General features: G+C 36.9%; 53 protein-coding genes, 1 tRNA gene and 1 riboswitch (1 of these 55 running past the window's edge). Of the genes, 7 read left to right on the top strand and 47 right to left on the bottom strand.

What is annotated here, in order from left to right:
* From SNE38_RS16000 to SNE38_RS15960, 9 genes are all read right to left on the bottom strand, one after another.
* On the bottom strand, window positions 1-659 hold the 5' portion of the coding sequence (locus tag SNE38_RS16000; RefSeq protein ID WP_336046877.1) for an ABC transporter ATPase. 127 nt of this gene lie to the left of the window's left edge; the window shows 659 of its 786 coding nt (coding positions 1-659); the start codon lies at window positions 657-659; its stop codon lies beyond the left edge, outside the window.
* A gap of 19 nt (window positions 660-678) precedes the next feature.
* Window positions 679-2250, bottom strand: a complete 1572-nt coding sequence (locus SNE38_RS15995; RefSeq protein WP_336046876.1) for a ribonuclease YeeF family protein — start codon at window positions 2248-2250, stop codon at window positions 679-681.
* Window positions 2250-2552, bottom strand: a complete 303-nt coding sequence (locus tag SNE38_RS15990) for a YwqI/YxiC family protein (protein ID WP_191700476.1) — start codon at window positions 2550-2552, stop codon at window positions 2250-2252. Before SNE38_RS15990 ends, SNE38_RS15995 begins: the two co-directional genes overlap by 1 nt.
* Before the next feature lie 49 nt (window positions 2553-2601).
* Window positions 2602-3123, bottom strand: coding sequence for a type VII secretion protein EssA (gene essA / locus SNE38_RS15985; protein WP_191702801.1), 522 nt, complete (start codon window positions 3121-3123; stop codon window positions 2602-2604).
* Window positions 3113-5857, bottom strand: a complete 2745-nt coding sequence (esaA, locus tag SNE38_RS15980; RefSeq protein ID WP_191702802.1) for a type VII secretion protein EsaA — start codon at window positions 5855-5857, stop codon at window positions 3113-3115. Before esaA ends, essA begins: the two co-directional genes overlap by 11 nt.
* Window positions 5854-10326 (bottom strand): type VII secretion protein EssC, encoded by a 4473-nt coding sequence (gene essC, locus SNE38_RS15975; protein WP_336046875.1) that lies wholly within the window; start codon window positions 10324-10326, stop codon window positions 5854-5856. The genes esaA and essC overlap by 4 nt, the downstream gene beginning before the upstream one ends.
* A 65-nt stretch (window positions 10327-10391) precedes the next feature.
* Window positions 10392-11720, bottom strand: a complete 1329-nt coding sequence (gene essB / locus SNE38_RS15970) for a type VII secretion protein EssB (RefSeq protein WP_336046874.1) — start codon at window positions 11718-11720, stop codon at window positions 10392-10394.
* Between the two features lie 12 nt (window positions 11721-11732).
* The gene (locus SNE38_RS15965) at window positions 11733-11972 is read right to left on the bottom strand and encodes an EsaB/YukD family protein (protein WP_191700481.1); all 240 of its coding nucleotides are present in this window, start codon (window positions 11970-11972) and stop codon (window positions 11733-11735) included.
* Between the two features lie 149 nt (window positions 11973-12121).
* The gene (locus SNE38_RS15960) at window positions 12122-12415 is read right to left on the bottom strand and encodes a WXG100 family type VII secretion target (protein WP_191700482.1); all 294 of its coding nucleotides are present in this window, start codon (window positions 12413-12415) and stop codon (window positions 12122-12124) included.
* A gap of 305 nt (window positions 12416-12720) precedes the next feature.
* Here SNE38_RS15960 and SNE38_RS15955 point away from each other — a divergent pair, with 305 nt between their 5' ends.
* Window positions 12721-13056 (top strand): YwqH-like family protein, encoded by a 336-nt coding sequence (locus tag SNE38_RS15955; protein WP_336046873.1) that lies wholly within the window; start codon window positions 12721-12723, stop codon window positions 13054-13056.
* A 40-nt stretch (window positions 13057-13096) separates the two neighbouring features.
* Here SNE38_RS15955 and SNE38_RS15950 read toward each other — a convergent pair whose 3' ends face one another.
* The 17 genes from SNE38_RS15950 to SNE38_RS15870 form a co-directional block, all read right to left on the bottom strand.
* Complete coding sequence (locus tag SNE38_RS15950) at window positions 13097-14158, bottom strand: YkvI family membrane protein (RefSeq protein WP_336046872.1); 1062 nt, start codon at window positions 14156-14158, stop codon at window positions 13097-13099.
* A 192-nt stretch (window positions 14159-14350) separates the two neighbouring features.
* Window positions 14351-15004: an SIMPL domain-containing protein gene (locus SNE38_RS15945; protein ID WP_191702807.1), complete on the bottom strand. Its 654-nt coding sequence runs from the start codon at window positions 15002-15004 to the stop codon at window positions 14351-14353.
* Between the two features lie 204 nt (window positions 15005-15208).
* Window positions 15209-16351: a cation:proton antiporter gene (locus tag SNE38_RS15940; protein WP_191702808.1), complete on the bottom strand. Its 1143-nt coding sequence runs from the start codon at window positions 16349-16351 to the stop codon at window positions 15209-15211.
* A gap of 227 nt (window positions 16352-16578) precedes the next feature.
* On the bottom strand, window positions 16579-17397 hold the full coding sequence (locus SNE38_RS15935; protein WP_408022385.1) for an SDR family NAD(P)-dependent oxidoreductase: 819 nt from the start codon (window positions 17395-17397) through the stop codon (window positions 16579-16581).
* Window positions 17398-17440: 43 nt separating this feature from the next.
* On the bottom strand, window positions 17441-18139 hold the full coding sequence (locus tag SNE38_RS15930; protein ID WP_191702810.1) for an SGNH/GDSL hydrolase family protein: 699 nt from the start codon (window positions 18137-18139) through the stop codon (window positions 17441-17443).
* A gap of 2 nt (window positions 18140-18141) precedes the next feature.
* Window positions 18142-18735: a TetR family transcriptional regulator C-terminal domain-containing protein gene (locus SNE38_RS15925; RefSeq protein ID WP_336046870.1), complete on the bottom strand. Its 594-nt coding sequence runs from the start codon at window positions 18733-18735 to the stop codon at window positions 18142-18144.
* A 502-nt stretch (window positions 18736-19237) separates the two neighbouring features.
* Window positions 19238-19311 (bottom strand) — tRNA-Arg (locus tag SNE38_RS15920).
* A gap of 175 nt (window positions 19312-19486) precedes the next feature.
* Window positions 19487-19987: a metallophosphoesterase family protein gene (locus SNE38_RS15915; RefSeq protein ID WP_191702812.1), complete on the bottom strand. Its 501-nt coding sequence runs from the start codon at window positions 19985-19987 to the stop codon at window positions 19487-19489.
* A gap of 114 nt (window positions 19988-20101) precedes the next feature.
* Window positions 20102-20695 (bottom strand): XTP/dITP diphosphatase, encoded by a 594-nt coding sequence (locus tag SNE38_RS15910; protein ID WP_191702813.1) that lies wholly within the window; start codon window positions 20693-20695, stop codon window positions 20102-20104.
* The gene (gene rph, locus SNE38_RS15905; protein WP_191702814.1) at window positions 20692-21447 is read right to left on the bottom strand and encodes a ribonuclease PH; all 756 of its coding nucleotides are present in this window, start codon (window positions 21445-21447) and stop codon (window positions 20692-20694) included. Before rph ends, SNE38_RS15910 begins: the two co-directional genes overlap by 4 nt.
* Before the next feature lie 125 nt (window positions 21448-21572).
* A complete protein-coding gene (racE, locus tag SNE38_RS15900; protein WP_191702815.1) occupies window positions 21573-22373 on the bottom strand; it encodes a glutamate racemase in 801 nt (266 codons plus the stop codon).
* A 16-nt stretch (window positions 22374-22389) separates the two neighbouring features.
* Window positions 22390-22833: a MarR family winged helix-turn-helix transcriptional regulator gene (locus SNE38_RS15895; RefSeq protein ID WP_191702816.1), complete on the bottom strand. Its 444-nt coding sequence runs from the start codon at window positions 22831-22833 to the stop codon at window positions 22390-22392.
* 73 nt (window positions 22834-22906) lie between these two features.
* Window positions 22907-23128, bottom strand: coding sequence for a helix-turn-helix domain-containing protein (locus SNE38_RS15890; RefSeq protein WP_191702817.1), 222 nt, complete (start codon window positions 23126-23128; stop codon window positions 22907-22909).
* Window positions 23129-23197: 69 nt separating this feature from the next.
* Complete coding sequence (locus SNE38_RS15885) at window positions 23198-23641, bottom strand: acyl-CoA thioesterase (protein ID WP_191702818.1); 444 nt, start codon at window positions 23639-23641, stop codon at window positions 23198-23200.
* Window positions 23642-23836: 195 nt separating this feature from the next.
* On the bottom strand, window positions 23837-24613 hold the full coding sequence (sdhB, locus tag SNE38_RS15880) for a succinate dehydrogenase iron-sulfur subunit (RefSeq protein ID WP_191702819.1): 777 nt from the start codon (window positions 24611-24613) through the stop codon (window positions 23837-23839).
* A gap of 16 nt (window positions 24614-24629) precedes the next feature.
* Window positions 24630-26375, bottom strand: a complete 1746-nt coding sequence (sdhA, locus tag SNE38_RS15875; protein WP_336046868.1) for a succinate dehydrogenase flavoprotein subunit — start codon at window positions 26373-26375, stop codon at window positions 24630-24632.
* An 87-nt stretch (window positions 26376-26462) separates the two neighbouring features.
* Complete coding sequence (locus SNE38_RS15870) at window positions 26463-27080, bottom strand: succinate dehydrogenase cytochrome b558 subunit (protein WP_191702821.1); 618 nt, start codon at window positions 27078-27080, stop codon at window positions 26463-26465.
* Window positions 27081-27352: 272 nt separating this feature from the next.
* On the opposite strand from SNE38_RS15870, the gene SNE38_RS15865 reads away from it, so the two are divergent.
* Window positions 27353-27769, top strand: coding sequence for a YslB family protein (locus SNE38_RS15865; RefSeq protein WP_191702822.1), 417 nt, complete (start codon window positions 27353-27355; stop codon window positions 27767-27769).
* Window positions 27770-27894: 125 nt separating this feature from the next.
* Here SNE38_RS15865 and SNE38_RS15860 read toward each other — a convergent pair whose 3' ends face one another.
* The 13 genes from SNE38_RS15860 to zapA form a co-directional block, all read right to left on the bottom strand.
* Window positions 27895-29127: an aspartate kinase gene (locus SNE38_RS15860; protein WP_191702823.1), complete on the bottom strand. Its 1233-nt coding sequence runs from the start codon at window positions 29125-29127 to the stop codon at window positions 27895-27897.
* Between the two features lie 93 nt (window positions 29128-29220).
* Window positions 29221-29399: riboswitch (Lysine riboswitch) on the bottom strand.
* Window positions 29400-29435: 36 nt separating this feature from the next.
* Window positions 29436-31223, bottom strand: coding sequence for an excinuclease ABC subunit UvrC (gene uvrC, locus SNE38_RS15855; protein ID WP_191702824.1), 1788 nt, complete (start codon window positions 31221-31223; stop codon window positions 29436-29438).
* A 99-nt stretch (window positions 31224-31322) separates the two neighbouring features.
* Window positions 31323-31637 carry a thioredoxin gene (gene trxA, locus SNE38_RS15850; RefSeq protein ID WP_191702825.1) on the bottom strand — a complete coding sequence of 105 codons (315 nt, stop codon included), beginning with the start codon at window positions 31635-31637 and terminating at the stop codon, window positions 31323-31325.
* Window positions 31638-31809: 172 nt separating this feature from the next.
* Entirely contained in the window at window positions 31810-32787 is a 978-nt protein-coding gene (locus tag SNE38_RS15845; RefSeq protein ID WP_191702826.1) for an electron transfer flavoprotein subunit alpha/FixB family protein, read from the bottom strand.
* Between the two features lie 58 nt (window positions 32788-32845).
* Entirely contained in the window at window positions 32846-33619 is a 774-nt protein-coding gene (locus SNE38_RS15840; RefSeq protein ID WP_191702827.1) for an electron transfer flavoprotein subunit beta/FixA family protein, read from the bottom strand.
* Window positions 33620-33680: 61 nt separating this feature from the next.
* Entirely contained in the window at window positions 33681-34454 is a 774-nt protein-coding gene (locus SNE38_RS15835) for an enoyl-CoA hydratase (protein ID WP_191702828.1), read from the bottom strand.
* Between the two features lie 15 nt (window positions 34455-34469).
* The gene (locus SNE38_RS15830; protein WP_191702829.1) at window positions 34470-35051 is read right to left on the bottom strand and encodes a TetR/AcrR family transcriptional regulator; all 582 of its coding nucleotides are present in this window, start codon (window positions 35049-35051) and stop codon (window positions 34470-34472) included.
* A 103-nt stretch (window positions 35052-35154) separates the two neighbouring features.
* The gene (locus tag SNE38_RS15825) at window positions 35155-36846 is read right to left on the bottom strand and encodes a long-chain-fatty-acid--CoA ligase (RefSeq protein WP_336046867.1); all 1692 of its coding nucleotides are present in this window, start codon (window positions 36844-36846) and stop codon (window positions 35155-35157) included.
* A gap of 446 nt (window positions 36847-37292) precedes the next feature.
* On the bottom strand, window positions 37293-37706 hold the full coding sequence (locus SNE38_RS15820) for a DUF350 domain-containing protein (protein ID WP_336046866.1): 414 nt from the start codon (window positions 37704-37706) through the stop codon (window positions 37293-37295).
* A gap of 68 nt (window positions 37707-37774) precedes the next feature.
* Window positions 37775-40138, bottom strand: a complete 2364-nt coding sequence (locus tag SNE38_RS15815) for an endonuclease MutS2 (protein WP_191702832.1) — start codon at window positions 40136-40138, stop codon at window positions 37775-37777.
* Window positions 40139-40152: 14 nt separating this feature from the next.
* On the bottom strand, window positions 40153-41868 hold the full coding sequence (polX, locus tag SNE38_RS15810) for a DNA polymerase/3'-5' exonuclease PolX (RefSeq protein WP_336046865.1): 1716 nt from the start codon (window positions 41866-41868) through the stop codon (window positions 40153-40155).
* 183 nt (window positions 41869-42051) lie between these two features.
* On the bottom strand, window positions 42052-42591 hold the full coding sequence (locus tag SNE38_RS15805; protein ID WP_336046864.1) for a CvpA family protein: 540 nt from the start codon (window positions 42589-42591) through the stop codon (window positions 42052-42054).
* 5 nt (window positions 42592-42596) lie between these two features.
* Window positions 42597-42857 carry a cell division protein ZapA gene (gene zapA / locus SNE38_RS15800; RefSeq protein ID WP_191702835.1) on the bottom strand — a complete coding sequence of 87 codons (261 nt, stop codon included), beginning with the start codon at window positions 42855-42857 and terminating at the stop codon, window positions 42597-42599.
* Between the two features lie 264 nt (window positions 42858-43121).
* Between zapA and rnhC the strand changes: the two genes are divergently transcribed.
* Window positions 43122-44051: a ribonuclease HIII gene (rnhC, locus tag SNE38_RS15795; protein ID WP_336046863.1), complete on the top strand. Its 930-nt coding sequence runs from the start codon at window positions 43122-43124 to the stop codon at window positions 44049-44051.
* A gap of 47 nt (window positions 44052-44098) precedes the next feature.
* On the opposite strand, the gene SNE38_RS15790 is transcribed toward rnhC, so the two are convergent.
* Together SNE38_RS15790 and SNE38_RS15785 are read right to left on the bottom strand one after the other, a co-directional pair.
* Entirely contained in the window at window positions 44099-44470 is a 372-nt protein-coding gene (locus SNE38_RS15790; RefSeq protein ID WP_336046862.1) for a VOC family protein, read from the bottom strand.
* An 89-nt stretch (window positions 44471-44559) separates the two neighbouring features.
* Window positions 44560-46086 (bottom strand): DHA2 family efflux MFS transporter permease subunit, encoded by a 1527-nt coding sequence (locus SNE38_RS15785; protein WP_336046861.1) that lies wholly within the window; start codon window positions 46084-46086, stop codon window positions 44560-44562.
* A gap of 229 nt (window positions 46087-46315) precedes the next feature.
* Between SNE38_RS15785 and SNE38_RS15780 the strand changes: the two genes are divergently transcribed.
* Window positions 46316-47209, top strand: coding sequence for a TetR/AcrR family transcriptional regulator (locus SNE38_RS15780; RefSeq protein WP_191702839.1), 894 nt, complete (start codon window positions 46316-46318; stop codon window positions 47207-47209).
* 347 nt (window positions 47210-47556) lie between these two features.
* Here the strand turns inward: SNE38_RS15780 and SNE38_RS15775 are convergent, their stop codons facing one another.
* Together SNE38_RS15775 and SNE38_RS15770 are read right to left on the bottom strand one after the other, a co-directional pair.
* Window positions 47557-49002 carry a DEAD/DEAH box helicase gene (locus SNE38_RS15775; RefSeq protein WP_336046860.1) on the bottom strand — a complete coding sequence of 482 codons (1446 nt, stop codon included), beginning with the start codon at window positions 49000-49002 and terminating at the stop codon, window positions 47557-47559.
* Between the two features lie 22 nt (window positions 49003-49024).
* Entirely contained in the window at window positions 49025-49918 is an 894-nt protein-coding gene (locus SNE38_RS15770; RefSeq protein WP_191702841.1) for a LysR family transcriptional regulator, read from the bottom strand.
* Window positions 49919-50070: 152 nt separating this feature from the next.
* Between SNE38_RS15770 and SNE38_RS15765 the strand changes: the two genes are divergently transcribed.
* Window positions 50071-51261: a coenzyme F420-0:L-glutamate ligase gene (locus SNE38_RS15765; RefSeq protein WP_191702842.1), complete on the top strand. Its 1191-nt coding sequence runs from the start codon at window positions 50071-50073 to the stop codon at window positions 51259-51261.
* Between the two features lie 46 nt (window positions 51262-51307).
* Here the strand turns inward: SNE38_RS15765 and SNE38_RS15760 are convergent, their stop codons facing one another.
* From SNE38_RS15760 to SNE38_RS15745, 4 genes are all read right to left on the bottom strand, one after another.
* Window positions 51308-52195 carry a glycine betaine ABC transporter substrate-binding protein gene (locus SNE38_RS15760; protein ID WP_191702843.1) on the bottom strand — a complete coding sequence of 296 codons (888 nt, stop codon included), beginning with the start codon at window positions 52193-52195 and terminating at the stop codon, window positions 51308-51310.
* Between the two features lies 1 nt (window position 52196).
* Window positions 52197-53060, bottom strand: coding sequence for an ABC transporter permease (locus tag SNE38_RS15755; protein WP_336046859.1), 864 nt, complete (start codon window positions 53058-53060; stop codon window positions 52197-52199).
* Window positions 53053-54252: a quaternary amine ABC transporter ATP-binding protein gene (locus SNE38_RS15750; RefSeq protein WP_191702845.1), complete on the bottom strand. Its 1200-nt coding sequence runs from the start codon at window positions 54250-54252 to the stop codon at window positions 53053-53055. The genes SNE38_RS15755 and SNE38_RS15750 overlap by 8 nt, the downstream gene beginning before the upstream one ends.
* A 250-nt stretch (window positions 54253-54502) precedes the next feature.
* Window positions 54503-55129, bottom strand: coding sequence for a TrkA C-terminal domain-containing protein (locus SNE38_RS15745; RefSeq protein ID WP_191702846.1), 627 nt, complete (start codon window positions 55127-55129; stop codon window positions 54503-54505).
* A 318-nt stretch (window positions 55130-55447) separates the two neighbouring features.
* Between SNE38_RS15745 and SNE38_RS15740 the strand changes: the two genes are divergently transcribed.
* The gene (locus SNE38_RS15740; protein WP_191702847.1) at window positions 55448-56833 is read left to right on the top strand and encodes an amino acid permease; all 1386 of its coding nucleotides are present in this window, start codon (window positions 55448-55450) and stop codon (window positions 56831-56833) included.
* Between the two features lie 150 nt (window positions 56834-56983).
* A complete protein-coding gene (locus SNE38_RS15735) occupies window positions 56984-57526 on the top strand; it encodes an ECF transporter S component (RefSeq protein WP_191702848.1) in 543 nt (180 codons plus the stop codon).
* Window positions 57527-57671 lie beyond the last annotated feature (145 nt).

Here is a 57671-nt window from a genome sequence, read left to right as displayed (position 1 = left end):
AAAATCAATGTGTAAAAAAGACCAAATGGTAAAAAAACAAACATTACTGTATCAAAGAAATCAGAAGATCCCATTTTCATTACGTATTGGATAATAAAAACAAGACTAATACTGCCGATTATAGCAATAGGGATATAAGATTTCGTTTCAAATTTTCCGCGCATTTCATCACTCTTAGATCCTTTGCGATAATAACCTTTCTGAAGGAGTATATAAAATCGAATAAATGTTGCGAGAAATAATAATACACCGATCGTAAGTGTAATCCATGTTAAGTTTACTAGAGATCCAACTGTTGCATCATCACTTTCTCCTAGATAAAAAAGCGCAGATAGGTAGAAAAAAACGGTGAAATTTTGAGTGACTATAATAGATAAGAAGTACTGTACCTTCTCCGCTCTTTTAAAAACAGATGGTATCGCAAAAACAACGGATAATAAAATCAAAATTGCTGTCAACCACATATGGATTGTTTGAATACTTTCGAAATTTGGATAGATTGTGTACTTACCAGCAACATAATAAGTAAGATAAAATACCAATGCCTGTATGAACATACCTAATATCAACACAGTAGCTAATGAATTTGGGCTTTGTCTACCAGATTCCAGCGGTCCTCTTAATACAGCGAAATCTTCTTCTGATAGTTTTTTTAACATGAGGTGAAGCCTCCTATTTTTAACGGAACCAGCCCTTTATTTTATCCATGGCCGATTCCCCTGTTTCTTTATCTTTTTTATTTAACAAACCATTGATAAATATACCAGCTGTAACACCAATTGCAGTCCCAACACCGGGAATAGGAACAGCTGCAGTGAAAAATGCAACACTGGCAGCCTGAACCGCACCGCCGACTGCTGTATCTATCGCTGTATCTCTTATGGCACTCTTATGCAGGTCTCCGCCTGATAACCCGGCATCTTTCGCATTATGATAGTTAGCATAATAGTTGAATCCGGCCGTGATGGGCGCCAATCCTTTTGTAACTCCTTTTGCAAATCCATTCGTAAAGATACCTTTCACATCTACAATATCTTTAAATGATTTTCCAGCACCCGCCGCTGCTGCCTTCCCTACAGTTTTTGCCTTTTCAGTTATACTTGCTTTATCATTCCAGTACTTAAGGGAAGAATGGTCCTTTAATGCGGCTTCTCCCACTTTTGACCAGCCCGATTGCCCCTTTTTTTGTGTGCCGAATTTTAAAATTGCACTGTTATTAGCTTGCTGCTGATGGTGTTGCGGCTTCCATGGTTTGTCCCCTTTTGGTAGTTTATAATTTAGCTCTCTTAACGCTCTTGCATCTGGAGTAACCCTCAAATAGTGAAGTGCCTCTTTACTAGCACGTAAACGGTAAGCAGGTCCACCAGTACGTGTATCACGTACTAACTCGATTTTCAAACCACCCTTTTTACCCGCCATAAACATTCCAAAGCTTTCAACTGCTCCATTTAAAGCCGTATTAAATCTCCTAAAATTACCTGTGTCTTCCTTATATCCCATAATTGTTTCATCAGCTGATGAGACATTACCGGTCTTTTCTCCCGGTGCCCCTTCTGTTACTCCATCTACTGGATTGGTTCTACTCGTTAACCCCGTGAGAAGCGCTGTCGTTGAAGCATACTGTGCCCAAAGCTCTTTAGGGAAATTCACATCTGTTAAACCTTCCGCTATCATCGTTTCCAAATCTTTTATCCATGTATTCATTGCTAAAAAGTCACTCTCAACAGCTGTCAGAGCTGAGGTTTGGCTGCTGTCAAATGTATTTAGATCTTCTACTGTTGTATCGCGATGCTTTTTTGCCATTTGGATTTCATTATGAACTTCGGAATCATTTAATTGCGGAAGCGGTACAATATCTGAAACGCTACCTATTATTGTATTTGTTTCATTTGTTAGGCTTTCTGTAATTTGTTTTGCATTGTTCAAACCTTGCTCCACATTATTTTCAAGGAATGATTGTTGAATATATCCATTACGATCAGGTTCTAGGCTATCAAATGCTGACTGCATTTGCGTAAGAATATCCTGGAAATTACCTTTAACTAAATAGAAAAATTGCAAAAAGGGCACATGACAGTCCTGATAATATGCTCGTATTGCACTGCCGCCTTGCCCCTTTAATGATTCCTCAAGCTGAATAAGCTCTTGAATGGATGTTTCAACTGTTTTCATTTCTGTCTCAAGTCTTGTTAGCATAGTTAGATTTCGTGAAATACCACTGTGAAAGTTATTTGAATCTAGTATTTTCATTAATCTATTAGCCTCCTCGGACCAGAAACGGTGCCGTTAATATTCGTCGAAATACGTTGATCCTGCTCCTTCATATATTGAACAGAATTTCTTGTAGTCTGAATATTATTTTGCAGCACCATCTGGTAACTTGTTAAGATTTGCTCTAATTGTATAGAGAGCTCGTTTAACTTTGTTACTACATCTAATGTATTTCCTTCAATCGGAAGTTCTGCAGTAGGCTTAAGTGATGAAGCTGCATTTTCAATCACAGATAGCTGTTCTTCTACATCCGCATAGACGATTTTCACTTCATTTGACAAATGTACTCTCTCCTTTCTAATGGAATCTAGACATTACTCCTACCATTTCTTATTTTTTCTCACTTTGCACCATTTTAGGTACAAGCCAAATTAGCACAACTAAAATACTTACTATTAATATACCAATATAAATAATTCGTAAATTTTTACTTTTACTTTGGTTAATGGGCGTTGCATTTGAAACTTGTTCTTTAGCAGCATTTAATTCGCTTGAGAATAATTGATATTTTGTTGATTCATAAGCAATTGTTTTACGGTTTTCAAAGTTATTAATAAAGAGTTCTTCCTTTATTTTTTCATTGGAGTTATTATCCTTTGGCAGGAAATCCAGTTTTTTCTGCTCTTCTCGAATATTTTTGCGAATCTCTAGTAAAGCCTCATTATGAAGGTATTCCTTATTATGTTTAAACTCTTTTTCTTTATATTCGTTTGGATTCAATTTATACAGGTCGGTAGATGCATAGCCAGTCATTCCAACTTTTAAATCCAACGGGAAGCTGGTTTCAAATATGAATCCAGCTCCCCAAATTAGAAATAAACTAAAGAAACCAACTACTATCTTACATTTCATACATAGGTTCCTCATCTTGTTCATTGGAACGGTTTTTGATTTTCCCTGCGATATACGGTATTAATGCAAACACTCCAATAATCACCAATAAAACAATACTTGCAGGGATAATTAATGATTCCGGACCGTATTGAATCGATAAATAAACTTTTGACATCGGATCTTCATAATCTAGATTCGAAGCTAACAATGTTAACATTGGTGTTACGAAAAACGCGATCACTGCCACACTTACAAACCAACCGATTAAAGGTCCAATTGAGAAGCTTGCAAAAATAATTGTCGATACAGCAGCTAATAATAAAATAGTGAAAATCGTCCACTCGATTGTTCCTGTTTCATTTAGAGAATAAATTTCCATGCCGTAAATACTTATAATCAACCCGACGATTAAGTTTAATAAAGAGAATAACGCGATACGTACGCCCGGTTTGTTATTGTTGAAATAGTAGCAGAAGTAGCCGATTAATAAACTACTAATTAATACAATGACAAGTACGATGACTGGCGGTACTTTATTCTCTTCTACCGTTGCATTTAAGCTAGTAGATGTAAGCGGTGTTGATAAATGATCATATATATGCCCATTTCTTTGTCCATCCACAAACGCATTATTTAATACGTTATGAATATCATTTCGGTATTTTTCTGTTGTGCTTACGTTATCATTCCATTTATTATTTAGTTCATTTGTATCTGCGTTTACATTAGATGCTTTGGCATACAAATCATTCGTAACGAGCATAATATTATCTTGATTAGTCATAATACTGTTCATTGAGTTACTCATTGCTGTTAAGTTTTGAATAATACTATGTTGATTTGAAACTAATGCATTGCCGTCTGCAGGTGGTACTGAAAATACTGTGGAACCCGATATAAATGAATCCAAGCTTTTCTGCATATTGTTAGCACTTGTCTCAACAGCTTGTATTTGTGATGAAATTGCCTCATAGTCAGAGTCAACTTTGGCCGTATACTCTGTAAAGAAAGATTTAACACCTTCCTCTAAACTTACTAACTGTTCCTGGGAATCCGGAACCCCTTGTTGTAATTCATTTAGAATGCTTGAACCTTCATTGTTCATAACTAAAAGGTTATTTACACTTAAGTTTGTCTTTAAAATGGTTTCGTATTGTGCTAATGCCCCGTAATATTCCATGAGCATTGCTGTATTGTTTCTATCAATAGTTTTAGAGAAAACACTTTTTAGCCTTTCCTTTTTCGCCCCATTCATCAATGGTGAATTCATAATTTCAGATTCTTTTCGCTTTACTTCTTCTACAATTGTGAATTCATTTATTTCAGGCTTCAGCTCATCTCCTTTGGCGTCTTCCTGAGATTCTTGAGACTCGATTAACTCCTCTTGCAGTTGTCTTTCTTGCTGTTGAATTTGATTAATATTTGATTCAATTACAGCTATTTGAGAAGACAGCTGTGAAAGTTGATCATTTACAGCTAGAACTTCTTTATTAGAATTTTCATCATTTGTTTCAGTTGTATTTGCCGAAGCAATGACTACTTCTTCTTTCACTGAATTAATATTTTGAATTAAGCTTATTAATTTATCTCTTTCAGAATCTAATGCTGCAATTTTAGAGGATGCGATAAATTGGCGCGTATTGTTTTTTTCATCTCCACTTTTTTTAGCCTGTATTGGTTGTACTTGACTAGGTGAACTAGTATTTAGCTGATCTTTTAACGTAATTAATTGATTTTCATATTGAACAAGTAATTCGCCTTCCACTTGATTTAAAAGGTCGATAATTTCCTCTCTCTGTTTAACGACCTGGCTAGTTAAGTTGTTTACACTCTCCTTATTTTTTGCCAGTTGATCTTCAAGCATTTGGACGTTTTCATTAATGCTATCGTTGTGATCAATCAAATAATTTTTCGTTTCATTATATCGAGGTTCCTGATCGTTTTTCATAAAGACTACTGAAAGCAAACTTTCCTGCTGTAGTGGCTGTAATAGCTGTTGTTGGGTCGTATGATATTCTTTGTAGTCATTTACATACGATACAAATTGGGATAATAGCACTTCAAATTCTCCAGCTTCCTGAATACTTCCATCGATCGGAGTCCCACTTACAGTTGAAGCTAGATTTTCTAGCATTTGTTTTTGACTTTCAATATCCCCTACTACGCTCGCTAAATTTGGACGGTAAAATTCCGATATTGTATTTAAAAATTCTATTTCCTTTTGAAGAATCGTATCAAACTCATTACGGACCTTCTCTAAATCTTGAGATACATAACTCCAGTAAAGAGTAGCGATTTTCCCGTTGACACGTGCAGTCGCTTTATCAATTTCACGTAATACTTTCTCACGATTTGCTGCATTTAATTGACCGCCAACTGTATATTTAAATTCAGCCTTAACTGGTTGTTGTTCCTCATATGTCATAATATTTTTTGAAAAATTTGATGGAATATAGACGATTGCATCGTAATCTTGACCAGCCAACCCTTTTTCAGCAGCGCTACGACTCACAACAGACCAGTTAAAGTCAGAGTCTGTCGTGAGAACTGTTGCTACCTCTTTTCCGAATTCCAGTGCATTTTCTTCCTTTTCTGCACCTGTATCTTCATTTACAACAGCGATATTTTTCGTTCCATTTGATTCATCAAAAAACGGATTTTCACCTATTGCAAAGAAATAAATAATCGGGGCTCCGATAATCAAAATCATGACGATTGCAATTTTTAACATTAACCTCTTTTGAGACGTCATGAGTATATCTTCCTTTCAACATCACATAGTGGGAGTTGTATTTTAATTTCTTTGTTATTTAAAACATAATAACCAAACCCTGCCTGGATCTCCTCTTCTTTACGATCGTAAGGAAGTGTGAACAATGTTTGATCGGACTTCTTCATTAATAAGACTGCTTGTCTAATTTGTTTAACCTCAGCCGACAGCGAATCATAGCCCTTCAAAATATCTGACGCATTGCCTGTAACGATAACGTTAAATCCTAAATAACTAGCATTCTTCATCAGTTTTACAATATGTTCTTGTAATCTAGTATCCATTGCTGCGTTGAATCGTGCAAAGTCATCTATTACAAATAATATTGGCTCAAAATTGAGTTCTGATCGATCACTGAAATTTGTATTAGTGTAGGTCATTTCTCGTGCAGCGAGCTCTTCTTCAATTGCGGCCAACCATTGCTCAACTTGATCCTTTCCTTCTAGTTGTGTCACTACCTCATTCTCTGTTAACGTAGCCAAGCCTCTGTCGAAAGAATCATATACAGCAATGTGTCCTAATCCCTTTTGTAGAGCGGTCGTTATAAGTAGTTTTAATACATTTGTTTTTCCTTTTTGCGCTTGTCCGATTATTAAGCAGTGTTTATTTGTTAATAGATTAATTGCGACAGGTTGAACAAATTCTTCGTCCAGTCCAATTGGTAGAAATTGTGGTTGCCCTTCCAGCCGGACATACTCAGAAAACTTCGTTAATGTTAAGTCATTAGGAAGCATTGGAATAGGCTGTGGGGCAGCATACTCGTGGTACTTGGCCTTTAATGATTTAACTGTTTCTTTTACTGCTTCAAGCATTTCAAAATCATTTGCCCCATTAGCCGGCAGGAACATTTGAGAGAAATGTACTTCATCCTTCTTTATGATGGCTCTTCCAGGAATTGTTTCAGGAGCTAGATTTGTTTTACCCAGCACTGAATACGCCTCACTGTGGTCCATTAAGTAATGAACTATTTTCGTTTTTAAATTGTTCATTACTGCTTGGCGAATCGCTGAAATACGAGTCGCAGTAAAAATCATATAAATACCTAATGATTGTCCATCCCTTACAAATTGATTGAAATTTGTTTCGAAATCGGGCATTTCATCTTTTATAAAATCAAAATTTTCTACAGCAACAAAAATTAACGGAAGCTTTTTCTCTGCAACACTGTTATATAATTTAATGTTACCAACTTCCAACTGCTGCAATAACTGTTTTCTCCGGATAATCTCTTCCCGGATCATTCTCATAAACTTTTCCATTTTCCGCTTTTCTTCCATTAAGAAGAAATCCGCAGTATGAGGAAGTTGTTTTAATGGAAGCAATGATCCATTCCCAAAGTCCATTAAATAATAATGCACTTCTTCGGGACTATAGTTCTGTGCGATATTTAATAGTAACGTAAGTACTGTCGTAGATTTACCATAACCGCTTGAACCGAATATACCTATATTTCCATCTTCCATTACTTGATAGTAATAAGGCGTTTGTTTTTGTTTTTCTGGTTCATCGACTAAAGCGATCGCAATTTGATATCGCTCCCCCGAAGTGTAGGAATTATTATAAATTCTATCTTCAAGAGGTGATAACCATGGACTTCTAAGCTTTTTAACGCCTAATATATTTTGTGTTTCTTCAATTTTCGAAACAACCGCTTCAATTTCGGATATCGACTTCTGCTTATTTTCCTTTGCTGCTATATTCGATAAAGGAATGAGCCCCAAATCGGTTACAATGGCTATTTCGTCTTCACCACCTGAATGTTCTGAAAGATAAGGTGCTCCACTCCAGGCCGACTGGAACAAATCATACACTTCATTATTTCCAACTTGTAAATAACCTCTACCTGTAACAGTGATTGATGCAGCATCCGTATTTTTCAGTATTTCTTTACTGTCCGTCGCATCCTGAACTTTTAAGGCTATTTTAAAGCGTGCATTACTCCATATTTGATCATCGATAACGCCACCTGGCTTTTGGGTAGCTAAAATAAGGTGAACCCCTAAGCTTCTTCCGATACGGGCTGCACTAACTAGTTCGCGAATAAAGTCAGGCTCTTCATTTTTTAATTCCGCAAACTCATCCGAGATTAAAAATAAATGAGGTAGCGGCTCTTCTGCGAGTTGTTGTTTGTATAAATCCGTGTAATCGTTAATATGCGTTACATTATAACGGTCAAACAGAAGCTGACGGCGTTTTAATTCACTTCGAATGGACGCAAGCGCACGATTTGTAAAGTTTACGCTTCCCTCTATATTTGTTATCGTCCCTAAAAGATGCGGTAATTTTTTAAACGGTTGTGCCATTCCCCCGCCTTTATAGTCAATCAGTAAAAATGCTACTTCATGCGGGTGGAAATGAACGGATAATGATAAAATGTACGATTGTAAAAATTCACTTTTCCCTGAACCCGTAGTACCAGCAAGTAAACCATGGGGTCCATGAGCTTTTTCATGCAGATTCAGGTACACAAGATCATCTTTGCCTTTAAGCCCAATTGGTACAGCTAAAGATTGGGAAGATTTATTCTCCATCCATTTATGTGCGATATTTAATTCTTCTACTTCTCTTACACTCATCATTTCAAGGAATGTTACATTATCTGGTATGGAGTTTGTCATACCCGTTTGATGATTTAAGGTACGTAACATCCGTGAAAAGCGTTCATTATTTTCCTTTTGGTGACTATCTAATGTAAACGGTATATTTACCGCTTTTTTGTTCTGAATTAAAATATCGCCCTCCGTATCATTTAAGTACCGGACGAGTGTGTATATATTGTCAGATAAGCTTTCCTTTGCATCAGTTGCAGTTATGACAGAAATATTTAAATGAGTATGGTCACCTTCCAAGTACTCTAAAATAACGTGATCTGAGATGAGCTGTTGATTTGTAACAATAAACACCAAATGTGGAGTGAATTGAATTTGCTCTTTTTCTTCTTTCAGATCACGATCTCGAACCATTTCGTAAATGGAGGAAAGCAGCTGATCCCTCGTTTTTTCGTTATAAATGAGTCCTCTTGCATACATATTAGGTATATTAAAATGCGGCAACCACTTCATCCATTCAAACTGAGCATAATCTTCTTCATCAAAAATAAAAATAAAACGGAGATCATGATAACTATGAAAAAAGGCGAGTTGACCAATTAGCTGTTGTATTTCCTTTTTTACTACTCGATCTTTACCAATTAATCCAATCGGTCCTTTCGCTAAATTTGCGATAACTGGCATGTCAGCGATTTCTTTATATACTTTTTCAAGTTTCTGAGACTGCTCGATTAAATTATCCATTTCGCGATTGGCCATATCATTTGAATTTAACGAAATAGAAAAGCTCGACGGAACAGTACCAGTTCCTAAACGAAACTGTAGAAAATCCTCACTTTCTACAGATCGTTCCCAAATTCGATCGGATATCTGATTTGTTAAATACTTCATCCGTTCAAATGTAGGAAAGTGAAATTCCATTGTGAACTTCTGTTTATCTGCCAGCTCCTGTAGTTCATGGCGTTTGTTCTCAAGATAAGCTGTGTACACACGGATTCGCTTTTCTTTTTTTCTTTTTTCGTTGCTGCGATCTTTAAAATATTGCACCGATGATGTAATTAATGTCATAACGAACATAACCATCGTAATTAGAATAAAAATTCCTCGAGGTTGAATAACGGCTACAATTCCCATAACAATCAACATTACAAGCGGCGGTAAAATTATTATCCACAATCCTCTACCTGAAGGATCATTTTCTTGCGAAGGAAAAGAAAGTGTTACTTTTTCATTCGGAAGTTCATATACCATCCTTGGAGTTCTTCTATAAATTGGATACTTTTTTTTCATCTCTGATGCAGGTTCGATAATATTGGAAAGAGTTGAATCGAAGTTTTCAAAACTGCTAATTTCGAGTACGTCCTCTTCCAAAAGTCGAATAATCAAAAAAGGTGTGAATATAATGTCCCCGATTTGTATTTCCTTACTTGCAAACTTTCTTTGACCATTTATATATAGGTGATTCTCATTCGATATTTCGAGGAGCCATTTTTTCTCTACTCTTATTAGTGAGAACGTCTGCGTATTTTCGTAATTTTCTTCCCAGAAAATATCTGCTTCTTCAAACTTAGTTGAAAACAGAATTTCCTGTCTATTTCCAATGAAATAGGTATTGCTGTTTGTTACGGCTAGAAATAGAATGATTTTCAGTTTTTTATTGCTTTTTTCATCTTGCCATTCAAAAAATTGCTTCGGATTTACTTTCCCAAGCAGTTTTTCATGCTGTTTTACTGTAAAGCCAAAGGAATCTTCGGTAATCAGTAGTGAACCATTTGTAAATGGTAAATTTTGAATCGTCACTGTATGCGATGAATCGGGACCAACTGTAACGGTTTTACTTTTCATCTGATCCAGTTGTATCGCTTGGTAATAGTTATCATAAAAAAACAAAAGCGTACTCATTAAATCACCTTCTAATAGGGACTTTTACTACTAAATAGTGTTGGAATAACTTTATTTAAAATTAATTATTCTTCTGTTGAATTATCCGCGCTTTCTGCATCTGTAGAACCCGCATTGTCTTCCTTATTTTCCTCTGCGGTTGGTTTGTTGGTGCTTGGTTTTTCAGACTTTATTTCCTCATTTTTGGTTGAATCTTTATTACTGGAACTTGCTTCCTCTATTTCGAGTTCTTCTTTTAATTGTTCAAGCTGTTCCGTTACTTCCTCTTTTTCAGTTTGAATTTTATCTAGTAACTGCTCTCGTTCTTCACTTTCCAGATCGAGGTTTCCTTTTACAGTTTCCTCATAATGCAGTAAAGCTAGCATTATTAAATCCAAATCCTCGAGTTGTCGTGCTAAGGCTAATGCTTCCTCTGCCTGTCCACGGCCAATATAAATCCAATATTTAAAATAATTTGGATCTGTCTGCAGTGTTATTGTCTTTAAGACATTTTCTTTCTGCTCCTCGGTCAATGTTTCATTTACGATATAAGCAAGCGATAGCTCATACTGTATAACTTTAGGCATATGCTCAATATCATAATTTGTCAGTCTATTAATTACTTCACTATAATCTCCTTGAAGATAGGAATTCTGAACCTCCACAAAAGCTTCTTGACGAGGTTGAAGCACTAGTGCCGAATATCCTGTATATGCTCCTAGAGGTATAAGTGCGAATAAAAGACCTGCAATACCGTAACGTACCCAGCTCCATTTTGTTTTTGAAACTGTTACTAGCTTTTTTTCTTCATTTTTCAGTAGAATTATTTGTTTTTTTATCGTATCATTTAGTTCATTTTCATCCTTAGCACTCATTACCTTTTCAGCAATGGGACTAAGTTCAATAGATTGAGAGAACTGAATATATTGTTCGAATGTATATTTAGGATCAATTGCAGCAGCAATAAGCGCTTTCGTTTCATTCCAAATTCGGTTACTGTCTTTTTCATAGGGAGGAATGCTTTCCTTCACCCCGTAATGTAGAAAATATGGCATTAAGCTTTCATCGATTAATACATTTTCCGGGCATACAATAAGGTGGAGCCGGTTAAATGAATGGCGGCTTTGCACTTTTAAAACTTGTGAAGCAAACATCCAGCGACTTAGTTCTTTTAATTTCCGCAATTCTCCAAAAGTCATATAATTTGATTCTTTTTTATAGGTGAAAATTAATTCATCATCTGTTAAAGTGATACTTTTATTTATGAAAGGGTTATGTTCTTGTAATAGTGCAATTTCTATTTCATTTGCTAGTTTTATTTTTTCTTTTTGAAAAATAATTGTGATCTCATCTTGTTCAAACTTGAGGGTAGCCTCTAATTGCTTTTCTAAATAGGATAGTTTCTTTTTTGACATCTGCTTGACTCCTTACAAGATTTCTAGTCGATCACCTGTAGTAACACCACTATTTGCCAATAGGTCATTTCCGGATAATACGGTTTGTTTATTTACAATTCGAATCCAATAACCTTCCTTTGGAGGATATGTTATTGACTTTGCCTGCCAAACAATATTGACCAACTCTTTGACTGAATAGGAATTTGACAGACGTAAATCAAAACACTCCTCGCTATAGTTTTTTAAGTCTATAGATACCTCTATGTACATTTTATATTCACCTCATTCAATCAAAGTAAGGTTGACTAATTCAAAGTGAAAGTCGTTTTATAGGGAACAAAATCAAAACTGTCCAGCAAATGAAAAGAGCGCCTTCATCTGAATACGACGCTCTTTAAAATCTTAATTCTAGATGAAACTTAACTGCGAATTTGCCCTGCAATTTGACGATCTGCATCTGCAAGAGCATGTGCAGTATTTTTCAGTTGTACAGAAACATCCTGTAAAAGTCGTTGCATATCTTGAATTGATGGACGTAAAGTCGTGTATTGATCTGCAAAGGCGCGACTTGATTCACCTTCCCACATAGACTGTAATTCTTGAATCATATTATCTAATCGTGAAATTTGCTCTTCAACCTGTGCACTTTCAGTTCCATAACGATTGGACATTGCTTCTAACTCAGCTGGGGTTACACGAATAATTCCTGACATAAAATTCTCTCCTTTTTCTTGTTTATTTAGGTATAAATTGTAAAATATATCCTGCAATTTAATACCCGTATTTTAATTTTATAAACCAAAAAATAACAAGGTCAACAAGATTTGTGTAAAAAAGGAGTTTTATACTAATTTTAATTTAATAAAATAAGCAAACTATATCAGTTTAAGATTTTTTAATTGTGATATATTAATGAGGTATAGTCCAAATCGGAGTCATATTTTAGAACTTAAAATTAACTAAAATAGTTAAGTTAAAAAGCTAATCCGCAAAAACTAATAGATTATGAGGTGACGAAATGTCGTTAGGATATTGGTATTCTGAGTTGAATAAAAAGCAAAGTCATTTAAACCGTTTGGAAACGTGCAATAGTCAATTAACAGGAAAGCAAAATGAATTTTCCAACAATAAGTACCTTATGACAAAACCTGAATTAACAACAATGACATGGAATGGGAGTTTAGCAACACGATTTGATGATATTCGAAACAACGGAATTCTCAACAGCTATGAAGCTATACAAAATATACAATTGAATAACGTATTTGCTGCACTGTTGGACATGATGGAGAAAATCCGTCAAGAAATCGAATCAATTCGAGCTATCATTGCCCGCCTTGAAGCAGCAATATAAGAGTTAAATTTACCAGCTGAGGAATTCTGCATTTTAGTTTTTATGTTTTTCTCTTGTTGGTACGTAAGATACGTACTTGCGCCAATACAATAGCCACTATTAACACCATCCCGAGGTAGCCCATAATGGTATACAATTTACCGACTAATGTTGTAAAGCCAATGAGGCTAGCTGCAAAACCTACTAAACTAAGTAGTATCACAATGATTTTCATCATTAAATTTTCTTTCTTTACAATTCGTACTGCCAGTATATATAGTGTGCCTACCGCTGTACTGTATATCATTGCTAGTAAAACGATGGACATAATATTCCCTACTGTTGGATGAATTTGTTTTGCTAGCTCAAGCGTTGGCATATCCACGCCTGCCACAATATCCATTTTCGCAAAAAGAGCTAAATTAATGAGCAATATTAATAAGCCAAGTACTCCCCCTCCTAAAGCGCCACCCCTTCTTGCAGCTTTTCTGTCTTTTGTCGTTCCTCCCATTAGAATAAGCATGGCCGCCCCTGCAGCAATATTATATGAAACATACAATACCGCGCTCGTTAGCCAATGAGAGCTTGCAGATTGCTGTTTTTTTGCTATGATATTCAGCTCGCTTATTGAGTAATCGACTGTAAATAAAGAATAAATCAAAAGAATAAAAATAACGCCCAGTAAATATGGCATTAATGCCGCAATCATGTTGATGATGCTATTCGCATTTAGTAAAAGTGTAAAAACTACTGCAAGAGTCATTAGCATACTTCCAAATGACGGCTCCATATTATACATTTGATTAAATGTAGCTCCTGCACCCGCGAACATAACAATCGCAATACCAAATAATACAATAGAAATTAATAAATCCAGTACCGGACCAAAAGCACGACCGCCAATGTAATGAATGCCCTCCTTATGGGAAGTCGTCTGCAAATCCGATCCGATTTGCGCAAGTGTCATGCCTAAGAAAGCAAAAATGATCGCTGCAACAATACAACCAAACACACTAACTAGTCCAAAGCTTGTAAAGTACTGCATAATCTCCTGTCCAGAAGCAAAACCTGCACCGACTACCAAACTGACAAATGTACCTGCAATTTGTATACTCTTTTTCAATACGCACCTTCTTTATTTCACTTTTTATCATTGTTACTTTATGTATACAAAGGATCCAATCATGCTTTTACATGAAAGAATAAGCAATACAAAATAAAAACCAAACTGAAAAAGTTCTTAACAGTTTGGTTCATGTCTATTTTTTATTTGCTTGAAATCGGAACTTAAAATCAGAATATCTAACTTACTGCACTAATACTGAAATTTGACTTTTACAGTAGCTGTTACTGTTATCAATCCGGATTCAATCGGTGTAACAGCCTGTTGGTTACTTAGTTGAAGCATTTTGTATGGAATAGGAGTAGCAGTATTTGTCTCTTCAATTATTTCTATAGGTAACGGTTCTAAAGTTGCATGCATCGTTTCAGCCATGGATTTTGCTTTACCTAACGCGTCAATCAGGGCATACTGAAGTGCCTGACGATAGTAAGTATCTACGTGCTCTATTTTGAATTGTATGCCCGATACATGGTTCGCCCCATTTCGTGTCGCTGTATCGATAACCGTACCAACTTGATTAATATCCACTATTTTTACAGTAATTGCATTTTGAACTTCATATCCTCTTAATACTTGTTTTCCATCAATATAGTCATAGGTTGGGAATATATTATAAGCTGACGTTTGGATTTCATCTCTTCGAATATTCAAATTCAAGAGCGATTCAATAACCCGATTCATAATAATCGCATTTTCATGTTGAGCAGAACTGACGTTATCCCCTTCTGTACGCACTTCAATTTGAATTTGCGCATAATCTGGTTGAACCATAATTTCTCCATTACCCGATACTGTCATTTCCCGTGAAGTAGGTAATGGCTGATACTTCATTTGTGGATAATACATACCTCCCACCTTTCTTCTAATGTTTTTTAACATACTATGCGAGTAAGTATTAATTCATTTTAATTTCTGATCTTTTTAATCCGGGTGGGTCAAAATAAAAATACAATTTTTCTCCGGAGAGAAAAATTGTATTTTGTGGGATAATTGTTTTTCGTTTTGACTACTCTTTCCACGGGCACGGCCTAATTATGTCCCGTCCTCTTCTTACTCTATGACAATTCTCTTGCCAAAAATTGCTTTTAGTAAAGGCGGAGTAACAATTGTCGTTACAATAATGACGATAATCACGGAAGTATAATAATTTGCCGGTAGTAATCCCCCTTCAAGTCCCATTGCAGCCAATATAAGTGCAACCTCACCTCGGGAAACCATTCCTGCACCAACACCCATCGATGATTTCGTATTGAAACCAGCTAATTTGGCACCTAACCCTGAACCAACAAATTTGGAAACAACTGCAATAATTGAAAATACGACTATAAACCCAATTTGATTCCCAATACCATCGAATGATACCGCTAATCCGATACTAACAAAGAAGAACGGTACAAAAATTCCATACGCGATTGGTTCAACTTTGTGCTCAATTTCTTTTCTAAATTCCGTTTGTGCAATGGCAATACCGGCAAAGAATGCACCGATAATTCCCGCTATACCTAAAAATTCTGCAAAGTACGATAAACCAAAGCAAATAATCAAACCTGCACTCAATATTGATTCTGTAACTCTAAATTTCTTAAATGCACGAATAAAATGTGGAATAAACCATTTTGCAAGTACGATTAAAATTGCAAAGAACAGTATTTTTTTCCCTATTAATAATCCAATATTCGTATCCGAACCTGCAAAGAAACTCATTGCTATGGCAATTAAAATTACGACTACTATATCATCCAATACAGCAGCGCCCAGTAACGTTGAACCTTCTTTACTATTTAACCAGCCTAGTTCACGCATTGCTTGAACAGATATACTTACAGATGTAGCAGAAAGCAATAGTCCAATAAAAATAGATTCTCCTGCAGACATTCCGTAGTATTGGGCTCCCGCGTAACCTAAAATAATCGGTAAAATAATACCGCCTAATGCAACATATATCGCTGCCTTTTTATTTTTATTCATTTCCTGAAGATCTGTTTCAAGTCCTGCCAAAAACATTAATAATAAAACTCCAATTTGACTAAATACCGCTAATAATTCTGTATCGTGAATCCAACCAAGTAAAGCCGGCCCTAGAATGATACCAACAATTATTTTTCCCAATACTGATGGTTGGCCTAACCTAGCAGCTAAGTGCCCTGCCAATTTTGTAGCAAATAAAATAATAACAATTTGTAAAATAAACATAAATTTCCCCTTTCAAATGCAAAAAAGACAAGGCGGTGCCGTAGCTGACTACGACTCCACCTTGTCTTGCATTTATTAAATTTATTGTTCCTATTTATATATTAATATATTAGCCATTTTAATTGCAAGTACTGATTATTTCTTTTTCACAATAATTTTACACAATTCGACAGTGTTAAAGTGAATTTAGCAGTTCAAAGTCGCAAAATATCTTAGTTTTTGACTCTTCAATTCTCAAGAATCCTAGCTTTCCTACTCACTTTACAAACTAACCTCATCATTACTTTATGTGCTGATGGAAAAAGCGTGAAAAAAATATCCATCGTTCGACGCATTGGCATCGGACAGATTATGGGATTGTTTCTATGAATGCCACTTATTGCAATTTTAGCAAGCTTTTCAGGAGACATCATTTTTTGCTTTTTTAGCTGTTTTAATATAATGGATTTATTGATATTAATTGCTTTAGCTTCTTCAAAAATAGGGGTATCAACAAACGTAGGACAAAGTGCACTTACTTTAATACCGAATTCTTCTGCTTCATAATGAAGCGAAGTAGTTAAGCCTACAACTGCATGTTTCGTAGTCGCATAGGCTGTAGATACTGGAGAAGGTCCTAAACCTGCTGCCGAGGCGGTGTTCACAATATGACCGAATCCTTGTTTTTTCATGAGTTTATAGCCTACTTGAGTTCCGTTTATGACGCCCCAAAGATTAACATCCATAATCTCTTTCCAGTCCTCTATCGTCAAATCAAAAAGTTCACCGTACATAGCGATACCAGCATTATTAAAAAGATAATCAATGCGTCCAAATTCATGATATATATCTGTGAGTAGCCGCTCTACACAACCATACTTAGTGACATCTAAATAAACATACCTCGCTTTTACCGATACACTGTTCAGATTTTCTTCAAAAAGCCTGCCTGCTTCTTCATTAATATCGGATATGATTACAAATATATTATGTCGAACTAGTTCACAGCATATCGCCCTACCTATACCTGAAGCACCACCTGTAACTACCGCAACTTTTCTAATCATCACTAAGCCCTCCTATATTTAACACCTCCAAGCCTAAATCGATTTACTGAACCTCTTGTTGGCTGTTTTTAAGCAACTGCTCTATTTCAGATGTATAAATGTCTGCAACAAGCTGCGCACCCGTACTATTAAGATGTATACCATCTAATGTAAGTTGCAAACCACGTTTTTTTGATTTCTTATCTATTCTTGAAGGTTTGTTATAAAAGAGAACGTCGACCATAACACTCAATACTTTTGTACTGATGTAATCCGAGCTATTCACTGTCGAAAGATTATTAAAAAAAACGGATTGGATATCTAGAAAACTGACATTGCTCTGTTTAAGTACTAAGGATTGGATAAGCTGATTCAGTTCTTTAATTTCTTTATTAGGAGCATTATCAATATTTTCACCAACTAATGCAGGGGTAACTGTCACAACCTTCTTTGATGATGCAATAACTAGCTCTAATACTTTCTCATAATAGGCTTGAAATTCATCATTATCTTTCGCTACGGGTTGCGCTTGAACACTCAACAATTTTGAATAGACATCATTTACGCCAATCCAAAGGAAAGAAAGATCATAATTTCCCTCTAAATTTTTATCTAAAAGGCGTGTATATAAACTTTTCACTGTTTCCCCCGGTTTACCAAGGTTAACGAAAGTGATGTTCGGAAACCTATCTTCTAATAGCGTATGAAAAGAAACCCCTGGACGACCTTCAGTTAAACTGTCACCAATTAAAGCAATTTTCATTTCTATATCCTCCTCTTAATAGAAGCTAAAAATATTGTAACGGCCTGAATAAAAAGTGGTTCAAGTGAGTGTAACTCCTGAGTATTTGTTAACTGACATAATCCCCCTAACCATGTACCGATAAGTATGGTCCACTCATTAATATTTCCTTCTTCAAATTCTCCGTTTTCCACTCCTTCTTGAAGTATTGCACGATAAACACCCATCGGAATAACCGCTAGATCATGTAATGCTTTAATAGATTCCAAACTAGAAGCTGGATTTGAGGCAAGTTCTTGCCCGCCTTTTAATAAAGGTGTTTGATAGTTATATAGGACGTGTTTGCCAATTCCATAAAGCTTTTCAGTTGCTGTGGAATATGAGGATTCCTTCACTGCCCATTTTGTATACCAATCTTGCATTGTATTTTGTGCTAGTAAAACGAATAGCTTTTCTTTATTTTCAAAATGATAATATATGTGCCCTTTGCTATATCCGGAAGCTTTTGATATTTCTTGGACAGAAGCCTGATTGTATCCTTTTTGTGAGAATATTAAAGTTGCCTTTTCAATAATGTCACGTTTAGCCTTTTCACTGTTATATCGTCTTTTGTTCAAAGTACCTCAAACCTCTTCATAAGAATTGAACGACCGTTCTAATTCATTATATTCCATTAAACGGAAAATATATTGTAAAACTAATAAATTCACAAAATTTTAAATATTAACATTTTCATTTAGGCTCCAGTAACTTCAGCATTTTAATCTCAAGAATTCTTCAAAAAAAAAACGTTAATTTATATAAAGAATAAAAAAACCTTTGATAGTGAGGTAGAAAATTGTTTTTATGATTATCTTTCTAATAGTTACGATACTAGTGAATATTTAGAAGAGATATTTGAAGAAGATCAGGACCTAGATCAAGCTGTTGAAAGTTATATAAGAATTAGAGATACATTCATTTTAATTAATGAAGATATTTAAGTTACAGAGGATAGATAAGATAATGTTTTTGGAATTATTTAAGCATAAAAAAGATTGTTATATTAAACGCAAAAAAACCTCCTAACATTTTGTTAGAAGGTTTTTTTGTTGCGATTTATAGCGCATAAATTAGATACGTCCCCAGTAGGATTCGAACCTACGACCGCACGCTTAGAAGGCGTGTGCTCTATCCAGCTGAGCTATGGAGACAACTGCTTTAATAACGTAATTGGTATTAAAGACAATTTTTATTATATGGTACATTAACTAGAAAGTCAACAACCAATTCCATAAAAATTATTATTCAACTAAAATAAATTCACTTTCCAGAAGACTCTATAAAAAAGTGAAGCCCCCCCTTGATAAAAAGGCTTCACATCTTTATCTATCGTTCAAAAAACAATTGATCGATTAAATTATTATTATCATCATAGCAATCTAAAGTAAAATGTGTTGCAGTAATTGTTAATGTAACAAAAGATTTTTCTTTAATGCGCCGGGGCTTCAATAAGCTACCTGGATTAATAAACAAAGTATCTTCTATATACTCAGCGGTTAACACATGCGAATGACCGAAACACACGATTTGGGCACCAACCTCCTGAGCCCGATAAACAAGCTTCATCGGAGAGTTTTTCACATCATATAAATGGCCATGTGTCACATACACACGGTCGCTATTTATTTGGAATAAAATCTCCTCTAAATAGTTTGGGTCATTGTCACAGTTACCTTTCACACGCTCAATTTCTTGCATCGATGGATGGGCATACGGTAATTCACTATCACCACAATGGATTATTTTATATGCGTCTGGATGGTAGCCCTTTACACGTTCAATGATATCCTCGTCACCATGTGTATCACTCATTATTAATAGCTTCATTTCGCAACCACATCCTTTCCATTTATATACATAGTGTGACAGGAAAGAATCAAAAATTCAATCGTTATGGCACAATTCTTTTTATAATAGATGACAATGCAAGATAAACACCACTTATTTTAGAAATTCTGCTAACTGTAAAGCAAGCTTGCGAATCGCATTACCACGGTGCGATATAGCGCCTTTTTCTTCGGCTGAAAGTTCGGCCATATGCTTCTCTAAAGCAGGCACATAAAAAATCGGGTCATAACCAAAGCCGTTAGTTCCCTTCTTCTCGTGCGCAATTACACCTTCACATGTACCAAATACCGTTTTAGTCTCCATATTAGGACCTGCAATCGCTAATGCGCAACAAAAACGGGCTGTACGCTGTTCTTCTGGTACATCTTTCATGTTTTTCAGTACTTTTACCATGTTCGCTTCATCGTCATGATCACCTGCATAGCGTGCAGAATACACACCCGGTTCACCGTTTAATGCATCGATAGCTAAACCACTGTCATCTGCAATCACCATTTGACCTAATAAGTTGGCTAATGTTTCAGCCTTTAAAATCGCATTCTCTTCAAATGTTGTTCCTGTTTCTTCAATTTCCACATCAGGTGCTACATCAAACATTGTAACAACCTTATAGCCGAATGGTTCAAACAACGCTTCAAAGTCTTTTGCTTTCCCTTTGTTTTTCGTTGCAATGACTACCTGTTTCATTTTGGTTCCACCTTTCCAATCAGTTGTGCGATTTCACCTAAAGCATTTTTTTGAATAACAATCAATTCCGAAATTCCTGATTCGCCTAAATCCAGCATTTCATTTAGCTCTGAACGCGTAAATGTCGATTCCTCTCCAGTACCTTGTAATTCAACAAATTCGCCAGCACCCGTCATGATAACATTCATATCGACTTGGGCAGCTGAGTCCTCTACGTAATTTAAATCCAATACTGCACCGATTTCAGCTAATTTGCCCACACTTGTAGCCGCTAAATAGTCCGTTACAGGAAATTTTACGAAAGGTTTTTCAGCAGCTAGTTTGGCAATTGCTTGTGACATTGCTACAAATGCCCCTGTAATCGATGCAGTACGAGTACCACCATCTGCTTGAATTACATCACAGTCAATCCAAACTGTTCTTTCGCCCAATGCTTCTAAATCCACGACAGCGCGTAATGCTCGGCCGATTAAGCGTTGAATTTCCATTGTGCGACCACTAACCTTCCCTGCAGAGCTTTCACGGCGTGTGCGTTGCTCTGTAGCGCGTGGTAGCATTGAATATTCAGCCGTAATCCAGCCTTTACCTTGTCCACGTAAAAAACCTGGTACTCTTTCTTCAATCGTAGCTGTACAAATTACTTTCGTTTGTCCAACCGTAATTAGTACCGAGCCTTCAGGATGCATTAAATAGTTATTTTCAATTTGAACTGGACGTAATTCATTCACAGCTCGTAAGTCATGTCTAGTCATTCGTGACCTCCTCAATTTGTTCGCGCACTTATCTTAACACACTTTCAGAACGGTCAAAAGCGTAAATGCAGGACAGAGAAGGAAAAAGGCCCAAATTAGACAAAATGCCTAATCTGAGCCTTCAATTACTTTTCAAATGTAATTTTGCGTATATCCAATTCGTCATTCTCCAACCAGCGTTCTGCAATTGAACGGAAAATTGGAACAGAACCGGACGCATGTAAAATATGTTTCGGTGGTTCGGCATCTGTACGCAGCTGCCCTTTATAGCTTAAAATCGCTTCGACATCTTTGGCCGTTTCTTCAGCAGATGACAAAACATGAACATGTGGACCAACAGCTGCTTCTATTTGCTTTTGTAAAATAGGGTAATGTGTGCAGCCTAAAATGACTGTATCAAATCGCTCATCTTCCAATGGCTTTAACCCTTTTGCGACAAGATCGTATGAAAATTGTCCTTCATATTCGCCACTTTCAACAAGAGGAACAAATGTTGGACAGGCAAGTGGAATAATCGTGGCTTTAGTAGCTAACGATTTTACTGCCTGTTCGTATGCACCACTCTTAATCGTGCCTTCTGTTGCGAGTACTACAACTTCATTGCGCTTTGTCTTTTTTATTGCAGCTCGTGCCCCAGCATTAATTACACCTAGAACAGGAAATGGCATATGCTTTTGTAAACTCTCTAATGCAACGGCTGTCGCAGTATTACATGCTATGACAAGCATTTTTACATTCTTCTTTTCAAGCACTTTTGCCATTTGCCATGTAAAATTACGTACCTCTTGTTTCGTGCGAGGTCCATATGGACAGCGCGCCGTATCACCTATATAGTATATTGTTTCATTTGGCAAAAGCTCCATAATCGCTTTTGCCACTGTTAAACCGCCAACTCCAGAATCGATTACACCAATTGGGGCATTCACTTGTACCGCCTCTATCCTATTTCATTAATAAATGTAGTTTTTGTAAAGTTCGTGATAATTGCTCGAATTCTTCTTCGGTAAATTCCTCTGTAATATCCCGTAAATAGTCTTGACGCTTAAGAATTACTTCTTGAATAATTCGTTCGCCTTCTGATAAAAGATGAATACGTACAACACGGCGATCATTTTCGTCACGCACACGTTGTACCAATTCATTTTTTTCCATCCGGTCTACTAAATCTGTCGTTGTCGAAAAAGCTAGATACATCTTCGTCGACAAGTCACCAATCGTCATATCACCAGATTCATGCAGCCATTGCAATGCAATAAACTGCGGTGGGGTAATTGTATAATTGCTTAGTATTTCGCGACCTTTTTGTTTGATTAAGTGGGATATATATCTTAATTCTTTTTCTAGGATTGCTACAGATTCAGAGCTATGTGTGCTGTTATCTTTCATCTACTCCATTCACTCCTCGATGCGTTTCATAGTTCTATTTTGAGGTTTTTTTTGTGAAATAGCAAGTCTTCAATCAGTATATCGACAATTCCTGAAGACGTAACAACTCAAGAATTGCTTGCGTACGACTTGATACACCCAGCTTTTGAATCGTATTGGAAATATGATTCCTAACAGTTTTCTCACTAATACCTAACTTTACTGATATTTCCCGAGTTGAATAGTCCTTTATTAAAAGCTCAAAAATTTCACGTTCTCTTTTTGTTAACAGCGAACGATGCTGCGGACGATTCATTTTGCAACACCCTCCTATCCTCTTCCTTGTACATTATGTCGAATATACAAAGCAGGTGAGGGCATTTAACTATTTCCCAAGCAATAATTTTTTTTGCTCCTCTAATAAAGGGACACCTTTCCCCGTATTATGATTCAATTGTACAAGCGTTCCGCGCCCTGTATAGCATACTTCATCTTTTTCATTTTTCACCATATAATGCAAATCCAACGATGATGTACCAATTGATGCCGTTTTTACGAAGATTGTCAATTCCTCGTCAAAAAATACTTCCTTCAAATAGTCGCATTGTATATCTGCAACGACAAACATATTTTGACCCTCTGTTTCGCCTGTGAAATTAAATCCCATTGCTTTAAAATATTCAATTCTCGCATACTCAAAATAGGCAAATACCTTCGTATTATTTACATGGCCAAACATGTCGGTTTCGGAAAAACGAATACGTACTTTTGTTGAAAAAGAAAATCCTGACACCCATTCTTTCACGTCTTGAATATATGTAGCTCGCATAAAAAAATCCCCCTTTTTAAATAAATCATCATCCCCTGATAATGAATATTCATTCATTATAGCATAATGTGTAATTTTGAATAAATACGAGATAACGGTTATAGGGAATTTTTCTTACAAGAGTTACTGTTTAGCAGATAGTTTTATATAAAAAAAAGACCCCCACCAAAGCGGGAGTCTTTTAAATCTATTCTATTAGTCAACCATATGGTCTGAACCAAAGAAGTTCTTGAACATTTGAACTGTTGTCGCACGGTTAAGTGCAGCGATAGATGTTGTTAAAGGAATCCCTTTTGGACAAGCAGCTACACAGTTTTGAGAGTTACCACAGTTTGCAAGACCACCGTCGCCCATAATTGCTGCTAAACGCTCGTCTTTATTCATTGCACCAGTTGGGTGAGTGTTGAATAAACGAACTTGTGATAATGGTGCTGGACCCATGAATGAAGCTTTTTCAGACACGTTTGGACATGCTTCCATACAAACACCACAAGTCATACATTTAGATAGCTCATAAGCCCATTGACGTTTACGTTCTGGCATACGTGGACCTTCACCTAAATCATAAGTACCATCGATTGGCACCCATGCTTTAACTTTCTTAAGTGCATTGAACATGCGCTCACGATCTACTTGTAAGTCACGTACAACCGGGAAAGTTTTCATTGGCTCTAGGCGAATTGGTTGAGTTAATTTATCTACTAATGCTGAACAAGATTGTTGTGGACGCCCGTTAATAACCATTGAACATGCACCACAAACTTCTTCTAAACAGTTCATATCCCAAGTTACCGGTGTCGTTTTTTGACCGTCAGCAGTAACAGGGTATTTTTGAATATGCATTAGCGCAGAGATAACGTTCATACCTGGACGGTAAGGAACTTCAAACTTCTCAACACGTGTAGCACCGTTCTCACTATCTTGACGAACGATTTCTAACTTAACTGTTCTTTCAGTACTTACTGTTTCCATTGTTTAGTTCCCCTTTCTACGCTGAGTAGTCGCGTTTACGTGGTGGAATTAACGAAACGTCTACTTCTGCATAAGAAATAATTGGCTCGCCCGTTGCAGGGTCGAACTTCGCCATAGTTGTTTTTAAGAAGTTTTCATCATCACGTTCTGGGAATTCAGGCTTATAGTGAGCACCACGAGATTCGTTACGTAATAATGCACCCTTAGTCATAACTTTAGCTAAATATAGCATGTTCTTTAACTGACGAGTGAAGTGGGCACCTTGATTCGACCATTTTTGAGTGTCGTTAATGTTGATGTTTTCCCAACGCTCTTGTAACTCAGTTAATTTCGCATAAGTTTCTTCTAATTTTGAATTAACACGTACAACAGTCATGTTGTCAGTCATCCACTCACCTAACTCTTTATGAAGTAAGTAAGCGTTTTCTGTACCATCCATATTTAAGATAGCTTCCCATTTTTCTGTTTCTTCTTGTACGCGACGAGAGTAAATCTCTTCTGGTAAGTCTTCTGCATGCTTTTGAAGTCCTTTAATGTACTTCACAGCATTTGGTCCAGCAACCATACCACCGTAAATTGCTGATAATAGTGAGTTAGCACCTAAACGGTTTGCACCATGTTGTGAGTAATCACATTCACCCGCAGCAAATAAGCCAGGGATTTCAGTCATTTGATCATAGTCAACCCATAATCCACCCATTGAGTAGTGAACTGCAGGGAAGATTTTCATCGGTAATTTACGTGGGTCATCCCCTACGAATTTCTCGTAGATTTCAATGATACCACCTAATTTAATATCTAATTCATGTGGATCTTTGTGGGATAGGTCTAAGTATACCATGTTTTCGCCATTAATACCGAGTTTTTGATTTACACACACATCAAAAATCTCACGTGTAGCGATATCACGTGGTACTAAGTTACCGTAAGCAGGATATTTTTCTTCTAAGAAGTACCATGGCTTACCGTCTTTATAAGTCCATATACGTCCACCTTCACCACGAGCAGATTCTGACATTAGACGGTTTTTGTCGTCTCCAGGAATCGCTGTTGGGTGAATTTGGATCATTTCACCATTTGAATATGTTGCACCTTGTTGATAAACAATTGATGCTGCAGAACCTGTGTTAATTACAGAGTTCGTTGTTTTACCGAAGATAATACCAGGTCCACCAGTTGCCATAATAACAGCATCACCGCGGAATGAACGGATTTCTTCAGATTTTAAATCTTGTGCTACGATACCTCGGCAAACGCCTTCATCATCAAGAACAGCACCCAAGAATTCCCAGTGCTCATATTTTGTAACTAAACCAGCAACTTCTTGTGCACGAACTTGCTCATCTAGTGCGTATAATAATTGTTGACCTGTTGTAGCACCTGAGAATGCTGTACGGTGCATTAACGTACCTCCGAAACGACGGAAGTCAAGTAAACCTTCTGGTGTACGGTTGAACATTACACCCATACGGTCCATTAAGTGGATAATTCCAGGGGCTGCATCACACATACCCTTAACTGGTGGTTGGTTCGCTAAGAAATCTCCACCGTATACTGTATCATCAAGGTGGATCCATGGAGAATCCCCTTCACCTTTTGTATTTACTGCTCCGTTAATTCCGCCTTGTGCACATACAGAGTGTGAACGTTTTACGGGAACTAACGAGAATAATTCAACTGCAGTACCAACTTCAGCTGCTTTAATCGTAGCCATTAAGCCTGCTAAACCGCCACCAACGACGATTACTTTACTCTTTGCCATGATTATTTCTCACTCCTCATTAATTGCTAATTACTTTTACTCATAATTCATTCGAACTGCCTTTATAACTGTGTATTAGTGATCAAGTTAAATTACGAATGAGATGATAGCTGCAACACCTACGATCGCCAATATTACGAAGAATAATAACGTAACATAAGTTGCGATCTGTTGAGATTTTTTAGACTGTGTAATACCCCAGCTTACTAAGAATGACCATAGGCCGTTAGCTAAGTGGAATGCTGCTGAAACGATACCGACAATATAGAATGCCAACATTAATGGATTGTCAACGATTTCCACCATCATATCGAAGTTAACTTCAGCACCAAACGCTTTTTGAATACGCGTTTGGAAAATGTGCCACGCAATGAAAATTACTAGGAAGATTCCTGTAAAACGTTGTAAAGCAAACATCCAGTTACGGAATGTGCTGAAACGACCCGTATTGTGTGTAGATGTAAATGCAATAAACACACCATAGAATCCGTGGAACATTAATGGAATATAGATAATAATCCATTCCATTGCTAACAATAACGAATGTGGAACTAATTCCATCATACCTGTTGCGTTATTGTAAACCTCTTCACCACCAACTGCAGTGAAGTTCAAAGTTAAGTGGAACACCAAGAACAACCCGACAGGAACTACACCTAATAACGAGTGTAAGCGGCGCCATAAAAATTCACGATCTTTCGACAAAACTGTTACCCCCCTTAGTACTTGAAATACACAATGTGCAACGCCTCAAAATTGTAAACGTTGTGTTATTGACTGCGCATTTCATCATGGTACAATATTATGACATGTCCATTGTACTCTCAACAGATACTAGCGTCAAGGTAACGAGGGATATTTTATAATCATTTTAAAGACGGATTTATGCTATTTAAAGTCCAGTTTTTTCTACTTATAACTATTTTCTTCCTGAAAGAATGAAAATTATAAGAAAATTTATGAAAGAGGTTTTTAATATGGAGGGGTACAAAATGAAAACGATTCCAAGTTTTGGATATGAAATCCTTCGCGATCATCTTCTACCATCGATTTTAGGTAAGCATGAGGAAGATGTTTTATATTGGGCAGGGAAAGAACTCGCACGTAAATTTCCGCTATTTGCCATGGATGAGCTTCCTTCATTTTTTGGGGAGGCCGGTTGGGGTCAGTTAATTTTAGATAAAGAAATAAAGGATGAACTTCATTACATACTTATGACAACCGAGGAAATGTCGATTAATATTGAGCAGCGCTGTTTTCGTTTAGAGGCTGGCTTTTTGGCCGAGCAAAAACAAAAGCAACTCGGTTACTTAACCGAATGCTATGTAGAAAAAATCGAAAAGAAGAATTACGTCAAATTCATTTTAAAGTGGGATTTAAAAGAGAAGATTTGAGCATAACTAAAAACTGTTGCTTTTTTTTAGAAAGCAACAGTTTTTAGTTCCTTTAATATCATAAATATAGCATTATCACTATTAATTAGCACCAAGAAAGCTCTAAATTTATCTTCTACCTTATTTTATGAAGCCGGAACTTCCTTCATTGCTATATTAAATTCCTCATGCAAAGCGTTTGCAGCATACACCATATCTTCTTGTGGAACAACGACTGACACTTTTATTTCAGATGTACTAACCATTTTAACCGGAATATGCTCACGTCCTAGACGCGCAAACATGCGTGCCGCAACTCCTGGATTCGAAGCCATCGCTGATCCAATAATCGATACTTTAGCCAAACCGACTTCAAAATCTGCAAAACTAAATCCTAGTGACAGTTTACTCGATTCTAATACACGTAAAGCTTCTGCAAACTCTACTTTAGATATTGTAAAGGAAATAGTAGGCTTTATCCCATCAATTACTGCCTGCACAATAATATCAACATTGATATCATTTTCTGCTAAAACACTAAATACTTCGGCTAATGACGCTGTTTCATATGAATCATATCCAATTGTTAAACGAATAATATCAGATTCGTATGCCACCCCGCGCACAAGTAAATTCTTTTCCATGTCTACATCCCCTTTTATTAATGTACCTTCTACATCCTCTTTAGCTGAGCGTACAACGATTGGCATATTGTATTTTTTTGCAAGCTCAACCGCACGAGGATGCAAAATTTTAGTACCTAAATTTGAAAACTCCAACATTTCATCATATGAAATCTCAGAAAGTTTTGTAGCACTTTCAACACGCTGAGGATCTGCCGTATAAATACCCTCCACCGATGAATAAATATCGACACGCTCCGCATTTAAAGCAACCGCTAATGCAACAGCGGAAGTTTCAGATCCACCTTTCCCTAATGTCGAAATGTTATCGGTCTCTGTTATTCCTTGAAAACCTGATACAACAACGATTTCTCCTAATTCAAAATGCTTTTCAATACGTTTATTATCTACAAAATCAATCCGGGCATTACCATATTTTTCATTCGTTTGAATACCTGCCTGCCAACCGACAAGTGAAACTGCTTTCCCACCATGCTCTTGAATCGCTATTGCAAGAAGGGCACTAGTCAACTGCGCTCCTGTAGCGATTAATGCATCCATATCACGCTTCGACGGTTCATGCGTAATTTCCGCTGCAAATTGGCGTAAATTTTGACGAATGGGTGTCATCGAAGAAACGACAACGACTAAGTTTATGCCGCGACCTTGCTCTTTTATCACCTTTTTTGCAACCTGTACTATTTTTTCTGTTGTTGCCAACATAGGTCCACCAAACTTTACTACGACTGTTTGCAATCTCTTCCACTCCTTATTTTTGCGCATAAAAAAAAACGACTTTCCATATGTTCATGGAAAGTCGCCGTCAATACAAATAAAAGTTTATATGCTTTTCAGGATAGCTCTCCAGAACATAAAGTTCTGACAATCTTACATTTCTTAAATGTAAAACCAGCAAAACACGTGAACAATACGCATTTCACTTCGGCAGAATTCCCTTTCAATTGCTGTCGCTGGAATTGTTCTTCCTCGAGCAATTTACTCTTTAATACTGCACCTCTATCATTAGTAACTATTGAATTACCATTTATAGTAACATAACCTTATTATTTATTCAATGATGCTTCGTGAAAATGGCGATAAATCACTTCTGCTAATTTTGCAGGGACACCGGCTTCTTGCAATTGCAGCTCAGTTGCTTCACGAATTTTCTTCACCGATCCGAAATGCTTCATAAGTTGTTGTTTACGTTTAGGTCCTACCCCTGCAATGCCATCAAGTACGGATGTAATTGCATTCGTCTGATGTTGTTGACGCAAAAATGTAATGGCAAACCGGTGTACTTCATCTTGTATACGCTGCAATAAGTAAAATCCATCACTTGTCCGTTTTAAAGGTACAACTTCCGGTGGAGCACCAAACAACAGCTGTGATGTATTATGCTTATCATCTTTTGCAAGACCTGCTATTGGGATCATTAATCCTAACTCATCTTCAATTACTTCTCTTGCGACCTCCATTTGTCCCTTTCCCCCATCAATTAGGATTAAGTCCGGTAGTGGTAAATTCTCCCGCAATACTCGTGTATAACGACGACGAATGACCTCTTGCATCGCGCCATAATCATCATGTTTTGCGGCTTCCCGCGTTTTATATTTCCGGTATTCTTTTTTTGCAGGCTTCCCGTCAACAAAAACAACCATTGCAGAAACAGGATCCGCACCGTGCATATGACTATTATCAAAAGCTTCTATACGGAGTGGCAATGGAATTTGCATAGCTTCGGCAAGTGCTTCACAAGCTCCTACTGTTCGTTCTTCCTGCCGCTCAATTAACTGGAATTTCCCATGTATTGCAATATTGGCATTTTTCATCGCTAGATCGACCAGCTCTTTTTTTGTTCCGCGCTTTGGGGTTTGTACCTTTACATTTAAAAGCTTTTGCAAAATCGTTCCATCAATTGTCTTTGGTACGAAAATCTCTTTTGGTAGTAAATGATGTGGCTGCTCGTAAAAACGTCCGACAAATGTTAAAAATTCTTCTTCCGCCTCGTTATAAATAGGGAAAATGGAAACATCACGTTCAATTAATTTTCCTTGCCGTACAAAAAATACTTGTACACACATCCAGCCTTTTTCGACCGCATAGCCAAATACATCTCGATTGCTCAAATCATCCGATACTATTTTTTGCTTTTGCATAACCTGCTCGATATGTGCAATTAAATCCCGGAATTCCTTGGCCCGTTCAAATTCAAGCTTTTCGGCGGCATCCAGCATTTTTTGCTGAAGGTCATTTTGAATCTCTTCGACACCACCGTTTAGAAACTTTGAAATTTCACCAATCATTTCATCATATACTTGTTTTTCAATGTCTTTTACACAGGGGGCTAAACATTGCCCTAAATGATAATACAGGCATACTTGATTTGGCAGATGTGTACATTTACGAAGTGGATATAAACGATCGAGCAATTTCCGCGTTTCATTGGCAGCATACGCATTTGGATAAGGTCCAAAATATTTTGCCTTATCCTTTTTTACTTTCCTAGTTGTTATTATTCGAGGGTAACGTTCATTCGTTATTTTTATATAAGGATATGTTTTATCATCTGTTAACTTCACATTATATTTCGGATCATGTAATTTTATTAAATTCAGCTCTAGTATAAGTGCTTCAAGATCACTTGAAGTTACAATATATTCAAAGTCCTCTATTTCACTGACTAATCTCGCTGTTTTACCATCATGGCTGCCTGTAAAATACGAACGCACTCGGTTTTTTAATACTTTCGCCTTGCCGACATATATTATTGTGCCTTGACGGTCTTTCATAATATAGCAGCCGGACTCATTCGGTAATATTTCTAGCTTTGCTTTAATATTTGCATTCATATTCTCACCCATTTGGATATGTCATTCACTTTATTTTAACTTATAGTCCTATAAGAAAAAAGCCGTACACCTTATTAGGCATACGGCTTTACAATTTAATTATTTGTTATCGTTAATAAAGTCGATTAAAGCTTCTTTTGGCATGAAGCCAGCAGTTTTTGCTTTTAATTCACCATCAACAAATAATAATAATGATGGGATTGACATAATTTGATAATCTGCAGCAGTGCCTTGGTTGTTATCTACATCCACTTTTACGATTTTTACATCGTTACCGATTTCTGCATCTAATTCTTCAAGAACTGGAGCAATCATTTTACATGGTCCGCACCATGCAGCCCAAAAGTCTACTAAAACTGTGCCGTTTGAAATTTCCTGTGGGAAAGTTTGATCTGTACCGTGTACAATTGCCATAATAAAATAGCCTCCTTCAATAACATATGGTTGTAGTATAGCATGTTTTGCCATTTAAAAAGTAGTAAAATGCTCGGGAATATGAACGCAGGATATTTCACCGTCTTTTTTCATGTTTTTCCCATTTATTTCGGACATAAAAAGCTTCCCTCAAAAGAGGGAAGCTTACTTATTATGCGTTTACTTTAAGCGCTTTAAATTCTTCGATTAACATTGGTACTACTTCAAATAAATCGCCTACAATACCATAGTCCGCTACTTTGAAAATGTTTGCTTCCGGATCTTTGTTAATGGCAACGATTACTTTCGAATTCGACATACCAGCCATATGTTGGATAGCACCAGAAATACCAGCTGCAATATAAAGGTCAGGTGTTACTACTTTACCTGTTTGACCAATTTGTAATGAGTAATCACAATATTCTGCGTCACATGCACCACGAGAAGCACCAACTGCACCGCCTAGTAAATTGGCAAGTTCTTTTAATGGCTCAAATCCTTCTTCGGATTTTACCCCACGACCACCTGCTACTACTACTTTTGCTTCTGAAAGGTCAACACCTTCTGTTGATTTACGAACAACTTCTTTAATGATAGTACGTAAATTTGTAATATCAACTGATACAGACGATACTTCACCAGTACGAGAACCGTCTTTTTCTAAAGGTGCGATATTATTCGGACGGATTGTCGCGAAGATTACGCCGTCTTTAATTTTTACTTTCTCAAATGCTTTACCAGAATAGATTGGACGGATGAATACTGTATCATCGCCAGAACCTTCGATATCTGTTACATCCGAAACTAAACCGGATTGTAAGCGAGAGGCAATTTTTGGAGATAAGTCTTTGCCTAAAGATGTATGACCGAAGACAATTGCTTCTGGGCTTTCTTGTTCAACGACCGCTAAAATAGCTTGGCTGTAGCCGTCAGATGTATAATTTTTCAAGTGTGGATGCTCGACTGTAATTACGCGGCTTGCGCCATAGGCAACTAACTCTTGAGCTAAATCATTTACTGAATCCCCTACTAATAATCCTACTACTTCTCCACCGTCAGCGATTTTTGAACCTGCTGCGATTGCTTCAAATGTAACGTTACGTAAGCTCCCTTCTCGAACCTCACCTAACACTAAAACTTTTTTCGTCATAAAATATCCCTCCATTACCATCTTCGTAAAAATTTTCGTATCTCAAGTTGATATTCTATTAAATTACTTTCGCTTCACTATGAAGTAAGTTTACTAATTCTTTTACCTGCGCTGAAAGATCCCCTTCTAATACACGACCAGCTGCTTTTTGTGGCGGCAAGTAAATTTCAACTGTTTCTACTTTTACTTCAACATCGTCTTCATCGATATCTAAATCATCTAACTCAAGCTCTTCAAGCGGCTTTTTCTTCGCTTTCATAATACCTGGTAAAGATGGGTAACGTGGCTCATTTAACCCTTGTTGAGCTGTTACTAATAATGGTAAAGATGTTTCTAATACTTCAGAGTCCCCTTCAATATCGCGAACAATTTTTACATTCGTTCCATCGATTTCAAGGCTTGTAACTGTTGTTACGTAATTAATTCCGAGTAAATCTGCAAGACGAGGACCTACTTGCCCTGAACCACCATCAATTGCTACGTTTCCAGCTAAAATTAAATCTGCTTCTTTATCTTTTAAATATTCTGATAGAATATAAGCTGAAGAATATTGGTCCAGCTCATCTAAATCATCTTCTGTATTAATTAATACCGCTTCGTCAGCACCCATTGCTAAAGCTGTTCGCAATTGCTTTTCTGCATCTTCGCCACCGATTGTCACAACTGTTACTTTACCGCCTAATGCGTCACGCTTTTGAATTGCTTCTTCAATTGCATACTCATCATATGGGTTGATGATGAACTCAGCACCATCTTCTTGAATTTTACCGCCTGATACGACGATTTTTTCTTCTGTGTCAAAAGTACGTTTTACTAATACAAAAATATTCATAATCTAGACCTCCTAAAAGCTTTTTAATTTAATCCCGTAAAAACGGGGCGGATACATTTATTTACTTTCCTGTAAATACTGGTTCACGTTTTTCAATAAAAGCATGGATGCCTTCTTTTGCATCTTCTGATACGAATACATCCCCAAAGCTATTAGCTTCTGCATTTACACCATCATAGTAGGAAGATGGTTTTGAATAATTAAGCATTTGAATCGCTGCCTTTAAGGCAATTGGCGATTTCTTTGCAATTTTCTTCGCAATTTTTAAAGTTTCTGTCAGAAGCTCTTCATCAGAGAAAGCACGGTTTGCTAAGCCCCATTCTACAGCTTCTTTTCCAGAAATCGGATCGCTGGTGAACATCATTTCGGCTGCTTTAGCCATACCTACATAGCGAGGTAAACGCTGTGTTCCAGCAAAACCAGGTATTAGTCCAAGCGATAATTCAGGAAGTCCAAGTTTTGCGGATTCTGTTACGAAACGCATATGACATCCCATCGCAAGTTCTAACCCTCCCCCCAATGCTGCACCGTGAATGGCGGCAATTACTGGTTTACTGAATGTTTCAACGCGTTCAAAAACGTCTTGTCCTTTTTTCGCCAATCCTGTAAATTCTTCACCAGTCTGTACGTTTGTAAATTCTTTAATATCAGCACCTGCAGAGAAGAATCGTCCATCACCATGGATGACAATGACACGTACAGTTTCATCATTTTCAACAGCATCTAATAGTGCATTAACATCTTGAATTAAGCCTTGTGAAAGTGCATTGGCTGGTGGTCTTGAAATAGTAGCAATAGCTACACCTTCTTCTACTTTCCAACTTAGAAACTCCATTTCTCTACATCCCCTTTAAGCTTTTAATGCATTTAACAATAATTGCTGTATTTTTGGAGCCTGTTCCAATAAGTTGTAACGATTGTCATTCATTACCCAAGTCGTTGTAATTTCATCGATTGTACCAAATACCATTTGTCTCGCAATACGAACATCCATCGCTTGATTAAATTCACCGTTAAGCATACCTTCAATTAAAATTTGATCAAGTAAAATTAAGTATTCTTTTAGAATAGCATTAATTTTCAGTCTAATTTCTTTATTCGATTGCCTTAATTCAAGTTGAGTTACAGTTGCCAGATGCCGATCGCTTGATAAAACGTGTAAATGATTATCAATCATCTTACATAACTTATCAGAAGCACTATCCCCACTTTTTATTATAGCCTGTAAATTGTCTACGAATATACCCATTTTTTCCTGAAATACAGAAATTAAAATATCTTCTTTATTTTTAAAATATAAATAGATCGTACCATCAGCTACCCCAGCCTGTTTTGCAATCTTTGAAACTTGAGCTTGATGATAGCCGTTTTCTGCGATTGCTATGACTGCAGCATCTACTATTTGCATGTATTTGGGTTTATTTCGTTTCAAGCTGATCACCACCAAAAAAATATGAAAACATGAATGACCATTCATTCATATTTTCATATTATAATTTGTTCTTCAATCTGTCAATAGTTTGCTCTACAATTAATTATTTTGCTTCCTGCTGTGGCATTTTCTGTTTTTCTTCATCGATAAGAGTACGGCGCAAAATTTTACCTACTGCTGTTTTTGGCAGCTCAGCACGGAATTCATAAAAACGTGGTACTTTATAGGCAGCTAAATTTTTCCGGCAAAATTCATTTAGCTCTTTATCTGTAACAGACTTACCTTCTTTTAAGACAATATAGGCTTTAACTGTTTCACCGCGATATGGGTCAGGTATACCTGCTACAACACATTCCTGAATTGCTTCGTGCTCATAAAGAACTTCTTCCACTTCACGCGGATAAATATTGAAACCACCAGCAATAATCATATCTTTTTTACGATCTACAACATAGAAATAACCTTTATCATCCATATACCCTAAATCGCCTGTTAAGAACCAGCCATCAGCAAAAGTCATCGCAGTTTCTTCCGGGCGATTCCAGTAGCCCTTCATTACTTGAGGTCCTTTAACAGCAATCTCACCAATTTCACCTACCGGCAGGATTTCTGTTTCACCAGAGCGTAAGATTACAGAATCTGTATTTGGCCACGGTAAACCGATTGAACCATTTATACGATTTTCCCAAATTGGATTGGCATGTGTAACCGGAGAAGTTTCAGTTAAACCGTATCCTTCTACTAAACGTCCGCCTGTCAATGCTTCAAATTTCTCCTGTACTTCCAAAGGTAATGGTGCCGAACCGCTTAAACAAGCTTTTATCGATGATAAATCATACTTTGCTAAATCAGGATGATTCAATAAACCAATATACATCGTTGGTGCACCCGGGAATAATGTAGGCTTTTGCTTATCGATTGTTTTTAAAGCCTGTTCAGCATCAAACTTCGGTAATAATATCATCTTACCTTGCTGCATTACCGATAAAATGATCACCGTCGTCATACCATAGACATGGAAGAAAGGCAGGATTCCTAAAATTGACTCTTCACCTTTTTTACATTTGTACATCCATGCATCACACATCATCGTATTGGCAATAAGGTTTTTGTGTGTTAGCATAACGCCTTTTGGATACCCTGTTGTTCCACCTGTATATTGCAATAAAGCCAAGTCATTTTCAAAATCAAAATCAAGCTCGATTTTATCCATTTTGGCCATTTTCATGACTTCTGTGAATAAATGATTAGTGCCACTATGTTCCACTTTTACGCTAAACCCATATTGCTTCTTTTGAATAAATGGATATATTAGGTTTTTGGGGAACGGTAAGTAATCTTTAATTCCTGTAACAATGACATTTTCGATACTCGTTTCGTTCATAATCTTCATTACACGAGGATAAAGAATATCCATTACTAAAATAACTTTTGCACCCGAATCTGCCATTTGATACTGCAACTCTCGCTCCGTATAAAGGGGATTTGTCTGAACAACGATTCCACCTGCGTACATCGTACCATAATAAGCAATTACAGCCTGCGGGCAATTCGGTAACATGATTGCTACTCGATCACCTTTCTCCACCCCTAGAGAACGTAAATAATTAGCAAACTTCATTGCAGATTCATATAATTCTTTATACGTCAGTTCGCGCCCCATAAAGTGTATAGCAACTTTGTTAGGTAAAGACTCATATGCCTGCGTCAAAAATTGATGTACCGGAAATTCAGGCAGTTCCAATACATGTGGTACTTCTTGCGGATAGCTCGAAAACCAAACTTTTTCTGTCATAAAACTTCTCCCCTTTGCTAAAGCTTTACTTGTTTTTATTATTATAAGTAAAAAAGGAAATTCTTTCAAACTATTTTCATAGATTTATACATTTTATTCTCGTTTATACGTTTATTTTCTCGTTATTTACTTTTGATTTTATAGTATTATCGTAGCAAATTGACATGAGATCACCCATTTAGTATAGAAATATACTTTTTCAGTAAAATTTTTTAACATTCAAAATTTTATTTCAACTACTGTATTAATTATAGTATTGATTAATCTTTTTTATGAATAACATAATATTCCAGTAAAAAATTCAACAAAAAAAGCAAACAAACTAACAGTTACGCTAGTTCATTTGCTCCTAAGCCTAAAGGGTCACCATGTAGTAAATGCCGACTACTAGAAATATTATGCAGACGGCTATTAGTATTTTCGATAAAGTTTCCATATTTAAACTCCTAAGATATACTTGCTCCTATTACAAATGATAAACCAAGTGAAATCGTAAATGAAATAAAACCTACCGAGTGATTATCTGCCGCTATTTCTTCATCAACATTGAACTTTGGTGTTAAAAATTCAAATAAAAAATAGGCAAAAATCAGCAGTGTAAACCCGAACAAACCCCAGCCAAGCATTTCAATAAAGGATGTATGTTGATTAATGGAATATCTGAAAATATTGCAAACACCCAAAATTTTCCCGCCGGTAGCTAAAGCGACTGCGACATTCCCCTTTTTTATTTCATCCCAATTTTTATACTTTGTTACAACTTCAAACAAAATCATCGATACGAATAAGCAAAGGACTACGACACTAAAATAGCCTGCCGTTTCTACGAGAGGATGGTGCCAAAAATTTGAACCTAGCAATCCATTTTACCCCCTTTAAATTTTCTTCCTATTACTAATATTAGCGGATAATTAAAAAGGAGCAACTATTATTTTAGTTCCACGACTGTTACACCGAAACCACCTTCGCCTGCTTCACCGTAACGAAACGATTTAACACGCTTATGATTTTTCAGGAAACTTTGAATACCTTGTCGTAATGCCCCAGTTCCTTTCCCATGGATAATCGAGACGCGTGGATAGTTGGCTAATAAAGCATCATCCAGATACTTTTCTGTGCGAATGAGCGCTTCCTCATATCGCTCTCCACGTAAATCAAGTTCCAACTTTACGACGCTATTGCGATTTTTCACATTCATCATCGGGCGAGTAACCTGCTCTTTTTCAGGTTTCATATATTCTAAATCAGATTCAGGTAATTTCATCTTTAGAATACCAATTTGAACTACCCACTCATTGCCAGCCTTTTGAAGAATTGTCCCTTTTTGTCCGTAGCTTAATACTTTTACTTCGTCGCCTACTTGAAGGTTTTGCTTACGTTCTCGGGCCGCAACTGCCTTTTGCAGTACTTTATTTTCAACTGGTGTTGCATTGTCCAATCGTTTTTTCGCCTCAATTAACTCATGCTCTTTTACAGTTAATGCTGCATTTACTTTCATTTTTCTTAAATCTTCAATTACCGATTCGGCTTCTCTTTTCGCTTCATCAAGAATTTTACGTGCTTTTTCTTTCGCCTTTTTCTCTAAGTTCTCTTTTTTCTCATCATAAATTCGAAGGCGTTCTTCCAGTTCTGCTCGAATCTGTTGAGCTTCTTCGAGTAAAATATGTGCTTCGTCTGCTTCACGCTCGGAGCGCAATCGGCTTTCTTCAAGCGACGCAATCATTGACTCCACTTCATGACGGTCTGTACCTGTGAATGATTTCGCATGTTCAATGATATTTGTTTTCAAGCCTAGACGTTTGGAAATTTCAAATGCGTTTGAACGACCTGGTACACCGATTAATAATCGGTAAGTTGGACTAAGTGTTTCTACGTCGAATTCTACACTTGCATTGACAACTAATGGTCTGTTATATCCATATGCTTTTAACTCCGGGTAGTGCGAAGTTGCCATAACACGTGCGCCACGATTTACTGTTTCATCTAAAATGGCAATGGCCAGCGCTGCACCTTCTTGTGGATCTGTACCTGCTCCAAGCTCATCAAATAAAATTAAAGATTTTTCATTAAACTTACTTAAAATATCTACTATATTTACCATATGAGAAGAGAATGTTGACAAGGACTGCTCAATCGATTGCTCATCACCTATATCTGCAAAAATTTGCTCAAATACAGCTAGCTCCGAACCGTCAAGAGCTGGGACAGGCAAGCCGCATTGTGCCATGATCGTACAAAGCCCCACTGTTTTCAAAGTAACTGTTTTACCACCTGTATTTGGTCCAGTTATTACAATTGCTGTAACATCACGCCCAAATTCAATTGTATTGGCAACTGCTTCTTCAATTGGCAAAAGCGGATGACGGGAACGTATTAGGCGTGTATAGCCTTCATTATTCATCTTTGGCATTGTACATTTATTCGCTTGTCCATATTTCCCTTTTGCTAAAATTACATCGATTTCTCCCAGTAATTGCACGAGAACAAATATTTCATGACCGACTTCTTGTACCTTTAATGTAAGCTCGGATAAAATGCGCTCGATTTCAGCCTTTTCTTTCACTTTTAGACGTTGTACTTCGTTGTTCGCTTGAATCACTGCATCAGGCTCAATAAACAATGTTTGACCCGAAGCAGACTGATCGTGAACAATCCCTCCATAATGTGAACGATACTCTTGTTTGACTGGGATTACGAATCGGTCATTACGAATAGTAATAATCGCGTCTGACAGCATTTTCGTTGCATTCGACCCACGTGTCAGACTTTCCAGCTTTTGACGTACTTTGGACTCTTCTGATCGCAATGACTGCCTGATCGAACGTAGTGCAGCACTTGCAGAATCAAGGACTGTCCCGTTATCATCAATACAATCATTAATTTCATGCTGTAATGCCGTCAATACAGGCATTTGTTCTTTCCGTTCTATAAAGTGAGGAATGTCAATCGCATTCTCAGATTCAATGTCTTCAATGAAATTACGTAAAATTCGGCTTGCACGAATTGTACTTGCGATTTCCATTAATTCCATCGGACTGAGCATACCACCAATTTGGGAGCGTCGTGCATGAGGCCGCACATCAAAAATACCACCCATTGGCACATTTCCTTTCACTCGTAAAATAGCAAGTCCCTCATCCATTTCTTCCAGTAGTTCCACAACAGTTTCAAAATTCGTTTCAGGTACCAGCTCATCAATCGCCTGTTTACCTATAGAGTTTGTACAAAATGTGGAAACTTGCTCACGTACTTTATGAAATTCTAGTGTTTTCAATGCTCGCTGTTCGATCATGAGAACACCTCCTATTACTTTTCTTTATTTTTTTTGATAAATGCTTCGAATTTCTCTCTAGACCATGTATTAACAATTAGTTCTTTCTTTAACCATGCTTTTTGTGCATATTTAACGCCCATATCCATGTAGCGTAATTGGTCAATTGCATGTGCATCTGTATTGATTGCTATTGGAACGTTCTTTTCCATTGCAAGCTGTAGATACTCGATACTTAAATCTAAACGATATGGACTTGCGTTTAATTCTAAAATTTTACCGTTTTCTGCTGCCCATTCAATTAAAAGTGGAACATCCGGATCATAGCCTCCACGCTGCCCTACAATACGACCGGTCGGGTGTGCAATCATATGGACATAAGGGTTTTCAATTGCTGTTTTTAAACGCGCCATAATTTTGTCCTGAGATTGCGTAAAGCTGGAATGAATGGATGCAATAACGAAATCTAAATCTTTTAACATGTCATCTTCAAAATCAAGTGTACCATCTGGTAAAATATCCATTTCTGTTCCACGGTATAGTCTGAAGTCAGGGTTCGCCTTGTTAAATGCATATATATCTAGCTTCTGCAATTCTAACCGTTCTGGAGTTAAACCATTTGCTACTTTTAAATATTGAGAATGATCGGTAATTACAGCATATGAATAGCCCTTTTCCATTAAAGCATGCCCCATCTCACTGACAGAATGCGCGCCATCAGACCAAGTTGTGTGCATGTGTAGATCCGCTACGATATTATCTAACGTTATTAAGTCCTGCAGTTCATCCAAGCGATCGAGTTCCTTCCCACTCTCCCGTACTGTTGGCGGGATAAATGGCAAATTGAAATGAGCAAAAAACGCTTCTTCTGTTTCAAACGTTTCGATAGTGCCATCCTCTTGTTCGACACCGTATTCACTAATTTTCTTACCTAATGATTTAGCCAATTGACGCATGCGGACATTATGATCTTTTGAACCTGTAAAATGGTGAAGCGCTGTTGCATACTCTTCTCTCTTTACTAGACGGAAATCTACACTTACCGGCTCTTCACGGTCTAAAACCACCGACACTTTCGTATCACCAGCAGCAACTGTTTCCAATATTGCCAGCCGTTTAAGAATAGCCTCACGAACAACTTCATATTCTTTAGTAGCCACGATAAAATCTATGTCTTTACTCGTCTCTGCAACTCGTCGAAAGCTGCCTGCTACCGAAAAGAGCTCAACTTCAGGCAGGCTTGCCAAAAGCTCATTAATTTCCAAAACTACAGGTTCAAGTTGCCATATTGGTAAACGTTCTGCTCGCATCCCAAAATTCTCAAGTTCCTTTAAGATCTTTTCTTCTGTTTTTGCCGCAAAACCAGCCAGCTCACGTACTTTTCCTGCTTCACACGCGTTCTTTAATGTTTCCGCATCGACAATGTTAAGTTCCTGATAGAGTTTCGCAAGTTTTTTTCCGCCTAAGCCCGGCAATTTCATAAGCGGTATTAGCCCTTTAGGTACGATTCCTTCCAGTTCCTTTAATACGCTGGATTCTCCCTTTTCCATCAGTTCTATAATAACCGAGGCAGTACCTTTGCCAATGCCCTTAATTGCAGTAATATCATCTATTTCACTTAGGCTACGCTCATCCGCCTCGAGGGCAGCTGCTGCTTTACGGAATGCAGATACTTTAAAAGGATTTTCCGCCTGCAATTCCATATATAACGCGATTTTCTCTAAAGTACGAATAATAATTTTTTTGTTCATCAATAATTGCCTCCCCTTTAAAAAAGCTCCTCCCGAAAATCGAGAGAAGCTTTCGCATGATTTTCAATCCATTACACCTCGGTGCATTTGCGCCTGGACGTAGATAAGTCAGCTGTTAGTGTATATCGTCGCTGATTTTCTTCAAGAACTTCATACTGATTGTAGGATACTAACTAGAATAAGTTAGTTTTTATAAATATACCACCATTTTTGAAACATGCTCGTAATAATTGGTGTATGCTCTAATATCAATCCGGCAAGAATAGATCCGTCAATAAAAGATTGAATGGATTCAATTGGCAGTAGTGCAACTACATATAATCCAATAAATAAAATAATATACATTTCAATAAAACCCAGCACTGCACCCAATAAAAAGTTTAACGAACTAAGCACAGGTAAATACGTTAAAAAATCAAACATTGATCCAACAATTTGCAGTGCTATTTTTACAGCAAAGAAAATAATTGCAAATGCAAACACACGATAAAATGTACGGTCGACATCAAGTGAGTCGAGTACTAGTGTCATCGTTGCACCTTCTGTAAAACCAGGATATGGTATCCATAGAACAAATTTTTCTGCAAGCGGCTTATAATAAATTATAGCCACAACAAGAGCAATTAAAAAACTACCTATATTTATTAATTGGACAACGAGTCCTCGTTTCGCTCCAACTATTAGGCTAATGATAAAGACAGCAAAAATAATTAAATCTAACATGTATGTCAACCCTTCAAATGTTTCAATTGTTCTTCTAATTTTTCAAATTGTTCTTTTAATAGTAAATAGTCATGCACTGAATTAACTGCAGTAAGTACAGCAAGTTTCGCTGTATCCAATGATGGATTATGGGCACCGATTTCCCGCATTTTGTCATCTACTATTGAAGCGACAAGACGCATATGGCCCGATGATTCTGTTCCTACCATTTTATATGTATTGCCATATATTTCTACGGAAATGCGATTCTTCTCTTGCTCAGCCAAAATAATCCCTCCAGAAAGAATATGTAAACAGTACGAAAATACTTTTTCAATTCTTTACTTAATGAAATGGTTAAAAGCAAACCCGATTGCTGTTTTTTATAAAACGATGCTATTTTCATATTGTATATCATAACATTTCCCATTTCACTATCGCAACACCGTTACGATAATGTTCATCGAAACATTAAATCAAATTGCTATTTCCCCTTTCCTTCGTCAAAAGTTATACTACTTAAAAATGAATGTTTTTTGAAAGGATCGCTTATGACAAATATCGTTTTACTATGCAATGAAAAACAACAGCAAACAATTCACCATTTCTATAAAGACGCTATTATTGAACGAAAGGCTCCTGGAGTACTATTTGCAGTGAAACTTGCCGATACAGCCATCACCGCCTATAAATCAGGCAAAGTAATGTTTCAAGGTGCCGGGGCAGAACGAGAAGCAGCGCGCTGGGGGAATGCAAGTTCAGCGCCAGTTAAAGTAGCGACAAATAAAGGAGATAAGCTTCCTGAAGATTTTGCATCATTATCGGTAATTGGTTCAGACGAAACAGGTACAGGAGATTACTTCGGACCTGTTACGGTAGCCGCAGTATATGTTCCTGCCGACAAAATCGCACTCATTAAGGAATTGGGGGTCAAAGATTCGAAACAATTAACGGACGATTATATGCGACGAATTGCACCAGACTTAATGGAAGTATGTGCACATAGCATTTTGACACTTCGCAATGAAAAATATAACGAAATCCAGGCTCGAGGATATTCACAAGGTAAAATAAAAGCCCTGCTCCACAACCAGGCTATAAAGCATGTTTTGACTAAAATAGCCCCCGAGACGCCTGAATATATTTTAATAGACCAATTCGCAGAGCGTGGAATTTATTACAATCACATTAAAAATGAGAAAGAAATTGTACAGGAAAAAGTCCTGTTCTCGACAAAAGCCGAAAATCTGCATGTAGCCGTTGCGACAGCATCAATTTTAGCAAGGTATGCTTTTTTAAAGGAAATGGATCGTCTCTCAAAAGTTACAGGTTTTCCACTTCAAAAAGGAGCAAGTGGTAAAGTGGATGACATGGCTGCAAAAATTTGGATGAAATTTGGAGAGGAGACACTTCGTTCTATGACAAAATGGCATTTTGCCAATACAGAAAAAGCACGGAAACTCCTGCAAAAAAGAAAATAATGACGTAAAAGAGCTGACGCCACCTGATAGGTGTCATCTCTTTTACGTTACTTTTCCATTACTGCAAAGTAATTTTCCTCATCATCGGCAAAGTTAAATACTTTACCAAAAGGCATTTCCATAAACTCTCCAACTGTAATTCCTTTAGTTTGATAGTCTCTATATAAATTATCTAAATTCTCAGCATAAAACATTAAAGAAGGTGTCGTTAAATTTAACTCGGGAGACATTTCCGCAATCTTCTTTTTATCATGTAAAACAATGCTTGTTTGTGCATTATCATTTGGCACTATTGTAATAATACGCATTCCATTATTAATATCAGATACTACAGTAAAGCCTAATTTTTCAGTCCAAAACTTTTTTGATTGCTCCTGGTCCTCTACATACAACATTACTTGCCCTATTTGTCCAATCATTTTTCTGCTCCTCTTTTATAAAATATATTTTTACCAATTATATCAAATAAAAAAAGGCAGGAGCAAAAAACTCCCGCCGATTGATCCGATTATTTATTTTTTTGTGGCACTGGACCTGTATAGTCCTCGCGTTTCGTCACGTCAACACGCTTAATAAATAATGCTAACACTAAAGCAACTAATGTAACAGCTGCTGCTACGTAGAAACTGAATGTAATTCCGTCAAGCATTGCCTGTTGCATTACCTGTGCCTGAATTTGTGCAATTTGCTCTGCTGTCGGTTGGGCAGCAGATGAAGCATTTGCTTTCAGATCAGCCGTAATTTCTGCTGCACGTGTTTTTGTATGAGAGTTGAATACTGTTACTAAGACAGCTGTACCAATCGCTCCAGCAACTTGCTGAGCTGTATTGTTCATCGCTGTACCGTGTGGATTCAAACGGTTTGGTAATGCATTTAAACCGTTTGTCATAATCGGCATCATTACCATTGAAATACCAAACATACGAATTGTATATACCGAAATGATATATAAATATGATGAATCGATATCCAAATAACCTAAACCTACTGTCGCCAATGTTGTAATTGTTAATCCAATAACGGCTAGAATACGCGGTCCGAATCGATCGAATAACTTCCCGGTAATCGGTGACATAATTCCCATCACAATTGCACCAGGCAACATCATTAATCCTGCTTCAAATGGTTCGATTCCACGAACACTTTGTACATAAGCCGGTGTTAAAATCATCCCTGAGAACATAGCTACAGATAGTACCATTGATACGACAGAAGCCATTGCATACGAAGGATATGTGTAAATTCGTAAATCTAGTAATGGTTGGTCTAAGTTGAATTGGCGAACGATAAACCACGCTAAACCAATTGCCCCTGCAGCAATCGTACCCCATACTTCTATTGCTGACCAGCCAGCTGAACTAGCTGTACTGAAGCCGTATAATAATCCGCCAAAACCGATTGTAGACAGTACAATAGAAAGTATATCGATTTTAGCATCACGATTTGGAAGGACATCTTCCAGTTTCCAAACTGCCAGTAAGAGTGATAAAACGGCAATTGGAAGAATCATTTTGAACAGAACGCTCCAGTCGTAATGTTCGACAATCCATCCTGACAATGTTGGTCCGATTGCTGGTGCCAGTACCATAACTAACCCGAACATCCCCATTGCCTGCCCGCGCTTTTCAACCGGAAAACTAATCAGCATTACGTTCATTAAAATCGGTGCCATCGTTGCTGCACCAGCAGCTTGAATCATACGACCCGCTAGTAAAAATTCGAAGCTAGGCGCAAATGAGGCCAATGCTGTACCAATAACGAAAATCGCCATCGATAAAATGAATAAAGGACGTGTTCTGAACTTTGTAATTAAATATGCTGAAGCCGGAACCAATATCCCACTTACAAGCATATAGCCTGTTGCTAACCATTGAACAGTTGAATAATCTTGAATATCAAACGCTACCATAATAGATGGTAAGGCTACGTTTAATAATGTGTTATTTAAAAATGCTACAAACGCCCCGACAAATAATACAGCAATCATTAAATATGGAGGTTTTTTAAATGTCTTTATATCTTGTGTTTTATCCATAAATTTTATTTCCCTTCTTTATACGTTCAAACTTCCTATTTCTATACTCGAACTATTTTATACTCGGAGTCCAATAAATACAACAATTTTATACTCTAAGTCTAAAAACATTGCTAATACACGTTTCAAACAGTAGAATAAGAGTATAAATCAGAGTATATAGAAGCGTTTTTTTCTATTTATTTTTTATATGCACACTTAATCGGATATATTTATTTGGAGGAAACTCATGAATCAACGAAAAAGACAGGTGCTCGATAGTGCATTACAGCTTTTTATTGAAAAAGGCTTCCATGAAACATCAATACAAGATATTTTGGACAAAGCACTTATATCCAAAGGGACTTTCTATAATTATTTTTCTTCAAAAGTGGAATGTTTTACAGCAATTATGGAGCAAACCCGTTATGAAGCGAGCTTGTTACGCCATGAAATGCTATTAAACCAAGATAATACAGATGAAAATTTATTGTTGGAACAAATCCTCGTACTTATGCAAATAAACAAGAAACAAAATTTAGCATCCGTGTTCGAAAATATTTTTCAGTCGAACGATAAGGAACTCCGGGAATTATTAGAGCGCTATCGCTTACTGGAAATAGAATGGGTATCTAATCGATTCACCGATATCTTTGGCGAAAAAGTACGTCCCTATACTCTTGAGCTCGCTATTTTGTTTTTCGCGATGGTGCATCATTTAACGTATTGTCATCGCTTATTTTATAGGGATATGATTGATCCGAAGAGAATTTTAAGGATTGCACTTCGCAATATTAAAGCAATTTATCCTTCCATGCTGGAAAATGGCGAAATATTAATTACTCAAGATGCTCTTCAACTAGTTGAAGAGAAAAAAATTTACCAATCGGTTACAAAGAGCGATTTAATTGAAAAAGTGCAAGGGTTTCTTGACCAGTTAAAATTGGATGCCGCAAATGGGGTGGGAGCTCAATTTACGGAAAGCATTCTAGATGAGCTACAGCGCGATGAGTTACGTATTGCCGTAATTGAAGCATTGCTAAAGCCATTTCGTGAAGCTTTTACAAATACACCGCATGCTGGGGAAAATGTCGAGCTTGCAAATTTATTATGGTTTTATATCAAAAATGAGGAAACCAAATAAACAGGCTCATTTAAACAATAAAAGATGATGGGATAGAAACCAAAAGCACCATTTTTCTCTAAGAGAAAAATGGTGCTTTTTTGCTGTGCACAAAATTGATTTCCATTCCGGGGACGATTTCCACGGGCGTGGCCTGAGCCTGTAGTCTCAGGCGTCAGGCTCCTGCGGTTACTCGTCGCAAAAATAATTTCGCTATTCCCGTAGGAAGCTTTGCTTGTAGCGAAAGGCGTTAGCCGTCAGCTACACTCGCCCCTCCATTTCAATCAATTTTATAAAGTATCCATTTCTTAATATGGGTTTCTCCTTATCGTTTGAAATTTCTACTTCTGTTCTAGCTTCTTTTTAAACTATTTACTGCTCGTCGAAATATGCACTTTTAATTGCTTACCTTTAATTGGCGTTGTTTTCATCGCTTTTAATACGAGATTGCCCTTCCCATTTAGTATTTCCACGAATGAGGACGTATCTAATATTGTAATAATGCCGATATCTGCTGCAGTCATGCCAGGAATTTTTGCAATCGTCCCGACAAAATCAATGGCACGCAACTTTTTCTTCTTACCGCCATTAAAGTAGAGCTTTGTAATGTTTGCATCAACCTTTGCATTCTTTTGTTTTTTCTTCTGTGGTCGACTTTGCATTTTTTTATCAAATGCTTCTGCCTTTGCTTCTACTTCTTCATGTGTTGGTAAATCCACTTTGGGAATGGTAAACCCAATCAATTCTTCAATTCCTGCTAAAAACTCATGTTCAAACGGTGTAATAAACGTGACAGCCTTCCCTTGCTTGCCAGCACGCCCTGTTCGACCTGTACGATGGACATAGGCTTCTTTTTCCATTGGTAAATCATAGTTAATCACCAGTGAAATGTTCTCAATATCAATGCCGCGAGCTGCAACATCTGTCGCCACTAAATAACGGAAATCCCCGCGCTTGAAATCATTCATGACAAGTAAACGCGTAGACTGATCCATCCCGCCATGCAGTTTATCGACACTGTACTCACGGTCATATAAATAATCATGGAGGGCATCAACACGGTCTTTCGTACGGCAGAAAATAATACATGTATCCGGATTTTCAACAACCGCAATTTTTTCTACAGCTGCTGTTTTCTCCTCATCGTGTACTTCAATCACAGCATGCTCAATTTTCGGAGCAGCCTCCTCTGAGTGCACTTCGATATCAATCGGAGCCTTTAAATAATTGGATGCAAGTTTTTTTATCGTATCTGGCACAGTTGCAGAAAACAGCATCATAACTTCACGATGGTCAACATGTGCTAAAATGGCTTCCACTTGATCGATAAAGCCCATGTTAAGCATTTCATCTGCTTCATCAAGAACTACATAGCGGATTTTATCGAGTTTTAACGTCCCCTTTTCAATATGATCCAATACGCGTCCTGGCGTTCCTACTGCAACATGTGTTTTTTGTTTTAGTTCATCTTGCTGATAACGGAACGGCTGCTTCCCGTACAATGCTGTCGCTTTAATACGTTTGTAGCGTCCAATATTTGTGAATTCTTCTTTTACTTGGACAGCCAGTTCACGTGTCGGTGTTAATACTAGCGCTTGTGGCTTGTTTTCTATCCATTCTATATTTTCGCAAATTGGAATCGCGAATGCGGCAGTTTTCCCGCTTCCTGTTTGTGCTTTTACGATTAAATCTTCATCTTTTAAAGCATGGGGCAAAACCTTTTGCTGTACTTCAGTCGGTGTGCTGTAATCCAAATCTTTAAGCGCACGCTGTAATTCTGGTGATAATGAATAGTCGTTAAAATTAGTTGTCATATTTATTCCTCATTTTCTTCTATTAATGAATGATTCCCGGATCAACAATGGCGATAAATTTTCTCGTTGCTTTTGAAAGTGAAACATTTTTTAAATGGACAATCCCTAAACTGCGCTTAGGAATTGGCTGTTGGAGCTCAATTTCATATAAAAGACCTTTTTTTAAGTAGTCGGTTGCAAACTCCTTTGTTACGCTAGCGACACCTAAATTGATTTTCGCAAATTCCAATACTAAATCATGTGAGCCCAATTCGAATTCAGGTGAAATTGTATAGCCTTGTTCTTTTAAATAGTTTTCCACATAATTACGAGAATTTGCCTTTTTCTCAAGAAAAATTAATGGCAGCTTCATAAGCATATCGAGCCGAATCGGTTTTTTCGTTAAGTTTTTATATTTTTGTCCGCACACAAATATATCATGAATCTCCTTACAAGGGATAACTTGAAGCTGAGGATCTTGTATTGGCAGATTACAAATGCCTAAATCCGCTTCCCCAGACTTAATAAAAGCTAATATTTCATTTGTTGTACCGTTTAGAACCTTTAACTTAATGCCAGGATATCTAATATGAAATGCTTCTAAATAGGGCAGTAAAAAGTACCTTGAAATTGTATCCCCCACACCAATACGTAAAACGCCTGTACGTAAGTTTTTAAATTCGGCAATTTTTTCTTCCCCAGCGTCTAAAATACCAAGAGCGGAATTGACATATTCATGTAACAGCTCGCCTTCTTCTGTTAATGTTACCCCTTTTGGAGTTCTATTAAATAAAATGATATCAAGTTCTTTTTCAAGTTTTGAAATGGACTGGCTAACTGCTGGCTGTGTCATGTACAACGCTGCCGCTGCATTTGAAAAACTTTTATTTCGACTCACTTCATTAAATATGCGATAAGCTTCCAACTTTATAATCATATAACCCTCACTTATATCTGATATTAGAATTATTAATTTTACTTATATCACATGAACGAGTTATAGTAAACATTGTGAGATTTCTCAAGTTTTGTTTCTTCGTAAGCAAAACCATTAAAATATAACTTACAGCTATTGAAGGAGAGATTATTTTGGAACGTGTAGTAGGAACGGTTGTACGAGGTCTTCGTGGCCCAATTATTAATGAAGGGGACGATATTGTTCAAATCGTTGTTGATACAGCGTTAAATGCAGCAAAGACAGAAGACTATGCTATTGAAGATCGTGATATTGTAACTGTAACAGAGTCTGTTGTGGCACGCGCACAAGGAAACTACGCAAAAATCTCAGATATCGCATCAGATGTACAAGCCAAATTTGGAGATGATACAGTAGGTGTTATTTTCCCAATTCTTTCGCGCAATCGCTTCTCAAACATTTTAAAAGGAATTGCAGGAGGCACAAAGAAAATCGTCCTTATGCTAAGCTACCCTTCTGATGAAGTAGGTAACCATTTAGTTACATTGGATGAGCTTGATGAAAAAGGAATTAATCCTTGGACAGATGTGCTAACTGAAGCTGAATTCCGTGGCCATTTCGGTTACAACAAACATACATTTACAGGTGTGGATTACATCGAATATTATAAAGAATTAATCATTGAACAAGGCGCTGAAGTTGAAGTAATTTTCTCAAACAACGCAAAAACGATTTTAGATTATACGAAAAGTATTTTAACATGTGATATTCACTCTCGTTTCCGTACAAAACGTATTTTAAAAGCTGCCGGTGCAGAAAAAATCTACGGTCTAGACAATATTTTAGCGGAATCTGTGAACGGATCTGGCTTTAACTCTAACTACGGGTTACTTGGTTCAAACAAATCGACGGAAGATAGCGTAAAATTATTCCCGGATAACTGTCAACCAATCGTTGATGACATTCAAGCAAAAATTTTAGCTGCTACTGGCAAACTTGTAGAAGTAATGATTTACGGTGATGGTGCATTTAAAGATCCAGTAGGCCAAATTTGGGAGCTTGCAGACCCTGTTGTATCTCCTGCCTACACGCCAGGCCTTGACGGTACTCCGAACGAGATCAAATTGAAGTATTTAGCTGATAATGATTTTGCAAATTTACATGGTGAAGCATTAAAAGACGCTATTAAAGATTATATTAATAATAAAGAAGAAGATTTAACTGGTAATATGGCTGCCCAAGGTACTACACCTCGTAAGCTGACTGACCTTATCGGTTCATTGTCTGACTTAACTTCAGGATCAGGCGATAAAGGAACACCAATGATTTATATTCAAGGCTACTTCGATAACTATACAAAATAAAAAAAAGCAGAATGGCCGCAATACGCTTCCATTCTGCTATTTTTAATTATTTTTCAATACCTTCTGTCCAGTTATTCACACGGTCTTCATTGCTTTCAATCCATTTTTGGGCTGCTTCTTTAGGTTTCGTCCCTGAATAAATATCCAGCATTACTTCTTCAATGTCTTCTGTAGTCCATTCAAATGCATCGAGGATTTTAAAGGCATCCGGAGATTCTTGTTCTAAGTTTGGACGAACAAATGTATGAATATTTTCTTCCCCGCCAAATACACCTTCAGGATCTTCCAAATATTTCAAATCATAGTTAGCAAATTTCCAGTGTGGGCTCCAACCTGTTACAATGATTTCTTCTTCATTTTTAATCGCTTGCTCTAAAGCAACCGTCATCGCACCTGATGAAGACGTTTGTAATGACCATGATGCTAAATTTGGATAAGCTTCAAGTGCTCTTTCAGCAGCCGCCACTACCCCAGCTCCAGCTTCGATTCCTGTAATCGTTGATGATGCTTCTGTCGATAAATCAGCAATTGACGTAACTTCCATATATTCTGGTACGACAAACCCAATTTTTGCCCCTTTTAAATTTGGTCCTAAATCGGCTATATCTGCACCATATTTTTCAAATTGTGCTGCATGTGTAGCTGGTAACCAGCCAGATACCATCGCATCTGCTTCTCCTTTTGAAACAGCTTCCCACATAATAGCATTATCCAATGGCGTAATGTCCACATCATAACCGACACTTTCCAGTACTTCTGCTACTACATAAGTAGAGGCAACTTCTGAATCCCATTCTACGTATGCTAAATCAATTGAACCTAGGTCTTTTGAAGATGTAGCATCCTTTGTGTCTGTTGAATCATTTCCACAAGCTGCTAATAAAAGTACTGCACTCATAGCAGTAGCTGCAGGCATCCATTTTAATTTTTTCATTTTATTTTCCCCCATTTGATTTATCTTTATTTAAACTTTGTGTTAATCGGTCTACGATTATCGCAAAGATAACTAAACTAATACCTGCAACAAATCCGTTCCCAATTTGTGCACGTTGTAATGCTGATAATACTTCACGGCCTAATCCCGGTGCACCAATCATCGATGCAATAACAACCATCGATAAAGATAATAGTACTGTTTGGTTAATGCCGGCCATTATAGTAGCTTTGGAAAGTGGTAATTCTACTTTTAATAACTTTTGTGTAAACGTACTACCATAAGAGTCCGCTGCCTCGATTAAGTGCTTTGGAACTTGGCGAATACCTAAATTTGTGAAGCGTACAGTTGGTGGTAATGCGAAGATTACTGAGGCAAATACACCTGGTACGACACCAATTCCGAAAAATGCAACCGCTGGAATTAAGTAAACGAACCCTGGCATTGTTTGCATAAAGTCTAAAATTGGTTTTAATATTTCTTCTACCACTTTAGATTTCGACATGAGTATGCCAAGTGGTATACCTATAATAATCGCGATTAAACTTGAAAACATTACAAGTGTAAATGTATTCATCAACTGATCCCAAAGCCCTTGGTTTAAAATAAATAGTAGACCAAGAATAGAGAAAATAGCTAAGCCGAACTTTTTACCCGTTGCGAAAAACGCTAAAACTGCAACGATTAAGATAAATACATATGGTGGAATGGATGTTAATGTGGATGTCACAAAATCCATTAAATCTGCACCATTATTTTGAATAAAACGGAATTGGGAAGAAAACGTATCTGTCACAATATCCATTAGTTTTTCTACATTTTCAGCTACCGGAATTGGCGTCGCTAAATTTAATAGTTTACTCATTGTCTACACCCCCATTTTTTTCAGAGGCTAATGACTCTAGTACAACTCCACGAATAAGGACACCGCGCAGTTTCCCTTCTTCAACAACAGCAACTGGTGTCGGTGAATCGGAAATAACCGATAAAATTTCCTGAATAACTGTAGATGGTTCTACAATTGGCATATCGTTACGTAAAATCGACTTCAGTGATTTTTCGCCAGATTTCGCTAGGTTCAGTGCATCATTAGCAGTAATATAGCCTAAATATTTTCGAGCTTTATCTACTGCGAGTAATACACTCACTTTATCTTCTTTCATACGCTGTAATGCTACTTTTGGTCCCTCATGATCAATTTGAATTGTCATTGGTCGAATCATTGCATTTTCCGCAGTTAATACTTTCGAACGGTCTACATCCTCTAAGAATGATCGGACATATTCGTTTGCAGGATTTGTTAAAATTTCTTCCCCAGTTCCAACTTGAATAATTTTCCCATCTTTCATAATGGCAATTCGATCACCAATACGAAGTGCTTCATTCAGATCATGTGTAATAAAGACAATAGTTTTTTGTAAATTAGCTTGTAATTCTAATAGCTCATCTTGCATTTCTTTTCGAATGAGCGGATCAAGAGCAGAAAAAGCTTCATCCATTAAAATAATTTCTGTATCATTTGCTAAAGCACGTGCAAGTCCTACACGTTGTTGCATACCACCTGATAATTGATCTGGATATTGGTCTTTATAGGAGAGCAACCCTGCATTTTGTAAAGCCTTTTCTGCTTTTAATCGTCTTTCCTCTTTCGGAATGCCTCGGATTTCTAGGCCATACTCTGCGTTTTGCAAAATTGTACGTTGTGGGAATAATGCGAAGTTTTGAAACACCATGCTCATTTTTTCTCTTCGGACAATTTGTAAGCTCTTTTTATTCAAGTTTGTAATGTTCTGGTTATCTATATATATATCACCGCTTGTTGGTTGAATTAATCGGTTTAACAGTCGTATTAATGTTGACTTCCCACTTCCTGAAAGCCCCATAATCACGAAAATCTCACCTTCTTCAATCGTTAAACTTGCTTCATATACACCTACAGTGGCATTTGTTTCTTTTAAAATCTGTTCTTTAGATTTTTCCTGCTTAACTAATTTCAATGCTTGTGATGTGTTTTTCCCAAATACTTTTGTGACTCGTTCAATCTTAATTTTCCCCATAATCCACTTCCTATAATTATAAATTTCATACAAGTAACAACTCTTTTATTCTATCGGGTTGTTACAGGCAACAACTCCAATATTAATAGGCGTTGTTACTTTTGTCAAATAAGAAGTGTTAATTTTAAAATTCAAAAAAAGAAATAGTTTTCATGAAACAGAAAAAACTACTACCGAGCGAGATTCCGGTAGTAGTTTGTTTTTATGACAAATATGACAAGCTTCACTAAAGCTAAATGAAATGGTTACTTTAAAGTTGTAAAAAGTGTTTCACATTTGAGTAGCATTCATCTTTACCTATAAAAAATAATGTATCGCCAGCAGATATTGTGGCGTACGGACCAGGAGAAACAATTAATTCATGATCCTTTTTGATGCCTATAATTGTTGCTCCAGTTTGTTGCCAAAAGTTAATTTCCCCAATATTTTTTGATAAATAAGGGCATTGCTCCGTAATATCAATTTGAAAAGGGACAAAGGGATTTATTGATTGATATCTGCTTGTCCGATTAACCATTTCTACTAGCGTTTCCTGGAAGTTATTTAATTCATCAATCTGTCTTCCAATACTATCTGTTAATTGCTTTTGCAAATCTCGTATTGACTTTACTCCCTGTAATCGTTGAATGTATTTGGCTGCATTTTCGTACGAAACGATTACTACACCGCTTCCTTTTGTTGCCTCAACGATATTTAAATCCTGTAAAACGGCAATTGCTCTTCTCGCTGTTTCCGAAGAGACATTGTATTGAGAAGCTAGTGATGAACGTGCATAAATTTTTTCCCCGACAATATATTTTTTTTCAACAATTTTCGCTGCAATATCTTCTGCAATCACTTGATACTTTGGCTGTTTAATTTGGATTTTTTTCTCCATTATTTGCACTCCTTTGTGCTATGTTCAAAAGATAAGTATATTTCAATATCTTTACTCTATCGAAATTATATACGTTTTTTTCATAACCGCAAATTTACTTTTCAATGTTTCTTATTTAAATAGTATTAATTTTACATAAAATTTTAAACATAAACAAATAATACTTTTATCTCTGTCATTCCATTCTCTCTTAACGCCTTATTTTTCTGTTTTTTGACGAAAAATCTCACTTTAACGCTTCAACTTGATAAACTTCTTTATTATTACGATTAATGATGCTAAAATTTTGATATTGTTAAATTAGAAATAGGTGAAATAATGAAAAAATTATTTAGAAAAAAACCGATTAAGGACCTTTTGCATAAAAGCGATAATTTACAACTTCCAAAAACATTGGGTGCATTTGATTTAATATTACTCGGTGTAGGAGCAATTGTCGGAACAGGTATATTCATCTTGCCAGGAACTGTTTCAGCTCTTCATGCAGGACCCGGCATCATTTTTTCTTTCGTCATTGCAGCTATAGTGTGTGCATTGGCCGCGCTCTGTTATTCAGAGTTCTCTTCGACTGTCCCAGTGACAGGTAGCGCTTATTCTTATAGTTATATCGTTTTTGGTGAAATCATCGCTTGGCTAGTTGGTTGGTCATTGTTACTCGAATACGGACTTGCTACAGCAGCAGTGGCTACTGGATGGTCGGGTTACTTCACTTCACTATTAGAAGGGTTTAATATTCACATTCCTTTAGCTTTAACTGGAGCATTTAGCCCCGAAGAAGGCACTTACATTAATTTACCAGCTATTTGCATTATTTTTGTAATCGGAATTTTGCTAACTTTGGGAATGAAAGAATCTGCAAGATTCAATGCATTATTAGTTGCGATAAAAGTGGGCGTTATTTTATTATTTATTGGTGTCGGTGTATTTTACGTAAAGCCGGAAAACTGGACACCCTTTTTACCATTCGGTATGAGCGGTGTATTTACTGGTGCTGCACTCGTATTTTTCGCTTACTTAGGATTTGACGCAGTTTCTTCTGCAGCCGAAGAGGTTAAAAACCCACAGCGTAATATGCCAATTGGAATTATCGGTTCCTTATTTATTTGTACATTGCTTTATGTGGTCGTTTCATTAGTATTAACAGGTATTGTCCCTTACACAAATTTAAATGTGACAGATCCCGTTTCTTTTGCGATGCAAGTCATCAATCAAGAGTGGGCAGCTGGCATTATTTCTTTAGGCGCAGTAATTGGAATGATGACCGTTATTTTAGTGATGATGTACGGGGGAACTCGTCTATTAATGGCATTTGCCCGGGATGGTTTAATGCCAAAAATATTTGCACAATTAAGTCCAAAACGTAAAACTCCTGTGAAAAATACATGGATTTTTACAATTGTCATTTCTTTTTTTGCTGGATTTATTCCGTTGGAGACTTTAGCAGAACTAGTAAACATGGGAACATTAATTGCATTTATTTTCGTTTCAGCCGGTATTTTGAATTTAAGAAAAAACAAAAACTTGCCGCCTAATGGATTTAAAGTGCCTTTCTATCCTGTTTTGCCAATCGTATCGCTGATTTTATGTATTTTCCTAATTACACAGCTGTCCATGCAGACTTGGGCTGCTTGTGGCATATGGTTCATTATTGGACTTATTATTTATTTACTTTATGGAAAAAGAAAATCAACTTTAAATCGTTAATTTATCCTAGCCCTATGTTAAATGTTCATTCATTCAACATAGGCTATTTTTTGTATTCTGACCTTATCAAATTGTTTATTTTTGAACCTTTTATAGGTGCCAATATATTGCTAATATGATAGATAATTTCAAATAGAAGGAGAATTATTTATGCAAACAACAACAAGGTCTGTATCTGCCTCATCCGACAAAACAAAGGATTTAATTATTACGAGCTTACTTATTTCTCTAGTTTTTACCGCAACATTCTTTATTAATATTCGATTGCCTATAGCAGCAAACGGTGGCCTCGTACATTTGGGATCGGCAATGCTTTTTATTGTAGCGATACTATTTGGCCCTAAAAAGGGAGCAATTGCAGGAGCATTTGGAATGGCCTTGTTTGATATTCTATCCGGGTGGACATTATGGGCGCCTTTCACTTTCATTACACGTGGAATTCAAGGCTATATCGTAGGTAAAATTGCTAGGGTAAACGGCAAAAATGGTGATAGTTTTATATACAATATTATTGCGGTTGTAGTATCGATTCCCTTTATGTTGGGCGGCTATTATATTTGCGAGCGTGTGTTGTATGGAAACTGGATTATTCCGTTAGCTTCTATTCCCGGCAATCTCGTACAAAATACAGTCGGACTTATTATTGCTATACCTGTTTGCATTGCATTGAAAAAGCTGTCGATTTTTAAATAATTAAAAAGGCTAGCGATCACTTGTTTGAACTGAACCCTATTATGTAGACAGTTTAAAAAAAGCGATGTAGCAGTTTCTTATGCTGCAATTAGATGACTTCGGTAAGTTGCCGGAGTCATCTTTTTTAATGTCCATTGTTTTCTCG

The sequence above is a fragment of the Solibacillus ferritrahens genome (assembly GCF_037027585.1).
Classification (GTDB): Bacteria; Bacillota; Bacilli; order Bacillales_A; family Planococcaceae; genus Solibacillus; species Solibacillus ferritrahens.
The sequence above is the reverse complement of the archived record's forward strand: the minus strand, read 5'-3'. Positions and strand labels throughout refer to the sequence as shown.

Excerpts from the sequence above, each read along its gene's own strand:
- SNE38_RS15995 (WP_336046876.1), bottom strand. The coding sequence starts at position 2,250 with ATGAAAATACTAGATTCAAATAACTTTCACAGTGGTATTTCACGAAAT.
- essA (WP_191702801.1), bottom strand. The coding sequence starts at position 3,123 with ATGAAATGTAAGATAGTAGTTGGTTTCTTTAGTTTATTTCTAATTTGG.
- esaA (WP_191702802.1), bottom strand. The coding sequence starts at position 5,857 with ATGACGTCTCAAAAGAGGTTAATGTTAAAAATTGCAATCGTCATGATT.
- essC (WP_336046875.1), bottom strand. The coding sequence starts at position 10,326 with ATGAGTACGCTTTTGTTTTTTTATGATAACTATTACCAAGCGATACAA.
- essB (WP_336046874.1), bottom strand. The coding sequence starts at position 11,720 with ATGTCAAAAAAGAAACTATCCTATTTAGAAAAGCAATTAGAGGCTACC.
- SNE38_RS15965 (WP_191700481.1), bottom strand. The coding sequence starts at position 11,972 with ATGTACATAGAGGTATCTATAGACTTAAAAAACTATAGCGAGGAGTGT.
- SNE38_RS15960 (WP_191700482.1), bottom strand. The coding sequence starts at position 12,415 with ATGTCAGGAATTATTCGTGTAACCCCAGCTGAGTTAGAAGCAATGTCC.
- SNE38_RS15955 (WP_336046873.1), top strand. The coding sequence starts at position 12,721 with ATGTCGTTAGGATATTGGTATTCTGAGTTGAATAAAAAGCAAAGTCAT.
- SNE38_RS15945 (WP_191702807.1), bottom strand. The coding sequence starts at position 15,004 with ATGTATTATCCACAAATGAAGTATCAGCCATTACCTACTTCACGGGAA.
- SNE38_RS15940 (WP_191702808.1), bottom strand. The coding sequence starts at position 16,351 with ATGTTTATTTTACAAATTGTTATTATTTTATTTGCTACAAAATTGGCA.
- SNE38_RS15935 (WP_408022385.1), bottom strand. The coding sequence starts at position 17,397 with ATGATTAGAAAAGTTGCGGTAGTTACAGGTGGTGCTTCAGGTATAGGT.
- SNE38_RS15930 (WP_191702810.1), bottom strand. The coding sequence starts at position 18,139 with ATGAAAATTGCTTTAATTGGTGACAGTTTAACTGAAGGTCGTCCAGGG.
- SNE38_RS15915 (WP_191702812.1), bottom strand. The coding sequence starts at position 19,987 with ATGAAGCTATTAATAATGAGTGATACACATGGTGACGAGGATATCATT.
- SNE38_RS15910 (WP_191702813.1), bottom strand. The coding sequence starts at position 20,695 with ATGAAACAGGTAGTCATTGCAACGAAAAACAAAGGGAAAGCAAAAGAC.
- rph (WP_191702814.1), bottom strand. The coding sequence starts at position 21,447 with ATGACTAGACATGACTTACGAGCTGTGAATGAATTACGTCCAGTTCAA.
- SNE38_RS15895 (WP_191702816.1), bottom strand. The coding sequence starts at position 22,833 with ATGAAAGATAACAGCACACATAGCTCTGAATCTGTAGCAATCCTAGAA.
- SNE38_RS15890 (WP_191702817.1), bottom strand. The coding sequence starts at position 23,128 with ATGAATCGTCCGCAGCATCGTTCGCTGTTAACAAAAAGAGAACGTGAA.
- SNE38_RS15885 (WP_191702818.1), bottom strand. The coding sequence starts at position 23,641 with ATGCGAGCTACATATATTCAAGACGTGAAAGAATGGGTGTCAGGATTT.
- sdhB (WP_191702819.1), bottom strand. The coding sequence starts at position 24,613 with ATGGAAACAGTAAGTACTGAAAGAACAGTTAAGTTAGAAATCGTTCGT.
- sdhA (WP_336046868.1), bottom strand. The coding sequence starts at position 26,375 with ATGGCAAAGAGTAAAGTAATCGTCGTTGGTGGCGGTTTAGCAGGCTTA.
- SNE38_RS15865 (WP_191702822.1), top strand. The coding sequence starts at position 27,353 with ATGGAGGGGTACAAAATGAAAACGATTCCAAGTTTTGGATATGAAATC.
- uvrC (WP_191702824.1), bottom strand. The coding sequence starts at position 31,223 with ATGAATGCAAATATTAAAGCAAAGCTAGAAATATTACCGAATGAGTCC.
- trxA (WP_191702825.1), bottom strand. The coding sequence starts at position 31,637 with ATGGCAATTGTACACGGTACAGATCAAACTTTCCCACAGGAAATTTCA.
- SNE38_RS15845 (WP_191702826.1), bottom strand. The coding sequence starts at position 32,787 with ATGACGAAAAAAGTTTTAGTGTTAGGTGAGGTTCGAGAAGGGAGCTTA.
- SNE38_RS15840 (WP_191702827.1), bottom strand. The coding sequence starts at position 33,619 with ATGAATATTTTTGTATTAGTAAAACGTACTTTTGACACAGAAGAAAAA.
- SNE38_RS15835 (WP_191702828.1), bottom strand. The coding sequence starts at position 34,454 with ATGGAGTTTCTAAGTTGGAAAGTAGAAGAAGGTGTAGCTATTGCTACT.
- SNE38_RS15825 (WP_336046867.1), bottom strand. The coding sequence starts at position 36,846 with ATGACAGAAAAAGTTTGGTTTTCGAGCTATCCGCAAGAAGTACCACAT.
- SNE38_RS15815 (WP_191702832.1), bottom strand. The coding sequence starts at position 40,138 with ATGATCGAACAGCGAGCATTGAAAACACTAGAATTTCATAAAGTACGT.
- polX (WP_336046865.1), bottom strand. The coding sequence starts at position 41,868 with ATGAACAAAAAAATTATTATTCGTACTTTAGAGAAAATCGCGTTATAT.
- SNE38_RS15805 (WP_336046864.1), bottom strand. The coding sequence starts at position 42,591 with ATGTTAGATTTAATTATTTTTGCTGTCTTTATCATTAGCCTAATAGTT.
- rnhC (WP_336046863.1), top strand. The coding sequence starts at position 43,122 with ATGACAAATATCGTTTTACTATGCAATGAAAAACAACAGCAAACAATT.
- SNE38_RS15790 (WP_336046862.1), bottom strand. The coding sequence starts at position 44,470 with ATGATTGGACAAATAGGGCAAGTAATGTTGTATGTAGAGGACCAGGAG.
- SNE38_RS15785 (WP_336046861.1), bottom strand. The coding sequence starts at position 46,086 with ATGGATAAAACACAAGATATAAAGACATTTAAAAAACCTCCATATTTA.
- SNE38_RS15780 (WP_191702839.1), top strand. The coding sequence starts at position 46,316 with ATGAATCAACGAAAAAGACAGGTGCTCGATAGTGCATTACAGCTTTTT.
- SNE38_RS15775 (WP_336046860.1), bottom strand. The coding sequence starts at position 49,002 with ATGACAACTAATTTTAACGACTATTCATTATCACCAGAATTACAGCGT.
- SNE38_RS15770 (WP_191702841.1), bottom strand. The coding sequence starts at position 49,918 with ATGATTATAAAGTTGGAAGCTTATCGCATATTTAATGAAGTGAGTCGA.
- SNE38_RS15760 (WP_191702843.1), bottom strand. The coding sequence starts at position 52,195 with ATGAAAAAATTAAAATGGATGCCTGCAGCTACTGCTATGAGTGCAGTA.
- SNE38_RS15755 (WP_336046859.1), bottom strand. The coding sequence starts at position 53,060 with ATGAGTAAACTATTAAATTTAGCGACGCCAATTCCGGTAGCTGAAAAT.
- SNE38_RS15750 (WP_191702845.1), bottom strand. The coding sequence starts at position 54,252 with ATGGGGAAAATTAAGATTGAACGAGTCACAAAAGTATTTGGGAAAAAC.
- SNE38_RS15745 (WP_191702846.1), bottom strand. The coding sequence starts at position 55,129 with ATGGAGAAAAAAATCCAAATTAAACAGCCAAAGTATCAAGTGATTGCA.
- SNE38_RS15740 (WP_191702847.1), top strand. The coding sequence starts at position 55,448 with ATGAAAAAATTATTTAGAAAAAAACCGATTAAGGACCTTTTGCATAAA.
- SNE38_RS15735 (WP_191702848.1), top strand. The coding sequence starts at position 56,984 with ATGCAAACAACAACAAGGTCTGTATCTGCCTCATCCGACAAAACAAAG.